The sequence below is a fragment of the Streptomyces sp. NPDC058685 genome, from assembly GCF_042714725.1.
In the GTDB taxonomy this organism is placed as follows: Bacteria; Actinomycetota; Actinomycetes; order Streptomycetales; family Streptomycetaceae; genus Streptomyces.
Window position 1 is genome coordinate 112905 of record NZ_JBHXSL010000012.1, and the last position, 40953, is coordinate 153857.

Sequence of the window (40953 nt, forward strand, 5' to 3'; positions counted from 1 at the left end):
GACCGCGTCGCCGCGACGGGAGCGACGCCCGTCGTCTACACCTCGACCCTGCCCACGGAGGAGGAACCGGAGGCGTGGGGGACCGAACTCATCGACAACATCGAGCCCTTCCTCCACGACGCGATCCAGGTGCTGCCCCAGCTGGCGGCCGCCTTCGAGGGCGACGAGCCGGACCTCGTGATCCACGACATCACCTCCTACCCGGCGCGCGTCCTCGCCCACCGCTGGGGCGTGCCCGCCGTCTCGCTCTCCCCGAACCTCGTCGCCTGGGAGGGCTACGAGGAGGAGGTGGCCGAGCCGATGTTCGCGGAACTCAAGGCGTCCGAGCGCGGCCGGGCGTACTACGCGCGCTTTCGCGGGTGGCTCGCGGAGAACGGGCTCGCCGACCGTGACCCGGACGCCTTCGTCGGCCGCCCGGCGCGGTCGATCGTCCTGATCCCCAGGGCACTTCAGCCGAACGCCGACCGGGTCGACGAGTCCGTCCACACCTTCGTCGGCGCCTGCCAGGGCGAGCGCAAGGACCAGGGGGAGTGGCAGCGGCCGGCCGGCGCGGAGAAGGTGCTGCTCGTCTCGCTGGGCTCGGCCTTCACCAAGGTCCCCGCGTTCTACCGCGAGTGCGTGAAGGCGTTCGGAGGGCTGCCCGGCTGGCACGTGGTGCTCCAGATCGGCCGCTACGTCGATGAGTCGGAGCTGGGGGACGTGCCGCCGAACATCGAGGTGCGCTCGTGGGTGCCGCAACTGGCGGTACTGCGCGAGGCGGACGCGTTCATCACGCACGCGGGCGCGGGCGGCAGCCAGGAGGGTCTGGCGACGGCCACCCCGATGGTCGCGGTGCCGCAGGCGGTCGACCAGTTCGGCAACGCGGACATGCTGGTGGGTTTGGGAGTGGCACGCCGTCTGGACTCGATGACGGCGACGGCGGAGGACTTGCGGGAGGCGGTGCTGTCCCTGGCCTCGGATCCGGAGGTGGCCCGCCGGCTCACGGAGATCGGGGCGGGGATGGCGGGGGAGGGCGGCACACCGCGCGCGGCGGACCTGATCGAGGCGGAGCTGCCGGGGGTGTGACAAGAGGCCGAGCTTGCTCGGCTGTGAGCGCGGCCGAGCTGCCGCGGACATGAGGCGATCGCCGGACGGGCTTCGGGAGGAAGCCGGTCCGGCGATCGAGGACGCGCAGTCGGGGTGCTTGTCGCAGGGGCGGTTCGTCAGGGGCGGTGCGCGGGTCTCCTCCGCGGTCAGATCGGCGTCCGAGAGCCTCAGCTCAGGGGCTGTGCCCGCGGCCCGGGTTGGGACCCGCGCCCGCCCCGTACCCAGCGCCTTCTAGACGGTTACCGGCGCACCGCGCCCGTCGTCGTCATGACCCCGCACCCCCGCTCCCGCCTCCACCGGAACCACCGGCTCGTCGTGGGTCATGTCCGGCAGCCACCGGAGCCACTTCGGGAAGTACCAGTTCTTCTCACCCAGCAGCGCCATCACCGCCGGCAGCAGCACTCCGCGGATGATCGTCGCGTCGATCAGCACCGCCGCCGCCAGGCCCACGCCCATCTGCTTCATCGACTGCATCGACAGCGTCCCGAAGATGGCGAACACCGCCACCATGATGACCGCCGCACTCGTCACCACTCCCGCCGTCGTGACCACGCCGTGCGTGATCGCGTCGCGTGTGCTCCGGCCCTGCATCTTCGCCTCGCGGATCCGCGAGACCACGAAGACGTGGTAGTCCATCGAGAGCCCGAACAGGATCACGAAGAGGAACAGCGGCAGCCAGGAGATGATCGCGCCCACGCCCTCGGCGCCCACCAGTGACGCGCCCCAGCCGTGCTGGAAGACCGCGGTCAGGATTCCGTAAGCCGCGCCCACCGACAGCAGGTTGAGCGCGATCGAGGTGACCGCGATCGTCAGTGACCGGAACGACAGCAGCATCAGAATGAAGGCGAACACCACCACGAAGGCGAAGACCGGTGCGACGGACCCCGTGAGCTGGTCGTTGAAGTCCTTCGAGCCGGCGACCTGGCCGCTGATCGGCGCCTCGACGCCGTCGACCGCGCCGAGCGTGGCGGGCCGGACCTCCTCGCGCAGGATGCCCAGGCTCTTCTCCGCCTTCTCCTGGTCGGAACCGCCCACCAGCGGGACGTAGATGAAGGCGATGTTCTCGGCGTCGTGCGTGACGACCTCGACCGGGCCCCTGGACGCGCCTGAACTCACCGCCTGTGCACGGAAGTCGGCGATGGCCGACTTCACGGGCGCGGCGTTGATGTCGTCCGCCTTGATGACCACCTCGGCCGGGTCCGCGCCGCCGGGGAAGGCCTCGTTGACCCGTTCGTAGGTGGCCACGATCGGCACCGAGTCGCCGAACTCCTGGTCCAGGGTGAGGTTCTGGGTCTTCATCCCGATCGCGGGCAGGGCGATGGCGACCAGTGCGCCCGCGGCGACCACGAGGGAGACCATCGGCCGCCTGAGCACTCCGCCGAGGACCGCGGTCCACAGCCGGCTCTCGCCGTTCGAGCCGCGCTTGGCCCGGTTGAGGAACGGGATGCGCCCCTTCTCCACCCGCTCGCCGAGCAGCGACAGCAGCGCGGGAAGAACGGTCACCGAGCCGGCCATCGCCACGGCCACCACGATCAGTGACGCGAGGCCCATGGACTCGAACTCACCGATGCCCGTGAACAGCATGCCCGCCATGGCCACGCACACCGTCACACCGGAGACGATGACGGCCCGGCCGCTGGTCGCCGCGGCGATCTGCATCGCGGTGTGCGCGTCGCGCCCCGCGGCCCTCTCCTCGCGCTCACGGCGCAGATAGAAGAGGCAGTAGTCGACGCCGACCGCGAGACCGACCAGCAGCATCACCGAGTTCGCCGTCTCGCTCATCGGCATGACATGGCTGACGACACCCATCAGACCCATCGTCGCCATGATGGCGGTGATGGCGAGGGCGACCGGCAGCAGCGCGGCCACCAGCGCGCCGAAGGCGATCAGCAGAATGCCGAGCGCGACCGGCACGGCCGAGAGTTCGGCCTGCTTGAAGTCGTCACCGAAGGCGTCGTCGAACGTCTTGTTCATACTGGCGCCGCCGATCTCCTCGATCCGCAGCTCCTGATGTCTGTCCTGCACATCGGCAACAGCCTTCAGCACAGGCTCGATCCGCTCGCTCGCCGTCTCGGCCTCGCCGCGCACATCGAACTGGACGAGCGCGCTGCGTCCGTCCTTCGAGATGCTCCGGGTGGTGTACGGCGAGGTGACGCCGCTGACTTCACCGGTGGCGTTCACCGCCTTCATCACCGCGTCGACCGCCGACCGGAACTCGGCGTCGGTGGCCTTGAGGGAGCCGTTCCTTGCCTGGAGGAGTACGGACTCGCTCGCGGGCTCGTCGACCCCGGCGTCCTCGGTGATCTTCGATGCCTGGGTGGTCTCCCCCTTCAACTGGTCGCTGTCCTTCAGTTCCACCGTGCCCGCGGCGGAGCCGGCCACCATGGCGACCAGGACGAACACCACCCAGATCCCCACCGCGGCCCATCGGTGCCGGGCGCTCCAGCCGCCTGCCCGCGCGGCGAGACCGCGCGGTCCTCTCGCTGCGTTCTCCATGACAGCTGCCCCCTTTTCCCGGACGCGAACACGGCGCCTGCGTCTCGGTTCTGACGCTAGGGGCACATTCAGGCCGTCTCCTCCTGCCCGGCGGTGAGCCCGGGAGGCCGTCATCTCCTCCTTTCGGACCGGGCGCATCCCCGACAAGAACGATCGAAGCCCCTTACATGTAAAGGCAGATGGGCTTCCCGCCCGATGTGGGCGGCCTTGGCCGGTTTCTTATTACGAAACCTTGTTGTCTAAGTCACAGCTGCATGAAGGTCTTGATCTGGGCGCGTCAATCGGTCAGGGTTTCGAACCAGCCCCCGGAGATCTTCCGGCCGGGGGCCAATCCCCCCACAAATGATGACGAGGAGACCCCTCTTCATGGCAGATCACAAGCGCACGAGCAGGATGAAGCTCACCGCTGCCATCACAGCTGTCGCGGCAGCGGCCGGAGTGACCGTGCTCGGCACGTCCTTCGCCGGTGCGGCAACTCCCGCCGAGGGCACGATATTCGGGGCCAACGCCGAAGGCGCGGTCGCCGGCAGCTACATCGTGATGCTGGACAAGAAGGCCGACAAGCAGGACCTGGCCACCGAGTACGGCGGCAAGCTCCAGCGCAACTACGGCTCCGCCATCAACGGCTTCTCCGCGAGCGGTCTCACGGAGACCGAGGCCAAGCGCCTCGCCGCCGACCCCGCGGTCGACAAGGTCGTGCAGAACAAGAAGTTCAGGGCCAACGCGACGCAGGACAACCCGCCGTCGTGGGGCCTGGACCGTGTCGACCAGGCCGACACGGCGGGCGACAACAAGTTCACCTACCCCGACAGCGCGGGCGAGGGGGTGACGGCGTACGTGATCGACACCGGAGTCCGGGTCACGCACAAGGACTTCGAGGGCCGGGCGACCAGCGGCTTCGACGCGATCGACAACGACGACAACGCCGACGACGGCAACGGCCACGGCACGCACGTCGCCGGCACCATCGCCGGTGCGAGCCACGGTGTCGCCAAGAAGGCGAAGATCGTCGCCGTCCGGGTGCTCGACGACAACGGCTCCGGCACCACGGAGCAGGTCGTCGCGGGCATCGACTGGGTCACCAAGAACCACAAGGGCCCCTCCGTCGCCAACATGAGTCTCGGCGGCGGCGCGGACGAGGCGCTCGACGAGGCCGTCCGCAAGGCGGTCGCCGCCGGCGTCACCTTCGCGGTCGCGGCCGGCAACGAGTCCTCGGACGCGGGCCAGGGCTCGCCGTCACGGGTCACCGAGGCCATCACCGTGGCTTCCTCCACCAAGGAGGACGCACAGTCGGAGTTCTCCAACTTCGGCAAGGTCGTGGACATCTACGCCCCGGGCTCGGACATCACGTCGGCGTGGAACGACAGTGACGAGGGCACCAAGACGATCTCCGGCACCTCCATGGCGACGCCCCATGTCGTCGGTGCCGCGGCCGTCTACCTCGCCGGTCACCAGGACGCCACCCCGGAGCAGGTCGCCAAGGCCCTCACCGACGGTGCCACGGCCGACAAGATCTCCAACCCGAGCGCCGGCACGCCCAACAAGCTGCTGAAGGTCGTCGAGTGACCGACGCCCACCCGCGCTGAACAGGCGGCCGCCGCGCCCTCCCCCACGGGGCGCGGCGGTCGCCTTAGGGTGTGCCGATGACCAAGAGGTATGCGGCACTTCTGCGCGGGATCAATGTGGGCGGGCACAAGCGAGTGCCCATGGCCGAACTCCGGGCGCTCATCGAGGAGTCGGGTCATACGGCCGTCGCCACCCACCTCCAGAGCGGCAACGCCGTCTTCGACGCGGCCTCCGGCGACGAACGATCCCTCGCGGTGGAACTGGAGCGAGGCATCGAGGACCGCTTCGGCTTCCGCGTCGACTGTCTCGTACGTGACGCCGCCTATCTGCGGGCGATCGCCGACAACTGTCCGTTCCCCGCGGCCGAGCTGGAGGGCAAGCAGCTCCACGTCACCTACCTCTCGGACCCCGTCGGCCCCGAACGGTTCGCGGAGATCGACCCGGCCGCCTTCGCCCCCGAGGAGTTCCGGATCGGCGACCGGGCGCTGTACCTCTACGCACCGAACGGGCTCGGGCGCTCCAAGCTCGCCGAGGCGCTCGGCAGGCCACGGTTCAGCCGGGGCGTCGTCGCCACCACCCGCAACTGGAACACGGTCGTCAAGCTGGTCGAGCTGACGCGGAGCTGACCCGCCCCGCGCGGATCAGTGCCGCCCGGAGTGCCGGCGCCAGCTGAAGCCGCCCGGCAGCCGTACCGACGCGCTGCGGTGCCCGTGGCTGTCCCGGGTGAGGTGGGCGCGGCGCCCGCCGAGGGTCCAGGACCAGCCCTGCGAGCCGATGTTCAGGTGCAGCAGCTTGGGGATGATGGTGATCCGCTTGTGGTAATAGAACGACATGTCGGCCTCCTTCCCTCGATGGTGAACCGTGCGGGCCCCGTGGCCGTCACCGCCACGCCACGGTTGTGTCACCGCGGACCCGTGCGAGATCCACTGTGGCTGTGCGAGCCTCGTACGTATGCGCTACATCATCATCGGGGCAGGGGCGGTCGGCGGCACGATCGGCGGACGGCTGGCGGAGGCCGGCCATGAGGTGGTGCTCGTCGCACGCGGGGCGCACTACGCGGCCCTGCGGGACGGCGGGCTGCGCCTGACCACGGCGGACGGCACCAGCACGCACCGGCTGCCGGTCGTCGACCGCGCCGATGCCGTGCGGCTGACGCCGGACGATGTCCTGGTGCTCTCCGTGAAGACGCAGGACAGCACGGCCGCGCTCGAGGACTGGGCCGCGCGGCCGGTGGACGGCGGCGGCACCGCGTCGGAGCGGCTGCCCCTGGTCTGCGCGCAGAACGGCGTGGAGAGCGAACGTCTGGCGCTGCGCCGGTTCCGCAGGGTCTACGGGATGTGTGTCTACCTGCCCGCGACCCACCTCGAACCGGGTGCCGTCTCCGCGTCCGGCCGGCCGCTGACCGGAGTGCTGCACATCGGCCGCTTCCCGGGCGGCACGGACGAGACCGCCCGGCGCGTCTCCGCCGACCTGGAGAAGTCGAACTTCCTCGCCCCGGTCGTCGCCGACGTCATGCGCTGGAAGTACGCGAAGCTCACCAGCAACCTCGCCAACGCGATCGAGGCCGCGACCGGCGTCCTCGCCGACGAGGCCGGAGTCGCCCTCGCCCGGCGTGTGATGGCGGAGGGCCGCGTGGTCCTCGCGGCCGCGGGCATCGAGGTGGCCGGCGAGGAGGAGCAGAAGGAGGTGCGGACCGACAAGATCCGCTTCGATCCCTTCGACGGCTCCAAGCGGCGTGGCGGCTCGTCCTGGCAGTCGCTCGACCGCGGTACGGGCACGATCGAGTCCGACTACCTCAACGGCGAGATCGCCCTGCTCGGCCGGCTGCACGGCGTACCGACCCCGGTCAACGACACCCTCCAGCGCGTGGCCAACAGCTTCGCCCGTGAGCGCCGGCCGGCCGGTTCGATGACCGTCGCCGAGCTGACCGCCCTGGTCGACGAGGCTGTCGCGATTCTTCAAGACCCCTCGGAGGCGTCGCCCTAGCGTCGAGGGCATGAACAGCATTCACCCGCACCTGACCACCTGTGCCGCCGAGGCCGCTCGTGTCGCACGCGCCGTGAGCCCCGAACGGCTGACCATGCCGTCCGTGTGTGACGCCTGGACCGTACGGGAGCTCGCCAACCATCTCGTCCTGTACTCCTCGCACGGACTGGAGCACCGCGCCCTGCGCGTCCAGCTGCCCGACGAGCTCGTGCGACGGGACTTCACCGCCGAGGCGGACTGGGCCGAGCAGTACGCGGTCCAGCTGGAGCGCGCACTGAAGGCATGGTCGGTGCCCGAGGTCTGGGAGGGGGAGGTGGACCTCGGTTTCACCGCGATGCCCGCCTCGGAGATCGCCTCGCTCATCGTCAAGGAACTGGCTCTCCACGGCTGGGACCTGGCCCGGTCCACCGGCCAGGCGTTCAGCCTCCCGGAGGAAACGGGTGCGTTCGTACTCGCGGTCGTCGAGGAGCACGCCGAGGTCTACCGGCAGTACGACGGCTTCGCCGCCCCCGTTCCGGCGGCCGGGGACGCCACGGCCTTCGAGCGGGCACTCGCGACGAGCGGCCGCGACCCACGGGGCTGAGGGCATACGCCCCCGCGCCCGAGAGCGCTGCGCCACGGGTGCGCGAGAGCGGCCGGACGGGGTCCGCGGACCTGTGGAGTCCCTCACACAACCCAGCACGTTCGGGGTTGTTTGCCTGGAATGTGAGGATGGTGACTTCAGTGGGTCGACCGTCCGTTTCAGGTGGTGACGACCCCTTTGAGCTGACGCTTCCTCGGTTCGGACACGCTTGATAGACACGTCGGGTTCGGTCAGCGACCCGGCGGGAGAAGCAAGGCATGATCCACGACCAGACTCCGGATCTCCACGAGTTCGAGATGGACCTGACCCGTGACGAGGTCAGGCGGCGCGCCGCGGTGCTCCGCGCACTCGGGGACGACTGGGACCCGGTGGCCGTGCTGGCGGGCGAGCAGGAGGCGTACCGCCTGCTCTACTCGAACCTCGACGCAGAGCAGCAGGAGACCTACGACCGGCTGGTCGCGGCCGGCGTCCTTCCGGGAGGGGAGGGCGAGGGCCGTGCTGCCGCTTGATCCCACGGCGGACGCCGGACGACGCGCCTGGGTGACGTGCCCGGGGTGCGCCGACCACCGGGACTGCGACGTCTGCCTGGCCGGCCGCTCGTGCAGCACCCACTGGCGGTATCTGCTCTCCAGCCGGGGCGGCACACTCCAGCTCCAGTGCTCCAACTGCGCCCATCTGTGGGCGCATGAGACCGGCTTCGGAGCCTGACCGCCCCGATCGCGTGCCGTGGCGCGCCGAAGCGGTCCGCTGCGTGTGATCGGTCCGCGCGGCCGGGCCGCCGTCCGCCGTCAGGCAGTGGCCGCGATCCGGTGCCCGACCCGCGCCTCGTCGTACCGCTCCAGCAGCAGACCGACCAGCTCGGGCGACGGGCCCAGCACATCCGCCAGGACGTCCGCATCGGCGGCACCCTCCGCGATCCGGTCCGGCAGCCGGCCCGGCGCGATGACGTACGGGGCCACCGCGACGCGCGCGCAGCCGTCGGCCCGCAGGGAGCGCACCGCGTCCTCCGTGCGGGGCAGTGATGCGGAGGCGAACGCAGGCCGCACGGCGCACCAACCGGTGTCCCGCAGCTCCCGCGCTACTTCTGCGATCACTGCGATCGCCTCCGGGTCCGTGGAGCCCGCCGAGGCCAGAACCAGCCCGGTCGAGCGTTTGTCGGCCGGGCCGAGCCCGGCCTCGCGAAGCCGCCGTTCCACCGCGGCGATCAGCAGCGGCGAGGGGCCCAGCACCTCCGCCTGGTGCACCCGCAGCCGCGGCAGCCTCCCCGATGCCTCCCGCAGCACGGCGGGGATGTCGGACTTGGCGTGGAAGGCGCGGGTCAGCAGCAGCGGAAGCGCCACGACCTCTTCCGTGCCCTCCGCGGCCAGCCGCTCCAGGACCCGTGGCACCGACGGCGCGTTGAAGTCCAGGAAGCCCGTCTCGACCCGCAGCTCCGGCCGCCGGGCCCGTACCCGGTTCACCAGTGCATGGACGGTCGCGGCATGCCGCGGATCGCGGCTGCCGTGGGCGACGACGAGGAGTACGGGTCGGGCCATGACGTCACTCAGCTCTTGACGAGGAGACCGCGGCCCCGCAGCACCGCGCGCTCCAGCGGACTGAAGATCAGCAGGTCGATGGCGATACCGACGATCAGGATCAGAATGATCGCCAGGAACACCCCGGGCATGTCGGAGTTGTTGCGGCCGTTCTCCAGCAACTGGCCGAGTCCGAGGCCGAGATCGGGCGACGAGGCGATGATCTCGGCGGCCATCAGTGAGCGCCAGGAGAAGGCCCAGCCCTGCTTGAGGCCGGCCACATAGCCGGGCAGCGCTGCCGGCATGACGATGTGCCAGGTGCCGCGCAGGCCCGTCGCTCCCATCGTCCGGCCAGCCCGCAGGAACAGCGGCGGCACCTGGTCGACGCCGGAGACGAGACCGTTGGCGATCGAGGGGACGGCGCCCAGCAGGATCACCGCGTACATCATCTGGTTGTTCAGCCCGAGCCAGATCACGGCCGGCGGCACCCAGGCCACCGACGGCAGCGACTGGAGACCCGACAGGATCGGGCCGATCGCCGCCCGGACGAACTTCACCCGGGCGACCAGCAGACCCAGCGGTGTGCCGATGGCGAGCGCCAGGAGGAACCCGAGCAGGCCGCGGGAGATGCTCGTCCACACGATCTCCAGCAGACTGCCCTGGAACCACAGGTCGGACACGCTGGTCCAGACGGCGGACGGCGCGGGTAGACTGCCCTCGTCGGTGACCTTCGCCCACACCAGCACCTGCCAGACCACGATCACCAGCGCGACGGCGGTGAGCGGCGGCAGCACCTTCTTGAGCAGCACCTCACGCACCGGGGTGCGGTGCGACTGCACCGCGTCCAGTGCGTCCAGGCCGGCCTCGAGCCCGGCGAGGTCGTCGGACTTGGTGACCTTCGCGGTGGTCTCAGTGCTGGCCATGTCGGCGGATCTCCCCACGCAGTTGTTCAGTGATCTCGATCGACAGCTCCGCCACGGCGGCGTCCTCGATCCGGCGCGGCTGCGGGATGCCCACCGTCCACTCCCGGGCGATGCGCCCGGGACGGGAGGACAGCAGCACCACACGCTCGGCCAGCCGGACGGCCTCGCGGACGTTGTGCGTCACGAACAGCACGGACACGTTCGTCTCGCGCCAGATCCGGGTCAGCTCGTCGTGCAGCACGTCCCGGGTGATCGCGTCCAGCGCCGCGAACGGCTCGTCCATCAGCAGCAGTTGGCTGTCCTGCGCCAGCGCACGGGCCAGGGCGACGCGCTGGCGCATACCGCCCGACAGCTCGTGCACCCGCTTGCCGTACGCGCCGTTGAGCCGGACGAGCTCCAGCAGCCGTTCTGCCTCGGTGCGCCGCTCGGCCTTGGCGACACCGCGCAGTCGCAGCGCGAGTTCGATGTTCTTGCCCGCGGTCAGCCACGGGAACAGCGCGTGCTCCTGGAACATCAGGGCCGGCCGGCCGCCGGGGGTCTCGATGGCCCCGGCGCTCGGCGCGTCCAGCCCGGCCACCAGATTGAGCAGCGTGGACTTACCGCAGCCCGAGGCCCCCAGGAGCGTGACGAACTCTCCCGGCGCGACATCGAGAGTGATGTCGTCCAGGACGAGCTGCTGTCCGGCAGGTCCTGCGAAGGACTTGGAGACATGCTCGAGACGGGCGGCGTGCCCGGCCGTCGTGCGCTCCTCGGCCTGGTCCTTGGTGAGGGTGCTGGCCATGGTCGTCACCTCCTGGGAACGTGGGCTTACGTGGTTACTTGACGCCGAGACCGGCGTCGGCGACCTCGGGCTTGCCCTCGGCCTTCAGGACCTTGTTCAGCGTCGTCAGGTCGTAGATGCCGGTCAGGTCCGGCTTCTCCAGCAGCCCCGCCTTCACCGCGTGGTCCGCCTGTGCCTGCAGCGTCGCTGCCAGCGGGTCGTCGATGAACTGCACGGACTTCCACGCCGGGTCGATGATGTCGGCGGGCAGATCCTTGCCGGTGAGCGCCTTCAGCTTGGCGTTGGCGGATGCCTTCGCCTTGTCCGGGTTGGCGTTGATCCAGGCGTTCGTCTTCACCGTGCCGCGCAGCAGCGCCTCGACGACGTCCGGGTGCTCCTTGAGGAACTTCTGCGACACGATGATGTTCGTGATGACGAACTTCTTGTCGGGCCACAGGGCGGACTCGTCGAGCAGGACCTTGGCGCCCTGGCTGACCAGCTTGGAGGCGGTCGGCTCCGGCACCCACGCGCCGTCCACGGAGCCGGACTTGTAGGCGTCGGGGGTGATCTTGTTGTCCGAACGGACCACGGAGACGTCGCCCTTGCCGCTCTGGGCGTCGACCTTCCAGCCCTTCTCCTTGATCCAGTTGAGGAAGGCAACGTCCTGCGTGTTGCCCAGCTGGGGAGTGGCGATCTTCTTGCCCTTGAGGTCGTCCAGGGTCTTGATCTTCTTGGGGTTGACCACCAGCTTCACACCGCCGGACGCGGAACCGCCGACGATGCGGAGGTTCTTCCCCTTGGACTTGGTGTAGGCGTTGATCGAGGGGGAGGGGCCGATGAAGCCGATGTCGATCGCGCCCGCGTTCAGCGCCTCGATCTCGGAGGGACCGGCGTTGAACGTCGTGGACTTGATCTGCGTCCCGCCCAGTTCCTTCTGGAGGATGCCCTCCTGCTCGCCCACGAGGGCGGTGGCATGGGTCAGGTTCGGGAAGTAGCCGAGCTTCACGCTGTCGGCGGAGAGCTTCTTGCCGTTCGCGGCGGGAGCGACCTTGTCGTCCTTGTCGGCCTCGGAGCCGTATCCGCAGGAGGCGAGTGCGCCGATCAGCAACGGCAGTGCGGCGGCGGCGGCGATGCCGCGGCGCAGAGTGGTACGGGTGGCAGGCACGGGAGGTGTTCCTCTCGGAGGCCCGGCGGTCACGTCCTACGGAGCGTGGCCGGGAGGTCGACTGGTCTGTGTCTTCGTCTGTGGTGCAGCGTTCTGTGGTGCATTCGGGTCAGCGCGCACATCGCACGACACCCCCGGATCCCGCGCCGAGGGTGCCGCTGCCCACGCGGCCGCCCTCCTTCGCGAAGGTGGAGAAGACGTCGGTCATCAGAAGTCCCATTCAGCGTCGTCGTCGGCCGCCTGCACGGCCTCGGCGGTGGTGGCGAAGGAATCGCCCGCCATACCCGCGGCCAGCGTGGTGCCGTCGGCGGGGTCGATCAGCAGGAAGGATCCGGTACGCCGGGAGTGCGCGTACGAGTCGAGCGCGAGCGGCTCGGCGGTCCGCACCTTCACCAGCCCGATGTCGTTGGCGACCAACTGCCCCGGGTTCGGGTGCTGGGAGAGGTCGTCGAGGGTGAGCCGCGAGGGGATCTCCTTGACGATCGCCTTGACCGTGCGGGTCGTGTGCTTCAGCAGCACCCGCCGGCCCACCGTCAGCGGCTGGTCCGCCACATGGCAGACCGTCGCCTCGATGTCCTGCGTGGTGGCCGGTGCGTCGTCGCTCGGCACGATGAGATCGCCGCGCGAGATGTCGATGTCGTCCTCCAGCAGGAGGGTCACCGACTGCGGGGTCCAGGCGACGTCCACCGCGTTGCCGAGCAGATCGATGGCCGAGATCTTCGAGGTGCGGCCCGCCGGGAGCACGGTCACCTGCTCGCCCACCCGGAAGGTGCCGGCGGCGATCTGGCCCGCGTAGCCGCGGTAGTCCGGGTGTTCGGCGGTCTGCGGACGGATCACGTACTGCACCGGAAGCCGTGCGTGGCAGCTCGTCAGATCGTGGCTGACCGGCACCGTCTCCAGGTGCTCCAGCACGGTCGGGCCGCCGTACCAGTCCATGTTCGCGGACGGGTCGACCACATTGTCACCGGCGAGCGCCGAGATCGGGATCGCGGTGATCTCGGGCACGCCGAGGGAGGCCGCGTACGCGGTGAACTCCTCGGCGATGGCGGCGAAGACGGGCTCGGCGTAGTCGACGAGGTCCATCTTGTTCACCGCGAGGACGACGTGCGGGACGCGCAGCAGAGCGGCGACGGCGGCGTGCCGGCGGGTCTGCTCGACCACCCCGTTGCGCGCGTCGACCAGGACGACCGCGAGCTCGGCCGTCGACGCGCCGGTCACCATGTTGCGGGTGTACTGCACATGGCCCGGGGTGTCGGCGAGGATGAACCGCCTGCGCGCGGTGGCGAAGTAGCGGTACGCCACGTCGATGGTGATGCCCTGCTCCCGCTCGGCCCGCAGGCCGTCGGTGAGCAGCGCCAGGTCCGGCGTCTCCTGACCGCGCGAGCGGGAGGCGTGCTCCACGGCCTCCAACTGGTCGGTGAGAACGGACTTGGAGTCGTGCAGCAGCCGTCCGACCAGCGTGGACTTGCCGTCGTCGACGGAGCCGGCGGTGGCGAAACGCAGCAGGGTGGTGGCCGAGATCCCGGCGAGCTGCCCGGTGGTGGTCGTCATGGCTAGAAGTACCCTTCGCGCTTGCGGTCTTCCATCGCGGCCTCGGACATCTTGTCGTCGGCACGGGTCGCGCCCCGCTCGGTGAGCCGGGAGGCGGCGATCTCGGCGATCACGGCATCGAGCGTGGTGGCGTCGGAGTCGACGGCGCCGGTGCAGGACATGTCGCCCACCGTGCGGTAGCGGATGAGCCGGGTCTCCACCGACTCGGACTCCTTGGGGCCGCCCCAGTCGCCGGCGGTCAGCCACATGCCGCCGCGGGCGAACACCTCGCGCTCGTGGGCGAAGTAGATCCCCGGCAGGTCGATCTTCTCGCGCTGGATGTACTGCCAGACGTCCAGCTCGGTCCAGTTGGAGAGCGGGAAGACCCGGACGTGCTCGCCCGGCGCGTGCCGGCCGTTGTAGAGCTGCCACAGCTCGGGGCGCTGCCGGCGCGGGTCCCACTGCGAGAACTCGTCGCGCAGCGAGAAGACCCGCTCCTTGGCGCGCGCCTTCTCCTCGTCGCGCCGTCCGCCGCCGAACACCGCGTCGAAGCGGTGCTGCTGGATCGCCTCGGTCAACGGGACGGTCTGCAGCGGGTTGCGGGTGCCGTCGGGCCGCTCGCGCAGGGTGCCCGCGTCGATGTACTCCTGGACGGACGCCACGTGCAGACGCAGACCGTGCCGTTCGACCGTGCGGTCGCGGTACTCGATGACCTCGGGGAAGTTGTGCCCGGTGTCGACGTGCAGCAGTGTGAAGGGGACCGGGGCGGGCGCGAACGCCTTGAGCGCGAGGTGCAGCATGACGATGGAGTCCTTGCCGCCGGAGAAGAGGATCACCGGCCGCTCGAACTCACCCGCCACCTCGCGGAAGATGTGGACGGCCTCCGACTCCAGGGCGTCCAGGTGGGACAGGGCGTACGGGCTGTCGACGTCCCCGCTCGGATGGTTGACGCTCGTCGTCATGCCAGGCCCTTCTCGATGAGCAGCGCGTGCAGCGCCGCCGCGGACTGCTGAACGGTCTGGTTCTGCGACTCGATCCGCAGATCCGGGCTCGCCGGCTCCTCGTACGGGTCGTCGACGCCGGTGAGTCCACTGATCTCGCCCGCCGCCTGCTTGGCGTAGAGCCCCTTCACATCGCGCTCGGAGCAGACGTCCACCGGGGTGGCGACATGCACCTCGACATACGCGGTGCCCTCCGCCGCGTGCCGCTTGCGCACCGCCTCACGGCTGTCCGCGTACGGCGCGATCACCGGGACGAGTGCCGTGACACCGTTGGACGCCAGCAGTTCGGCGACGAAGCCGATCCGTTGGACGTTGGTGTGGCGGTCCTCGCGGCTGAAGCCCAGTCCCGCCGAGAGGAACTCGCGGATCTCGTCGCCGTCGAGCACCTCCGTGCGGTGTCCGCCGGCGCGCAGCCGTGCGGCGAGTTCGTAGGCGATCGTGGTCTTGCCGGCACTCGGCAGACCGGTGAGCCAGACGGTGGCCCCAGTCACGTGCTTCTCCCGCTGCTTCTCGTCGTCGTTCATCAGCCGTGCAGCCCGCACTCGGTCTTGCCGCTCCCGGCCCAGCGGCCGGCGCGTGCGTCCTCGCCCTCCAGCACCCGGCGGGTGCAGGGCGCGCAGCCGACGGAGGCGTAACCGTCCGTCAGCAGCGGGTTGGTGAGGACGCCGTGCTCGGCGACGTAGGCGTCCACGTCGTCCTGCGTCCAGCGGGCGATCGGCGAGACCTTGACCTTCTGCCGCTTCTCGTCCCAGCCGACGACCGGGGTGTTCGCCCGGGTCGGGGACTCGTCGCGGCGCAGCCCGGTCGCCCAGGCGTCGTACCCGGTCAGACCCTCTTCCAGCGGCCTGACCTTGCGCAGCGCGCAGCACAGGTCGGGGTTGCGGTCGTGCAGCTTCGGGCCGTACTCGGCGTCCTGCTCGGCCACCGACTGGCGGGGGGTGAGCGTGATGACGTTGACGTCCATCACGGCCTCGACGGCGTCCCGCGTGCCGATGGTCTCCTCGAAGTGGTAGCCCGTGTCGAGGAAGACGACGTCCACGCCCGGCAGGGCGCGGGAGGCGAGATGGGCGACGACCGCGTCCTCCATCGAGGAGGTGACGCAGAAGCGAGCCCCGAAGGTCTCGGTCGCCCACCTCAGGATGTCCAGGGCCGGCGCGTCCTCGAGCTCCCGCCCGGCCTGCTCGGCGAGCTGCCGGAGATTCGTCTGAGTCAGCGTCATATCTCGTCCCCTCCACCGTCGTTGCGCTGAAGTCCACGGGTCAGCAGCCCGAGGAACTTCAACTGGAAGGCCCGGTTGCATGCCGCGCATTCCCAGGCGCCGTGTCCCTGCTCGTTCGGACGCAGGTCCTCGTCGCCGCAGTAGGGGCAGTAGAACGGGGCGGCGCGCTCGCTCATGAGAGGGCCTCCTCGCTGGCACGCGCCGCCCAGGTGGCGAAGCGCTCGTCGTCCTCGCGCTCCGCCTCGAAGCGCTTGAGGACCCGCTCGACGTAGTCGGGCAGTTCGGCGGAGGTGACCTTCAGCCCGCGCACCTTGCGGCCGAAGCCGGGCTCCAGGCCGAGCGCGCCGCCGAGGTGCACCTGGAAGCCCTCGACCTGATTGCCCTCGTCGTCCAGGACCAACTGGCCCTTGAGGCCGATGTCCGCGACCTGGATCCGGGCGCAGGCGTTGGGGCAGCCGTTGATGTTGATGGTGACCGGCTGGTCGAACTCGGGCATGCGCCGCTCGAGTTCGTCGATCAGCGAGGCGCCGCGCGCCTTCGTCTCGACGATCGCCAGCTTGCAGAACTCGATGCCGGTGCAGGCCATGGTGCCGCGCCGGAACGGCGAGGGGTTCACCCGCAGGTCGAGCGCCTCCAGGCCGGACACGAGCGACTCGATCCGGTCCTCCTCGACGTCGAGCACGATCATCTTCTGCTCGACGGTGGTCCGCAGCCGGCCGGAGCCGTGCTCCGCGGCCACGTCCGCGATCTTGGTGAGGGTGGCTCCGTCGATGCGTCCGACGCGCGGGGCGAACCCGACGTAGAACCGGCCGTCCTGCTGCCGGTGCACACCGACGTGGTCGCGCCACTGCTGTACGGGCTGCTCGGGCGCGGGGCCGTCGACGAGCTTGCGCTTCAGGTACTCGTCCTCCAGCACCTGACGGAACCTCTCCGGCCCCCAGTCGGCGACCAGGAACTTCAGCCGGGCACGGGTGCGCAGCCGGCGGTAGCCGTAGTCCCGGAAGATCGAGATGACGCCCTCGTGGACGTCGGCCACCTCGTCCAGCGGCACCCAGGCGCCCAGCCGGACGCCGATCTTGGGGTTGGTGGAGAGCCCGCCGCCGACCCACAGGTCGAAACCGGGGCCGTGCTCGGGGTGGTTCACCCCGACGAAGGCGATGTCGTTGATCTCGTGCGCCACGTCCAGCAGCGGAGATCCGGAGACCGCGGACTTGAACTTGCGCGGCAGGTTCGAGAAGGCCTTGTTGCCGATGATCCGGCGGTGGATCTCCTCGATGGCGGGCGTGCCGTCGATGATCTCGTCCTCGGCGATACCGGCGACGGGCGAGCCGAGGATCACGCGGGGGGTGTCACCGCAGGCCTCGGTCGTCGACAGGCCGACCCCTTCGAGGCGGCGCCAGATCTCCGGCATGTCCTCGATGCGGATCCAGTGGTACTGCACGTTCTGCCGGTCGGTGAGGTCGGCGGTGCCACGCGCGAACTCCTGGGAGATCTCGCCGATCACCCGCAGCTGCTCGGTGGTCAGCCGTCCGCCGTCGATCCGGACGCGCAGCATGAAGTACTTGTCGTCCAGCTCCTCCGGCTCCAGGATCGCGGTCTTGCCGCCGTCGATGCCGGGCTTGCGCTGGGTGTAGAGACCCCACCAGCGCATGCGGCCGCGCAGGTCGGCGCCGTCGATGGAGTCGAAGCCGCGGTGGGCGTAGATCGTCTCAATGCGTGTCCGCACGTTGAGACCGTCGTCGTCCTTCTTGGTCTGCTCGTTGGCGTTGAGCGGCGTCATGTGCCCAGCAGCCCACTGGCCCTCGCCGCGGTGACGTCCGGTCTTGCGACGCGACGCGGCGGGAGTGGGCTTTTCGGGGGTGGAGGCCATGGCTGTACGTCCTTCGAGACTGCAGGAGGGCGGCTCTGAGCTGCACACTCGCGCGGAGGCGCGTCGGTGCGCAGGGCGGTTGCTCAGTGGGGAATGCTCGGCTGTGCTGGTCTGTCAGCAGACCGGACAGATGGCGCTGGACATGCGGCCGAGGTCGACGTGCCGCCGACTCACCAAGGCAATTCCAGCTCGAGACATGACGGAAGCGTGTCACGCGGATCCGACGGCAGTCCACCATTATCCACGATGTGGACAAGGATGTCCCGGACTGTGAGACGTGTGCTGCCGGTCACTCAGCCGTGGGCGCCGGGCCAGGGGCCGGGCGTGGCCGACTCCTGCTCCTCCTCCACGGTGGTGTCGAAGAGGGAGAAGCCGCGCCGCAGGTAGTTGTCCATGGCGTGCGGGCCGTCCTTGGAGCAGGTGTGCAGCCAGACGCGCTTCGTCGGCGCGATGCCGGGCCGGCGTTCCGCCAGGTCCCACGCCCTCGCCGTCGCGTACGACAGCAGATGGCCGCCGATGCCGCGCCCCCGGAACGCGGGGACGAGACCGAAGTAGACGATCTCCACCGAGCCGCCGTCCTGGGCCTCCAGCTCCGCGTAGCCGGCCGGTGTGCCCCGGTCGTACGCCACCCAGGTCTCGGTGCCCGGCCTGCCGAGCACCTCGTCCCACTGCGCGTACGTCATCGTGAGCCGGTCGGTCCACCGGATGTCGCCGCCGACGGCCGTGTACAGAAACCGGCTGAACTCGGGCGACGGCACCTCGGCGCGCACGATGCGCACGTCGTCCCCGGGGGCGGCCGCGGGCCGCAGATCGGAGGGGGAGGTCTGCTCCAGGTGCCAGGTGGTCACGGTGATGCTCATGAGCGCCAGGGAACCATGAGGGGGGCGGTCGGGCGCAAGGGGGGTCGGACGGTGGACCGGCGGGCCCGGGACTCGCGCCGGTCGCCGTCATCGCGCACGTGTGCCTGCGCGGACACGGCGGATGCGCCTGCGCGGGATACGCGGGACACAGCGGATACGCGGGACGCAGCGGACACAGCGGACACAGTGGACGCGGCGGACCCGGCGGACGCGGCGGACACAGCGGATGCAGCGGTGCACGGCCCCGGGGTGGTGCCGTCCGTCTCCGCACCACCCCGGGGCCGTGTCAGCCGCGCCGTCTCACACCCCGGGCCGCGCCCGTTCGACGACCGATGCCAGGTCGAGCGTGTGCGGCAGGGTGCCGAAGGCCGTACCCCAGTCACCGCCGAGCCGTGAGGCGCAGAACGCGTCCGACACCTCCGGCGGTGCCCACCGCACCAGCAGCGAACCCTGGAGCACCAGCGCGATCCGCTCCGCCAGCCGGCGCCCCCGTGCCTCGATGCCGTCCAGGTCCGCCAGCTCCGTCAGCAGGTCCTTGATCGCCGCGTCCAGCCGGTGGTCCGCCCCGCGCGCCCGGCCCACCTCCTGGAGGAAGGCGTTCAGAGCCTGCGGCTCCCTCTGGAGCGCGCGCAGAAGGTCCAGCGCCTGGACATTGCCCGAACCCTCCCAGATCGAGTTGAGCGGCGACTCGCGCAGCAGCCGGGGCATGCCCGACTCCTCGACATAGCCGTTGCCGCCCAGGCACTCCAGCGACTCGGCGACCGTCGGCGTGCACCGCTTGGTCACCCAGTACTTGGCGGCGGGCACGGCGAGGCGCAGGAAAGCCCGCTCCTCCTCCGTGTCGGCGTCGTACGCGGCGGCCAGCCGCAGCCCGAGCGCCGTGGCCGCCTCCGACTCCAGCGCCAGGTCCGCCAGGACGTTGCGCATCAACGGCTTGTCGATCAGCGGACCGCCGAAGGTGCTGCGGTACACGGAGTGGTGCACGGCCTGCGCCACCGACTGCCGCATCAGCGCCGCCGACCCCAGTACACAGTCGAGCCGCGTCGCCGCCACCATCTCGATGATCGTGCGCACGCCGCGCCCCTCGTCACCGACCCGGCGCGCCCACGTCCCGTCGAACTCCACCTCGCTCGACGCGTTCGACCGGTTGCCCAGCTTGTCCTTGAGCCGCTGGATCCGGAACACGTTGCGGGTGCCGTCGTCGAGGATCCGCGGCACGAGGAAACACGTCAGTCCCTCGGCGGCCTGGGCGAGGACCAGAAAGCCGTCGGACATCGGGGCGGAGCAGAACCACTTGTGACCGGTGAGCAGATACTCGCCGTCCCCGCCGACCGGCTCGGCCCGGGTCGTGTTCGCCCGGACGTCGCTGCCGCCCTGCTTCTCGGTCATCCCCATCCCGAACAGCACACCCGGCTTGTCGGCCGCGGGCCGCAGGTCCTCCTGGTAGATCTGCGACGTCAGCTTCGGCTCCCACTCGGCGGCCAGCGCCGGATCCGTCCGCAGCGCGGGCACGGCCGCGTGCGTCATGGACAGGGGACAGCCGTGTCCGGGCTCGGCCTGCGTCCACACCAGGAAACCGGCCGCGCGCCGGACGTGTCCGGCGGGCCTGCCCCAGGCGTTCGTCAGACCCGAGGTGACGCCGTGGCCGAGCAGCCGGTGCCAGGAGGGATGGAAGTCGACCTCGTCGATCCGGTTGCCGTACCGGTCGTGCGTCCGCAGCTTCGGCGGGTTCTCGTTCGCCTGCGTCCCCCACTCCTGCGCCTGGGCGGATCCGGCGCTGCGGCCGAGTTCCGAGAGCTCCTCTCGTGCCTCGTCGAGAAGGCCCGGTGCGACATGCCGCTCCACGGCTTCGGTGAGGGCCCGGTCGGACGTGTAGACGTCGTACCCCACCAGGGGTGGAGCCTGGTTGGTCACTGTGTGGGTGGTAGCTGCCATGCCGATACGGTAAGGAGGTGCAGGCAGCAAATGAAACACCCGAGCGGCCACCGGGACGGCTCCACCGGGCCCGGGTCCTCTACCGCAACGTCTCGAAGCGGAAGATGGCGTGGCTGCTCCTGAAAGACACGGTCAACTCGTGCATCGAGTACCGCATTCTGGGCCTCGCGGCCGAGGCCGCGTTCTTCACGCTGCTGTCCCTGCCGCCGCTGATGCTGGGCCTGATCGGTCTGCTCGGCTACATAGACGACTGGACGGACACCACCACCGTCGCCTCCATCGAGGAGAACATCCTCACCGCGGTGGGCACCGTGCTGTCCGACCGGGGCGTCAACCAGATCGCCAAGCCGCTGCTGGAGGACGTCACCCACGGCGGCCGGCCGGACATCATCTCCATCGGTTTCGCGATCGCCCTGTGGTCGGGGTCGCGCGCGGTCAACGTCTTCATCGACACCATCACCGTGATGTACGGCCTCGACGGCCAGCGGGGCATCGTCGCCACCCGCCTGCTCGCGTTCCTGCTCTACATCATCGCCCTGCTGATCGGGGCGGTGGTCCTGCCCCTGGCGGTCGTCGGCCCCGACCGGGTGGTGGAGCTGATGCCATGGGGCACGGAAGTGGTGGCGGTTCTGTACTGGCCGGTGGTCATCCTGCTGTCCATCGCCTTCCTGACCACGCTGTACCACGTGTCCGTACCCGTGCGCTCCCCGTGGATCGAGGACGTCCCCGGCGCCCTGGTGGCGCTCGCGATGTGGGTGCTCGGCAGCTTCCTGCTGCGGATCTACCTCACCAGCACGGTCGAGGGCCCGACGATCTACGGCTCGCTCGCGGCGCCCATCGCCGTCCTGCTCTGGATCGGTCTGACCGCCTTCGCGGTGCTCGTCGGCGCCGCCGTCAATGCCGCGATCGACCGTGTCTGGCCGTCGGTCGCGACGGCGGCGGCCCGCGCCGCCAACGAGCGCATGCGCGCCGCCCAGGCGGCGGAGATCCTGGCCCGCGCGAAGGCGGCGCACATGTACGACGACCCGGACGACGACGAGGCGGACGGCGACGACGCGCCCATGCCCTCGGAGTTCCCGGAGCGCTGGTCGCGCTTCCTGCCCCCGGACGACGTACGCTCCCGGCTGCACTCCGGCAGGGAGCACCACAAGCAGGCGCCGCCGGGGGAGTGACGGCGGGCTCCTGAGGCCGTTGGTCCGCGCTGTCCCCGGACGCGCGACGGCGCCTGCGCGACGCACTAGCCTCGGTGGCATGTACGTGGAACGCCCGTCGCGCCTGGAGGGCGCCGTCGTGTGGACCCGCACCCCGGCCGAGCGCCCGGGTCCCGCCCACCCCGTACTGCCCGACGGCTGTATGGACCTCATGGTGGTCGACGGCCGGCTCCTCGTCGCCGGTCCCGACTCCCGTGCCCAGATCCCGGACACCCGGCTCATCACGGCCATGGGTGTCCGGTTCGCCCCCGGCACCGCGCCCGCGCTCCTCGGCGTACCGGCGCACGAACTGCGCGACCGGCGCGTCGACATCGCCGATCTGTGGGGTGCGGCCGAGGGCCGCCGGCTCACCGAACGCATTCTGACGGCCGCCGACCCCGTCGGGGAGCTGGAGACCGTGGCGATCGCCCGCGCCGCGGACGCCGACCGTCCCGACCCGGTGCTGGGCGAGGTCGTCCGCCGCCTCGACGAGGGCGGCACCGTCGCCGGCGCCGCCTCCGCGGCCGGCCTCGGCGCCCGCCAGCTGCACCGCCGCTCCCTGCTCGCCTTCGGATACGGGCCCAAGACCCTGGCCCGGGTGCTGCGGCTCCAGCGCGCGCTGACGCTGGTGCGGGCCGGAGTGCCGTACGCCGACGCCGCACTGACCGCGGGCTGCGCCGACCAGGCGCACCTCGCCCGGGAGATGCGGGACCTCGGCGGTACGACCCTCAGCGCTTACGCGGAGTCCGCGAAGAACGAGATCCCGCAGCCGTCGGGGTCCAGCACCACGGCGTAGCGCTGCCCCCACACCGCGTCCCAGGGCTTGAGGTGCCCCTGGTACCCGGCGGCGGTGAGGTCCGCGTACACGGCGTCCACCTCGGCCGGGCCGTCGCAGCGGAAGGCGAGGCCGATGCGTTCGCCGCCACCCGTGGGGCGGGTCCACTCGGGGTCGAAGGAGCGGATGGTCTCCTCGGTGTCCCACAGCACGCGCAACCCGTTGGGCAGCGTCGCCTCGGCGTGCGGGGCGTTGTCGGCGTCGGCCGGGATGTCCAGGCCGATGCGGCGGTAGAAGGCGAGAGATGCGGCCATGTCGGAGGCGACGATGCCGATCGCGTCGAGTCGTGGAGTCATGCGGCCAATCTAGGCAGGGTGCGCGCGGCGGGTCTTGAACGAATCGGACCTCCGCGGCCGGCCGAGCCGTCCCGCTCCGTACGGGTGACTTCCCGCTCCGGCAGGACTGACGGTCCCGCGCCGACTCCAACATCACTGAGTGAGAGGGGGAACCACTGCGGAAGGACTCGCCGATGACCACATGCCCCGCCCCTGCCACGACCGGATCCGCGCCGTCCACCACCGGGCCCGGCACCACTGGGCAGGCCCTCGCCCAGGCCGGGTCCGGGACGGTGCGCGGACGCCGGTACCGGATCGCAGCGGCGCTGTGCGCCCTCGCGGTACTGCCGGCCACGGCCGCGTTCGGCACTCCGGCCGCCGTGGCGGCCGAGGTGAGGCCCGACGCCCTGGTGACCATGGGCGACAGCTTCCTTTCCGGCGAGGGCGCCCGCTGGCAGGGGAACGCCGAAGGGCTCAAGAACTTCGGCGGTATCCCGCAGGCCCTGCGGGATGCGACCGACCGCGTGAAGACCGCGGGCATCGGTCTGGAGAAGATCTACAGCCCCGGCTGCCACCGCGCGGACGCCGCCGTCATCGGTGCGGGCGCCCCGAAGCGCTTCAACATCGCCTGTTCCGGGGCGGCGACGACGCATCTGTCGCGGAACTTCCGCGCGGAGGAGTCCCAGCTGGCCCGGCTGAGGACGCTGGCCACCGAGAACAACGTCACCGTGGTCGTCGTCTCGGTCGGCGGGAACGACGTCCGCCTGACGGACACGATGACGGTGTGCGCCGACGCCTGGAAGAACGACCGCTACTGCTCGACCGACCCCGCGGTCACCGGCCCGGCCGCCGAGCGGGTGCGCACCGTGGGCGCCAAGGTGGCCCAGGCCGTCGAGGCGGTCCGGGCAGCGGTCAAGGACACCGGGTCCACCCCGCGCGTCCTCGTGCAGTCCTATCCGATGCCGCTGGCCTCGGGGAAGGCGGCCACGACCGCCGCGCACGACGAGAACGGCTGGGACCGCTGGAGCGTGTACGGCTGTCCCTTCTACAACCGTGACCTGCGCTGGATCGCGACCGGCCTGGGCGCAGCCCTCAACCGGGAGATCAAGAAGGCGGCCGTGCGGACCGGTGCCGACCACGTCGACCTCGGCCGGCTGCTCGAAGGCCACCAGGTCTGCGGCAAGCAGCCTCTCCAGACCGCGTTCGCCGCGGACGGCGCCGTCGTCTCACCGCCCGCCGCCAAGGCCGAATGGGCCCGCTACGTGCCGCGGACGAGGACCGAACTCCCCGCTGACGAGGCACAGGAGCTCCTGCACCCCAACCACTACGGTCAGCAGGCGCTCGGCCGCTGCCTGACGCTCGTCGTCGCCCGGCTCGCGACCGCCGAGCCGAGGACGGACGCGCAGTGCCGTGGAGCCGCGGGAGAGGCTCCGGAGAAGGTCGGCGTGACGTTCAGGCGCTGAACTCCGAGGGACGAAGCCCCCGATGGGTGAGGTGATGCCCCGGCCCGCCCCGCTCGTGAGGTGATGCCCCGGCCCTTCTGCGAGGGGCCGGGGCGGCCGAAGCACAGGAGCCCGCCGGTCTCCCGGCGGGCTCCTGGATACTGACGGTGAATCAGTTGGCTGCCACGGCAGGAGAGGCCGAGGCGCTTCCCTCCGCCGCCGGCACGGTCCTCGGCGTCAGAAGCCGCTCGGCCAGGAAGCCGAAGACCAGACCGAAGACGGTCCACAGCGTGGCCTGGATGGCCAGCGTCGCCAGCCGGAACTCCCAGACCACCGTGGCCGGGAAGCCCTTCGGTACCTCGTTGAACGACGGCAGGAACGCGTACGCGAGACCGACGGCGACCACGAAGGCGCCGCCCGCGGCGATCGTCGCGTTCCAGTTGCCCAGGCGCGGAGCCAGCCGCTTGCCGAGGATCACCGCGGCCACCGACAGCAGCACGCTGAGCAGGACCATCAGGAAGTACAGCGAGGTCCGTTGGCCGATCGTGTCGGGGTCACCGACGGCCGGCGGGTTCGGCGGGTACTTCAGATACGGCACGACGTACACGCTCAGCAGCGCGCCGAGCGCGAGCAGCGCGGCCGTGGCGCGCGGACCGAACCGTCCGATGCGGCCGAGCGCGACACAGTAGGCGAGGGCGGCGATACCGCCGACCGCGACACCGAAGACGAGCACACCGGTGGCGAGACCCGCGGTCGACTGCATGGCCCTGGTGACCAGTTCCTCGCCGCCGTGCTCGTGGGAGTGGCTCTCCTCGAACGCGATGGCGGAGTCGACGGGACCCTCACCCAGGAAGTACGCGACGGCCATGGCGACCGCGCCCGCGACCAGTCCGGCGAGCATGCCGCGGACGAGCAGGGCTCTCACAGATATGGAGTTCATGATCGTTCCCCCGGGATCTCAGTGGCAGGGGAAGCCGAGCAGGTGGCGTCCGTCGTGGACCCACTCGTGAACGTTCTCACCGGCGATGAGGGAGGTGGCGCCCTGCTCGGCGCCGACGAAGTACAGCAGAACCAGCATCAGAATGCCGAAGAAGACCGCCCAGGGAGCAATCGCCTTGAGCGAGATGGGAGTGATGGCCGGCGCGGTGGTGGTGGGCGCAACGGACTGAGCCATGGCAGAACCTCCTGGGGGAACACGCGTCCCGATCGTGGTGCCTGAGACGAAGGTGCTGGGTCTGACTTCCCGCAGAGGTACGGGTTCACAGTGGCGCGACCGTGCCGGATTCTCACCGGACTTCCGTCACACCGTCGTCATGTCCACGCGACCGTACCGCTTGCGGGCCCGCGCCGCTACGGCGCGTGGGGGCGCGGCAGAACACCGGAACACCCGTGATGTGCTTGCGCCGTGGGCACTGCGGCGGGAAGGACGGGCAACCGATGACAGTACGGGTGATGTTGGTCTCACCTGCGACGACGGCCGCCGTACGGGAGGCGCGCTTCGGGGCGGACGAGCCGCTGGACGAGCTCGGGGCACGCGCGGCGCGGGCCGCCGCGGGTGATCTGCCCCGGGTCGAACGGCCGTTGTGCGGACCGTCGTTGCGCTGCCGCGCGACGGCCGAGGCGCTGGGGCTTCGGGCCGAGCCCGTGGACCGGCTCGCCGACTGGGACATGGGCCGCTGGCGAGGACGGCGGCTGGACGAGGTGAGCGCGGGCGAACCCGAGGCCGTGGCCGCCTGGCTGTCCGACCCGTCGGCCGTCCCGCACGGCGGCGAGTCCCTGACGGCTCTCTGCGCACGGGCGGGCGACTGGCTGAGTTCCCTGCCCGACGACGCGGGTCGGGTGCTGGCGGTCGTGGAGCCCGCCTTCGCGCGGGCGGTGACCGTCCATGCGCTGGGCCTTCCCACCGAGGTGTTCTGGCGGCTCGACGTGGCACCGCTGACCCTCACCGAACTGAGCGGCCGGGCCGCCCGGTGGAATCTGCGCTGCGGCCGGCCGCTCGCGGGGGAGCGGGACCGTCCCTGACCGACGTGATCCGTCCGGCCGCCGCCATGCGGGCAGTTGCGCGCGGTCGGCCGGCAGGGGCCGACCGCACCACCGGCGTCCCTCGCCTCGGCCCCCTGTCCGCGTCCCCGGTCATCCGTGTCCCGGCGCGAGCACCGGGCTCTGCGGAAACGCGGCGACCGCGAGCCGTACATCCTCCTCGCACCCGTCCGCACCGCACTCGCAGGCGAAGGCGAGGACCGTCGTCCGCGGATCTCCCGGTGCCCACGGCCGGGCGAAGAAGGCCAGGTACTGGGAGACGACAGCCCGGTTCGCATACCGCAGCAGCTCACCGCGCCCGGCCGCCGTCCGTTCCACCGGGCCCTCGGCCAGTGCCGCCGCGAGGTGTTTCCCGACCTCGGCAAGCGTGTCCTCGACGCTGTCGCTGCCGTCCACCACGACCGTCGCACCCACGTACGCCTCCACCTCCTCGGCGATCTCGCGGACCAGGAACCGGTAGAGCTCCTTCTGGCCCCGCTCCAGACCGCGTTCGGCCAACCGGGCCTCCTGCACCGCCGGCGTGGGCAGCAGCCACACCGCGGCGGCGGCGCCGGTGACCGAGGGCGTGACCGGGGTGCCCTCGGCGACGGTCAGCGGGGCGGGCGGCAGCGCCCGGAGATCATCGAGGATCATGGGCCCGCGTTCGCGGTGCAGGGACATCGCGAGCATCTCCGCCACCGGCGCCGTCCACCGCTCCCCACGCGACAGTGCCTCCCACCTCACCGCCGCCGGGTGGCCCGCCGCGAGCGCGCGGTCCCGGTGCTCCCAGGTGTGCGCGTCGGCGTTGTACCAGCGCAGACCGTGCCGACGGGCGAGCAGCCTGGCCACGGTCGTCTTGCCGGCGCCGGGCGGGCCGCCGATCCACAGCACCCCGGCGCCCTCACCACCCGTCACAGGTCCTCGGACGGCAACGGCTGCTCCGTCCAGATCACCTTGCCGTCCGGTGTGTACCGGGTGCCCCAGCGGTCGGCGAACTGGGCCACCAGGAACAGCCCGCGGCCCCCCTCGTCGGTGGTCGCGGCCTGGCGCAGATGTGGCGAGGTGCTGCTGTGGTCGGAGACCTCGCAGATCAGGCTGCGGTCCAGGATCAGCCGGACATGGATCGGCCCGATGGCGTAGCGGATGGCGTTGGTGACGAGCTCGCTGAGGATCAGCTCCGTCGTGAACGCCTCCTCCTCCAGACCCCACTCCGTCAGCGTGCGTGCCACGGCCCCCCGGACCTCGCCCACCGCCGACGGATCCTGCCGGACCTCCCAGTCCGCCACCTTCGCCGGGTCGAGCACCCGGGTACGCCCCACCAGCAGAGCGATGTCGTCCCGCGGGCGCTCCGGGAGCAGGGCCTGGAGCACCGCCTCGCACGTCTCGTCGGGACTGCGGTCGGGATGCCCCGCGACGGTACGGCGCAGCAGGGCCAGACTGTCGTCGATGTCCCGCTCGCGATCCTCGACCAGACCGTCCGTGTACAGCACCAGACTGCTGTTCTCCGGCAACTGGAGCTCCAGCGTCTCGAACGGCAGTCCGCCGAGACCGAGCGGTGGACCACCGGGGACCTCCGCGAAGTCCGCGGTGCCGTTCGCGTGGAGCACCACCGGCTGGACGTGCCCGGCCCGCGCCATCGTGCACGTACCGGTGGACGGGTCGTAGATCGCGTAGAGGCAGGTCGCGCCGGTGACGCTCGCCTTGCCGGTATCACTGCCGTCGGCGACCTCCTCCTGGTCGATCCGGGCGACCAGTTCGTCCAGATGCCACAGCAGCTCGTCGGGCGGCAGATCCAGCGTGGAGAAGTTGTGCACCGCCGTCCGCAGACGGCCCATGGTGGCCGCGGCGTGCAGCCCGTGCCCCACGACGTCGCCGACGACGAGCGCCACCCGGGCACCCGGCAGCGGGATGATGTCGAACCAGTCGCCGCCCACTCCGCCGAGCCCGCCGAGGCCCGCCTGGGCGGGGCGGTAGCGGAAGGCGACGTCCAGGGCGTTCTGCTCCGGCAGCCCGCGGGGGAGCAGACTGCGCTGGAGCGTCACCGCCATCGTGTGCTCGCGCGTGTACCGGCGGGCGTTGTCCACGCTCACCGCGGCCCTGGCGACCAGTTCCTCGGCGAGGGAGAGGTCCTCCTCCTCGAAGGCCTCCGGCCGCTGGGAGCGCCAGAACATCGCCACCCCCAGGATCACCCCGCGCGCTCGCAGAGGCACCGCGATCATGGAATGAAATCCGGAGTCGACCAGCTTCTGCGCCCGGACGGGCGACTGCTGCTGCCAGCCTCTGAGGGCGGCGAGATCCGGCTCCAGGACGGCTTCGCCCTTGCCGATGCCCGCGCCCATCGGAGTGGTCGGCAGAAAGCGGATGGCCGTGCCCAGCGGATAGAGCGCCGAGTCCTGCCGCAGCCCGTGGAACGCCACGCGGTGCATCTCCGCGCCGCCGCCGCTCGGCGTCGGCTCCTCGCCGCGCAGCACGGCGGACATCAGGTCGACCGTGGCGTAGTCGGCGAAGCGGCCGACGGAGAACTCCGTCAGCTCCTCGCAGGTGCGCACCACGTCCAGCGTGGTGCCGATCTCCGTGCCGGCGTCGTAGAGCAGCTTCAGCCGCGCCTGGGCCACGTCCGCCCGGCCGCTGAGTGCCTGGAGCTCGGTGGTGTCGCGGACCGTCGCCACACTGCCGGGCGGTCCGCCGTCCGCGTCGGTCGAGCGCTGGTTCACTGCGAGCAGCCGGTCGCCGACCATATGCACCTCGTCGCTGGCGATGCGCCCCGAGGTCAGCAGCTCGGCGGTACGGGGGTCCAGACCCAGCTCGGCGACCGGCCGGCCCTCCACGTCCGCCGGAAGACTCAGCAGTCTCCGCGCCTCGTCGTTGGCGAGCAGCAGCCGCCCCTCGCCGTCGACGATGAGCACGCCTTCCCGTACGGCGTGCAGAACGGCGTCGTGGTGCTCGTACATCCGGGTCATCTCGGTGGGCCCGAGGCCGTGCGTCTGCCGTCGCAGCCGTCTGCTGACCAGTGCCGTGCCGCCGGTGGTCAGCAGCAGCACGACGCCCGCGGCGCCCAGCAGCAGCGGGAACTGGTCCTCCACGACACCGCTGACATGGTCGATCGTGATGCCCGCCGACACCATGCCGATGACCGCCCCGTCGGCGCCCCGCACCGGCACCACGGCCTGGACGAGCGGCCCGATGGTCCCGGTGATCTTCTCGGTGACCACCTTGCCGGCCCGTGCCGGAGCCAGGTTGCCGACGAACTGCTTGCCGATCCGGTCGGGGAGCGGATGGGTGTAGCGGATGCCCTGGGTGTTGAGGACGACGATGAAGTCGACGCCGGAACGTTTTCGCGCCTCCTCGGCGCGCGGCTGGAGAATCGCGGTGGGGTCCGGGCTCTCCAGCGCGGCCTCGATGCCGGGCGAGTGCGCGAACGTCTCGGCCACCGCCACCGAACGGTTGCGGGCCTCGCGCTCACTGTCCGACCGGGACTGCAGAACGAGCGCGCCCATGCCTGCGGCGACGAGCAACACCACGATCGCCACCTGCAGGAGAAAGACCTGACCTGCGAGGGTTCTCATCCTGAGAACCGAGCGCCGGCGGCCGTAGCGTGCGGCCATGTCCTATTTCTACACCTCCCGCATACGGTGGGCTATCCGCGCACCGTAGAGCGCAACGGCCGCACGCGCGACGCGTTTGCCCAGATGCGTCGCGCGTGCCGGACCTGCTGTACGCCCGGGAAGTACTCAGCCCAGGCTCAGAACCTCCGTGAGCACCTTCCGCAGCGTCGCCTCGGGATCGGCCGCCGCACCCGGCGAACGCCAGGCCACGAAGCCGTCGGGGCGGACGAGCACCGCGCCCTCGGGGGTGGTGCCGTGCCTCTCGGCCCAGTCCTCCCCGTCCTCCGGGGCGAGATCGGCGGCGGGCCCGCTGCCGATCGCGTAGGCCTCCAGAGGTACGGACAGTCCCGCGGCGGCCTTGCGGGCGCCGTCGCGCCACGGTGAGTTCTCGGCGCACAGCAGCACGAGCGACTGCTCGTACAGGTCCACCGTCGACACCCGGCCGTTCTGTCCGGTGACCCAGATGTGCGGGGCCCGGGTGCCGGGGTCCCCCGAGAGCTGCATGCGCTCGGGCACCACGGCCAGCGAGGGGTCGACGCCGACGACCGCGCCCGAGCGGTAGCCGTAGCCCATCGCCACCATCAGCACACCGCCCTGCCGGCCGCCGCCCGAGGTGGGCGAGGGTGCGTAGCCGGGGTGGCTGTGCTCCGCCGAGCGGGCCGAGGCACGCTCGCTGGTGACCCGGGCGACCGGCAGCCGCTCCCTGCCGTAGGTGTCGAGCAGCCCCGGTCCGGCCCAGCCCTTCAGCACCGCCGCCAGCTTCCAGGCGATGTTGTGGGCGTCCTGGATACCGGTGTTCGAGCCGAACGCGCCGGTCGGGGACATCTCGTGGGCGGAGTCGCCGGCGAGGAAGACACGGCCGTCCGAGTAGCGTTCCGCGACTCGTTCGGCCGCGTGCCACGGCGCCTTGCCGGTGATCTCGACATCCAGGTCCTCGGCCCCGACCGCGCGGCGGATGTGGTCGGCGCACCGCTCGTCGGTGAAGTCGTCGAGGGTCTCACCGTCCTCGGGGTGCCACGGCGCGTGGAAGACCCAGCGGTCGACGTTGTTCACGGGCAGCAGGGCGCCGTCCGCCCCGGGCCTGGTCAGGTAGCAGACGATGAAGCGCCGGTCCCCGACGACGTCCGCGAGCTGCCGGGAGTTGAAGGTGACGCTGACGTTGTGGAACAGCTCGCCGTTGCCGGTCTGGCCGATGCCCAGCTGTTCCCGGACGGGACTGCGCGGCCCGTCGGCGGCGACGAGGTAGTCGGCGCGCACGGTCCTGTGCTCGCCGGTCGTACGGTCCTTGACGATCGCGCTGACACCGTTGGCGTCCTGCTCGAACGAGAGCATCTCGTTCGAGTACAGCATCTGCGCCCCGAGCCGTCGCGAATGCTCGGAGAGCACCGGCTCGATGTCGTTCTGGCTGCACAGGCACCAGCCGGCGGGACTGATCCGCGCCAGCCGGCCGCCCGGGTCGATCTCCTTGAACAGCCAGGCGGAGTCATTGCCCGTCAGGGACCCGCCCTGAAGGATTCCGTGGTTGTCGGCGAGGACGGCCGCCGCCTCGCGGATGTCCTGTTCCACTCCGCAGACGCGGAACAGCTCCATCGTGCGGACGTTCATTCCTCGGCCGCGGGGATGTGTGGATGTGCCCGAGTGCTTCTCGACGAGCAGATGCCCGATGCCATGACGGCTCAGGAACATCGAGGTGGCCAGGCCCACCAGGGACCCGCCGACGATCAGTACCGGCACGCGGTGATCGGCGTTCTCTTCCATGGGAACTAGATGCCCGGCGGGACAGGGGTTCCCTCGCCCATTCACCCGCATGGTGCTCAGCTCTCGCGCCGGACGCGGGCCCGGACCACGATCGGTTGCGGGAGCGCCCCCGGGCCATGTGGGGCGATCGTTGCGGATCCGCAGGGCTCGACCGTGCGGATTCCACCGACAACTGACGACGGGCCATGTCTGGCACGGTCGCGAAGGAGTGTGAACAAGGATGACAACCTTGTCGGAACGGATATCGCAGTCCGCCTTCGACGGCTCCAGGCTTCGGGTGATTTTGCTGCTGGACCTCCACGACGGGGCGCAGAAGCAGTTCCTCGAGGCGTACGAGCACATGCGGAACCAGGTCGCCTCCGTACCGGGGCACATCAACGACCAGCTCTGCCAGTCGATCGAGAACCCGTCGCAGTGGCTCATCACGAGCGAGTGGGAGAGCGCACCGCCCTTCCTCGCGTGGGTCAACAGCGAGGAGCACGTGGAGACGGTCCAGCCGCTCCACAGCTGCGTACGGGACACGCGTTCGCTGCGCTTCAGCGTGCTGCGGGAGACCGGAGCGCCGTTCACCGAGTCCTTCGCACCCAGCAAGGGCGGCCTCCAGGCGGCTCCTCGCGTCGGCGACGGAGTGGTCCGGCACGCGCTGACCTTCACGGTCAAGCCGGGCACCGAGGAGAAGGTCGCCAAGATCCTTGCCGGCTACACCTCGCCGTCGGCTCGCGTCGACGACAACACCCGGCTGCGCCGCACCTCGCTCTTCATGCACGGCAACCGTGTCGTCAGGGCGATCGAGGTGCAGGGCGACCTGATGGCCGCACTGCGGCATGTGGCACGGCAGCCCGAGGTGCGGGCCGTCGAGGACGCCATCAACCCGTACCTGGAGCAGGACCGGGATCTCGACGACTCCAACTCCGCGCGGCTCTTCTTCACCCGTGCCGCACTGCCCGCCGTGCACCATGTCGCGGGCGACGGAATGGACACCGACGAGCTCAACCGGCACGCGCTGTTCTACCAGGCCAAGGAGGGCTGCGGGATGGCCCTGGCCCGGATGCTCGCCAAGCAGGACGAGGCGGCGGCCGACAGCCCCGGGAACCCGATCGCCGGCAGCACGGTCTTCCAGCGCGACGACATCGTTGTCCGCCTGGTGGACGTCGTGGGGCCGCTGGACGGGCACCCCGCACTGGCACTCGGCGTCGCGGGTGACCGCAAGGCCGCCTGCCTCGCCAAGCTCCTCGCCGACGGCGAGGAGGGCGTGCCGACCACCGACGCGGAGATCTCGCGCTTCCTCGCGCGCTCCGACATGCAGCTCATCACCGACCGGAGCGCGCCGCCCGAGTCCTGACGGCGCACTGACCCCGCGCCCGGCGAAGCGGCCAGCGGGCCGAACCACCGGGACCCTGCATCTGGAGGAAGCAGCATGACCACGCACAGCCCACGCATCGTGGACCTCAGCGAGACCCAGCCCAACACCCGGCGAGGCGGTGACCTGCGCGCCGTGCTCACGCCGACGGCCGTGGGCGCGACGAGCGGGTTCATGGGCCTGGCGATCGTGCCGCCCGGTGAGTCCATCGCCGAGCACTACCACCCGTACTCGGAGGAGTTCGTGTACGTGGTGAAGGGGCTCCTGGAGGTGGACCTGGACGGCGAGACGCACTCCATGAGTCCCGACCAGGGCCTCATGATCCCGCTGAACGTGCGGCACCGGTTCCGCAACGTCGGCAACGAGGAGGCCCGTATGGTCTTCCACCTCGGCCCGCTCGCGCCGCGCCCCGAACTCGGGCACGTCGACACCGAGCATGTCGAGGAGGCTGCCGAGCAGGGCAGGCCGCCGGAACGGACTGGGGCCGTTTCGTGAACCGGCGGGTGGCGGTCACCGGGGTCGGCATCGTCGCCCCCGGCGGTGTCGGCGCCCCGGCGTTCTGGGACCTGCTCGCGAGCGGACGCACGGCAACGAGGGGCATCACGCTCTTCAACCCCGAGGGCTTCCGCTCGCGTATCGCCGCCGAGGTCGACTTCGACCCCGCGCGGCACGGTCTCGAAGCCGAGCTGGTGGCGCGCTCGGACCGGTACATCCAGTTCGCGCTGGTGGCCGCCCGGGAAGCCGTACAGGACTCCGGTCTCGACCCCGAGAACGAGGACCCCTGGCGGATCGGGGTGTCGCTCGGCACCGCGGTCGGCGGCACCACGCGCCTCGAGCACGACTACGTCGCCGTCAGCGGTTCGGGCGCGCGCTGGGACGTGGACCACCGCCCGGCGGGGCCATATCTCGAGCGCGCGTTCTCGCCGAGCACCCTCGCATCGGCGGTCGCCGAACAGATCGGTGCCCACGGTCCGGTGCAGACCGTCTCGACGGGCTGCACCTCCGGACTCGACGCGATCGGCTACGCGTTCCACGCGATCGAGGACGGGCGGATGGACGTGTGCATAGCCGGCGCGTCGGACTCGCCCATATCCCCGATCACCGTGGCGTGCTTCGACGCGATCAAGGCGACGTCGGCGAACAACGACGACCCGGAGCACGCCTCCCGGCCGTTCGACGCCGACCGTGACGGGTTCGTCATGGGCGAGGGCGGAGCGGTACTCGTCCTCGAGGAGCTGGAGCACGCCCGCGCCCGTGGCGCGACCGTGTACTGCGAGATCGGTGGCTACGCGACCTTCGGCAACGCGTACCACATGACCGGACTGACGCCCGAGGGCCTGGAGATGGCGCGCGCCATCGACACCGCCCTCGGCCACGCCCGGATCAACAGCTCCGCCATCGACTACGTCAACGCGCACGGGTCGGGAACCAAGCAGAACGACCGCCACGAGACCGCGGCGGTGAAACGTTCCCTCGGCGACCACGCCTACAAGACGCCCATGAGCTCCATCAAATCCATGGTGGGTCACTCGCTGGGCGCCATCGGCGCCATCGAACTCGTCGCGTGCGTCCTGGCGATGGACCGGCAGGTGGTCCCGCCGACGGCCAACTACCAGACCCCCGACCCCGAGTGCGACCTGGACTACGTGCCGCGCACCGCCCGCCCCCGGAAGCTGCGCAGCGTGCTCTCCGTCGGCAGTGGGTTCGGAGGGTTCCAGTCGGCGGTCGTCATGACCCGACCCAGTGGGAGGTCAGGATGAGCACCCGCAACGACCGGCGCACGGTTGTCACCGGGATCGGTGTCATCGCCCCCAACGGGGTCGGTACCGATGTCTTCTGGAAGGCGACGCAGGAGGGCATCAGCGTCCTCGACCGGGTCACCCGGGAGGGGTGCGGCGATCTGCCCCTCCGCGTCGCCGGCGAAGTGCGCGGACTGGACCCGGCCACCATGGTCGAGGGGCGTTACCTCGTCCAGACCGACCGGTTCACGCACTTCGCGATGGCGGCCGCCGATCTCGCCCTCGAGGACGCGCGGCTCGGCCGCGCCGACTACGAGGACGAGCCCTACGACGTCGGTGTCGTCACCGCCGCCGGTTCGGGCGGCGGCGAGTTCGGCCAGCGGGAGCTCCAGAGGCTGTGGGGCCAGGGCTCCCGCTACGTCGGGCCGTACCAGTCCATCGCCTGGTTCTACGCGGCGAGCACCGGCCAGATATCCATCCGCGGGGGCTTCAAGGGCCCCTGCGGTGTGGTGGCCAGTGACGAGGCGGGCGGCCTCGACGCCTTCGCGCATGCCGCGGGCGCTGTCGCCCGCGGCACGAACGCGGTGGTCGTCGGCTCCGCCGAGGCCCCGCTCGCGCCCTACTCGGTCGTCTGCCAGCTCGGCTACCAGGATCTGAGCACCTGCGACGACCCGGCCCGGGCCTACCGGCCCTTCACCTCGGACGCCTGTGGCTTCGTCCCCGCCGAGGGCGGGGCGATGCTCGTCGTCGAGGAGGAGTCGGCGGCGCTGCGCCGCGGTGTCCAGCCGCGCGCGTACGTGGCCGGGCACGGGGCCACCTTCACCGGTCCTTCCCGGTGGAAGGAGTCCCGGGAAGGACTGGCCATGTCGATCCGTGGCGCACTCGAGCAGGCCGGCTGCGCCCCGGAGGAGATCGATGTGGTCTTCGCCGACGCGCTCGGTGTGCCCGAGGCCGACCGTGCCGAGGCCCTGGCGATCGCCGACGCCCTGGGCGCACACGGCCGCCGGGTCCCGGTGACCGCGCCCAAGACCGGCATCGGCCGGGCGTACTGCGGCGGGCCCGTGCTCGACGTGGCCACGGCGGTACTCGCGATGGAGCACGGCGTCGTGCCGCCCACCCCGGGTGTCTTCGACGTCTGCCACGACATCGACGTCGTGACGGGCAAGGCCCGCAAGGCGCCGCTGCGTACGGCCCTCGTCCTGAGCCGCGGGCTGATGGGCTCGAACGCGGCCCTGGTGGTGCGCGGTGCGGCCGATCGCCCTCGTGACAACTCGTGACAAGGAGAACTGCCATGTCAGACGTACTGACCATCGAAGAGCTCGCCGCCCTGATGAAGAAGGGCGCCGGACTCACCGTGGATCCCGCCGACCTCGCCGGCCGGAGCGAAACCCGCTTCGACGAGTTCGGCCTCGACTCGCTCGGTCTGCTCGGCATCGTCGGCGAGCTGGAGAACCGGCACGGCCGTCCCCTCCCGCCCGACGCCGACCGGTGCAAGACCCCGCGGGAGTTCCTCGACCTCGTCAACACCACCCTCATGAGCGGAGCCTGAAGTGTCCGGACACACCGAGAACGAGATCGTCGTCGCAGCGCCGCTGGATCTCGTCTGGGACATGACCAACGACCTGGAGAACTGGCCGCAGCTGTTCAGCGAGTACGCCTCCGTCGACGTCATCGAGCGCCAGGGCGACACCACGACGTTCCGGCTGACCATGCACCCGGACGAGAACGGGACGGTCTGGAGCTGGGTCTCCGAGCGCACCCCGAACCGTCAGGCACGCACGGTGAAGGCCCGCCGCGTCGAGACCGGCCCCTTCGAGCACATGAACATCCACTGGGAGTACTCCGAGGTCGCCGGCGGCACCCGGATGCTCTGGCGCCAGGACTTCGCCATGAAGCCCGACGCGCCCGTTGACGACGAGTGGATGACCGACAACATCAACCGCAACTCGAAGGTCCAGATGGCGCTCATCAAGGACAAGATCGAGCAGCGCGACCGGGAGAGCCGCGGCGCCGCGGTTCCCTCCAACTGACCCGGAAGGAAGGGCACAGCGGATGACCTCCCCGCACAGAGCGCTGATCGTGGCGCGTATGGCGCCCGAGTCGGCCACCGACATCGCCGAGCTGTTCGCGAAGTCCGACGGCGGCGAACTGCCGCACCTCGTCGGAGTCACCCGGCGCAGTCTGTTCCAGTTCGGCGATGTGTATCTGCATCTGATCGAGTCGGACCGCCCCCCGGGCCCGGCGATCGCGCAGGTGACCGAGCACCCGGAGTTCAAGGACATCAGCGACCGGCTGACGGCGTTCGTCAGCCCCTACGACCCGCAGACCTGGCGGAGTCCCAAGGACGCGATGGCCCGTCAGTTCTACCGGTGGGAACGCGACAGCACCGCGTGAGACCGCGACGACGCCCCGGCTCCTCCTGATCGGAGGACCCGGGGCGTCGGCGTGCAGCGGGGGTGGTGGGACCGACTCACCCCGGCACGACGGACTCGAACGCGTGGAGGTAGGCGTTGACCGGACGGACCTCACCGACCACCAGGCCCGCCTGCGTCATCCGGTCCGTCATCGACTTCTGGGTGTGCTTCGCGCCGCCCACGTTCAGCAGCAGAAGCAGGTCCATGGCGGTCGTGAACTTCATCGACGGGGTGTCGTCGACCAGGTTCTCGATCACGACGACCCGCGCTCCGGGCCGGGCCGCCTCGACGACGTTCCGCAGGGCGCTGCGGGTGCTCTCGTCGTCCCACTCCAGGATGTTCTTGATGACGTACAGGTCGACGTCGACCGGCATCTCGCGACGGCAGTCGCCGGCCACGATGGTGACCCGGCCCGCGAGGTGACCGCCGTCCCGCAGCCGCGGGTCCGCCTTCGCCACGACGCCCGGCAGGTCGAGCAGGGTGCCCTTCACCGTCGGGTGCTTCTCCAGCAGGCTGGCCAGCACATGGCCCTGACCGCCGCCGATGTCGGCGACCGTCCTGACGCCCTTGAGGTCGAGCAGATCGGCGACGTCCTGCGCCGACTGCACGCTGGAGGTGGTCATCGCGCGGTTGAACACGTGCGCCGACTCACGGGCGTCGTCGTGGAGGTACTCGAAGAACCCCTTGCCGTACAGGTCCTGGAAGACGCTCTCGCCGGAGCGCACGGCCTGGTCCAGCCGCGGCCAGGCGTCCCAGGTCCACGGCTCGGTGCACCACAGGGAGATGTAGCGCAGGCTGTTCGGGTCGTCCTCGCGCAGCATGCGGGACATGGGGGTGTGGGCGAACGTGCCGTCCTCGGTCTCCACGAAGATCCCGTAGCAGGACAGCGCACGCAGCAGCCGGCGCAGCGGCTGCGGCTCGGTGGTCACCTTGACGGCGAGCGCCTCGGCGGTGGTGGGCGTCTCGTCGAGAGCGTCCGCCACGCCGAGCCGGGCCGCCGCGCGGACGGCCGCGGACACTGCCGCGCCGAAGACGAGCTCGCGCAGGCGCATGGCCGGGGGAGGGGCGGCGACGTCGTCCACGACGGGCCGGACAGGTCGGGGGCTTACGGTGGTCATGCGGCCTCGAATCGTCTGAGGGTCCACGCTCCGGCGGACCCGGTGAAACGGGGGTTGGGGCTGATCGCGGTCACGGGCTCAGCACATCCCCGCGGGTACGGACGTCGTACAGCGGTTGCCGCTGAACTTGTTGGTCGCGCCGCCGGCGGCATTGGCGAGGTCGGCCTTGCCGTTGCCCGTCACCCGGTTGTTCTCGATGACGTTGTCGGTGTTGGCCGCTCCCACGAAGCTCTGGAACAGGACGATGCCGCCGGACAGGGGCGAGGTGCCCACGTTGTCGGTCACCTTGTTGTTGCGGACGACGGTGGCCTCGGAGCCGGTGAGCACGATGCCGGAGCCCTGGAGGAAGGGCAGCCGGGCCGTGGCCGGACAGTGCTTGTTGTTCTTGCTGACGACGTTGCGTGCGATCGTCATCGCGCCGGCCGCCGGCTTCGACTCGTCACCCACGACGAAGACGCCGGCGCAGTTGGCGGTGATCTCGTTGCGGAGTACGGAGAGGTTCCGGACCCGCCGCACGGTGATGCCGATGCGGTTGTCCGACAGCCGGTTGCCGGCGATCACCGCACCGCCGATGTCGGTGGCGCCGCCCTCGCTGTCGATGGTGTTCGCCAGGAAGATCCCGGCGTCACCGTTGGAGCGGGCGGTGTTCTCGCGGAACACGCCCCGGGTGGAGCGCTCCTGGGCGAGACCCCAGGTGCCGTTCTTCTCCGCGGTCACCTTCCGGACCGAGAGCCTGTCGGTGCGGGTGGCCCACAGACCGTTCTTCGCGAAGCCGCTCAGCGTCAGAGAGCGGACGGTGACATCCTTGACGGGCTTGCTGTCCGTGCCCCGTACGCAGATGCCGCTGCCGATCTGCGCACAGGCGTTGGCGGCCCGCGCACCGGCCGCGGCGGGCCGGATGACGGTGGCCGGGCCGGCGCCCCGCAGGGTCAGACCGGATGTGGTGACAAGGACGCTCTCGCGATAGGTGCCGGGTGCGACGAAAATCGTGTCGCCCGGCTTCGCCGCGTCCACTGCTGCCTGGATGGATTCGCCCGGATGGACCGCGCGCATGGTCGCTCCGGACGAGGGGGCGGCGGCGCCCAGTCCCGAGACCATGACGACTGCGGTGCATGCGAGGCACCTGATCTGTCGTTTCGTCATGAGCCGAAGCTATGGGTGATCATTCGGGCCCGCCACACGGAGTGAGCGGATGGATACACCCCGTGCGGCGACCGGGTGTTTTCCGCCCCGCGCCGGTACGGCCGGGAAAAACCCGTGGCGCCGGAACGGCGGTCCGGGCTAACGTGACGGCGTTCCCGCGGTGGCCCGCTGTCGCCGCGTCAGGTCGAGCAGGATCCGGGAGGTGTGAACGATGGCTGTCATCGCGCTGGGCGCTGCCCTCACTCAGATGTTCATCCACTCCACCCCCGTGGTCTCCGGCTGACCTCACCTCATCTTCTCCGCGCCTGTGTGCGCGTGCCGGGGCCACCCATGTGAAGGGTCACCCCTTGTCTTTCTCTCCGTCCCGCTCTTCTCTTCCGTCGTCGTCTTCGCCGGTCGCGTCGTCCTCGCATCCGCTGTCCGCCTACGGCTGGGACGAGGGCTGGGAGGCCGAGTTCGCTCCGTACGCCGAGCAGGGTCTGCTGCCCGGCCGCGTCGTACGGGTCGACCGCGGCCAGTGCGACGTCGTCACGGCCGACGGCCCGGTCCGGGCCGACACGGCGTTCGTCACCCCGCACGATCCGCTGAGGGTCGTCTGCACCGGTGACTGGGCGGCCGTCGACCCGGACGGCGATCCCCGGTTCGTCCGGACGTATCTGCCGCGCCGGACCGCCTTCGTACGCTCCACCTCGTCCAACCGCTCCGAGGGGCAGATCCTCGCCGCCAACGTCGACCACGCCGTCATCGCGGTCTCGCTCGCCGTCGAGCTGGACCTCGGCCGGATCGAGCGCTTCCTGGCGCTCGCGTGGGAGAGCGGGGCCCAGCCGATCGTGGTGCTCACCAAGGCGGACCTGGTGCCGGACGCGACCGGGCTGTCGTATCTCGTCCAGGACGTCGAGACGACCGCGCCCGGCGTGCAGGTACTGACCGTCAGTTCGCTGACCGGCGACGGCATGGACGTGTTCGGCGCCGTCGTCTCCGGTGGTACGAGCGTGCTGCTCGGAGTCTCCGGCGCGGGCAAGTCCACCCTCGCCAACGCGCTCCTCGGCGAGGACGTGATGGACGTGCAGGCCACCCGCGACATCGACGGCAAGGGCCGGCACACCACCACGACCCGCAACCTGCTCGTCCTGCCCGGTGGCGGTGTCCTCATCGACACCCCGGGGCTGCGCGGTGTCGGGCTCTGGGACGCGGAGGCCGGCGTCGGTCAGGTCTTCGCGGAGATCGAGGAGTTCGCGCAGCAGTGCCGCTTCCACGACTGCGCCCACGAGGCGGAGCCGGGCTGCGCGGTGCTCGCGGCCGTCGAGGACGGCTCACTGCCCGAACGCCGTCTCGACAGCTACCGCAAGCTGCTCCGGGAGAACCGCCGCATCGTCGCCAAGACCGATGCCCGGCTCCGCTCGGAGATCCTGAAGGACTGGAAGCGCAAGGGCGCGGAAGGGCGTGCGGCGATGCAGGCGAAGCGCGGACGTCTGCGCTGACGTCGGCAGGGGCCTCGACGGGCCTCGACAGGTCTCGACGGTCCCCGACAGGCCGGGTGCGGCGCGCGGTCTCCGCGCTG

42 protein-coding genes (1 of these 42 cut by a window edge) are annotated in these 40953 nt (G+C 70.8%); 19 read left to right on the plus strand and 23 right to left on the minus strand.

Features of this window, described 5'->3' with window-relative positions; genetic code table 11:
- Positions 1 to 1065, plus strand: partial view of a macrolide-inactivating glycosyltransferase gene (gene mgt, locus ACFWU3_RS14225; protein ID WP_384435993.1) — the 3' portion only. Its footprint begins 138 nt before the window's first position; only the last 1065 of its 1203 coding nucleotides appear in the window; the start codon falls outside the window, past its left edge; the stop codon is at positions 1063 to 1065.
- Between the two features lie 252 nt (positions 1066 to 1317).
- On the opposite strand, the gene ACFWU3_RS14230 is transcribed toward mgt, so the two are convergent.
- Positions 1318 to 3582, minus strand: coding sequence for an MMPL family transporter (locus ACFWU3_RS14230; RefSeq protein WP_384435996.1), 2265 nt, complete (start codon positions 3580 to 3582; stop codon positions 1318 to 1320).
- A 366-nt stretch (positions 3583 to 3948) separates the two neighbouring features.
- Between ACFWU3_RS14230 and ACFWU3_RS14235 the strand changes: the two genes are divergently transcribed.
- Positions 3949 to 5148, plus strand: coding sequence for a S8 family peptidase (locus ACFWU3_RS14235; protein ID WP_313943464.1), 1200 nt, complete (start codon positions 3949 to 3951; stop codon positions 5146 to 5148).
- A 77-nt stretch (positions 5149 to 5225) separates the two neighbouring features.
- A complete protein-coding gene (locus ACFWU3_RS14240; protein ID WP_384435999.1) occupies positions 5226 to 5774 on the plus strand; it encodes a DUF1697 domain-containing protein in 549 nt (182 codons plus the stop codon).
- Between the two features lie 15 nt (positions 5775 to 5789).
- On the opposite strand, the gene ACFWU3_RS14245 is transcribed toward ACFWU3_RS14240, so the two are convergent.
- Positions 5790 to 5981 carry a DUF4236 domain-containing protein gene (locus ACFWU3_RS14245; protein ID WP_384436002.1) on the minus strand — a complete coding sequence of 64 codons (192 nt, stop codon included), beginning with the start codon at positions 5979 to 5981 and terminating at the stop codon, positions 5790 to 5792.
- A gap of 118 nt (positions 5982 to 6099) precedes the next feature.
- Between ACFWU3_RS14245 and ACFWU3_RS14250 the strand changes: the two genes are divergently transcribed.
- From ACFWU3_RS14250 to ACFWU3_RS14265, 4 genes are all read left to right on the plus strand, one after another.
- Entirely contained in the window at positions 6100 to 7134 is a 1035-nt protein-coding gene (locus tag ACFWU3_RS14250) for a ketopantoate reductase family protein (RefSeq protein WP_384436005.1), read from the plus strand.
- Positions 7135 to 7144: 10 nt separating this feature from the next.
- Positions 7145 to 7717, plus strand: a complete 573-nt coding sequence (locus tag ACFWU3_RS14255; RefSeq protein WP_384436008.1) for a TIGR03086 family metal-binding protein — start codon at positions 7145 to 7147, stop codon at positions 7715 to 7717.
- A 257-nt stretch (positions 7718 to 7974) separates the two neighbouring features.
- A complete protein-coding gene (locus ACFWU3_RS14260; RefSeq protein ID WP_313943458.1) occupies positions 7975 to 8226 on the plus strand; it encodes a DUF6400 family protein in 252 nt (83 codons plus the stop codon).
- The gene (locus ACFWU3_RS14265) at positions 8213 to 8425 is read left to right on the plus strand and encodes a hypothetical protein (protein ID WP_384436012.1); all 213 of its coding nucleotides are present in this window, start codon (positions 8213 to 8215) and stop codon (positions 8423 to 8425) included. The genes ACFWU3_RS14260 and ACFWU3_RS14265 overlap by 14 nt, the downstream gene beginning before the upstream one ends.
- 80 nt (positions 8426 to 8505) lie before the next feature.
- On the opposite strand, the gene ACFWU3_RS14270 is transcribed toward ACFWU3_RS14265, so the two are convergent.
- The 13 genes from ACFWU3_RS14270 to ACFWU3_RS14330 form a co-directional block, all read right to left on the minus strand.
- Positions 8506 to 9252 carry a sirohydrochlorin chelatase gene (locus ACFWU3_RS14270; protein WP_384436015.1) on the minus strand — a complete coding sequence of 249 codons (747 nt, stop codon included), beginning with the start codon at positions 9250 to 9252 and terminating at the stop codon, positions 8506 to 8508.
- 8 nt (positions 9253 to 9260) lie between these two features.
- Positions 9261 to 10154 (minus strand): ABC transporter permease, encoded by an 894-nt coding sequence (locus ACFWU3_RS14275; RefSeq protein ID WP_384436018.1) that lies wholly within the window; start codon positions 10152 to 10154, stop codon positions 9261 to 9263.
- A complete protein-coding gene (locus tag ACFWU3_RS14280) occupies positions 10141 to 10935 on the minus strand; it encodes an ABC transporter ATP-binding protein (RefSeq protein WP_340476064.1) in 795 nt (264 codons plus the stop codon). The genes ACFWU3_RS14275 and ACFWU3_RS14280 overlap by 14 nt, the downstream gene beginning before the upstream one ends.
- A 34-nt stretch (positions 10936 to 10969) precedes the next feature.
- A complete protein-coding gene (locus ACFWU3_RS14285) occupies positions 10970 to 12079 on the minus strand; it encodes an aliphatic sulfonate ABC transporter substrate-binding protein (RefSeq protein ID WP_384436020.1) in 1110 nt (369 codons plus the stop codon).
- Positions 12080 to 12286: 207 nt separating this feature from the next.
- Positions 12287 to 13630, minus strand: coding sequence for a sulfate adenylyltransferase subunit 1 (locus ACFWU3_RS14290; RefSeq protein WP_384436023.1), 1344 nt, complete (start codon positions 13628 to 13630; stop codon positions 12287 to 12289).
- 2 nt (positions 13631 to 13632) lie between these two features.
- Positions 13633 to 14571 (minus strand): sulfate adenylyltransferase subunit CysD, encoded by a 939-nt coding sequence (gene cysD / locus ACFWU3_RS14295; RefSeq protein ID WP_384436026.1) that lies wholly within the window; start codon positions 14569 to 14571, stop codon positions 13633 to 13635.
- On the minus strand, positions 14568 to 15134 hold the full coding sequence (gene cysC, locus ACFWU3_RS14300; protein WP_384436029.1) for an adenylyl-sulfate kinase: 567 nt from the start codon (positions 15132 to 15134) through the stop codon (positions 14568 to 14570). The genes cysD and cysC overlap by 4 nt, the downstream gene beginning before the upstream one ends.
- Positions 15134 to 15829, minus strand: a complete 696-nt coding sequence (locus ACFWU3_RS14305) for a phosphoadenylyl-sulfate reductase (protein ID WP_384436032.1) — start codon at positions 15827 to 15829, stop codon at positions 15134 to 15136. The genes cysC and ACFWU3_RS14305 overlap by 1 nt, the downstream gene beginning before the upstream one ends.
- Positions 15826 to 16005: a hypothetical protein gene (locus ACFWU3_RS14310; RefSeq protein WP_313943447.1), complete on the minus strand. Its 180-nt coding sequence runs from the start codon at positions 16003 to 16005 to the stop codon at positions 15826 to 15828. Before ACFWU3_RS14310 ends, ACFWU3_RS14305 begins: the two co-directional genes overlap by 4 nt.
- Positions 16002 to 17699 (minus strand): nitrite/sulfite reductase, encoded by a 1698-nt coding sequence (locus ACFWU3_RS14315; RefSeq protein ID WP_384436035.1) that lies wholly within the window; start codon positions 17697 to 17699, stop codon positions 16002 to 16004. Before ACFWU3_RS14315 ends, ACFWU3_RS14310 begins: the two co-directional genes overlap by 4 nt.
- 114 nt (positions 17700 to 17813) lie before the next feature.
- The gene (locus ACFWU3_RS14320) at positions 17814 to 17897 is read right to left on the minus strand and encodes a putative leader peptide (RefSeq protein WP_351448512.1); all 84 of its coding nucleotides are present in this window, start codon (positions 17895 to 17897) and stop codon (positions 17814 to 17816) included.
- Positions 17898 to 17992: 95 nt separating this feature from the next.
- Positions 17993 to 18559 carry a GNAT family N-acetyltransferase gene (locus tag ACFWU3_RS14325; protein ID WP_384436038.1) on the minus strand — a complete coding sequence of 189 codons (567 nt, stop codon included), beginning with the start codon at positions 18557 to 18559 and terminating at the stop codon, positions 17993 to 17995.
- 300 nt (positions 18560 to 18859) lie between these two features.
- Positions 18860 to 20494, minus strand: coding sequence for an acyl-CoA dehydrogenase family protein (locus tag ACFWU3_RS14330; protein ID WP_384436041.1), 1635 nt, complete (start codon positions 20492 to 20494; stop codon positions 18860 to 18862).
- A gap of 17 nt (positions 20495 to 20511) precedes the next feature.
- Here ACFWU3_RS14330 and ACFWU3_RS14335 point away from each other — a divergent pair, with 17 nt between their 5' ends.
- The gene (locus tag ACFWU3_RS14335; protein ID WP_356702298.1) at positions 20512 to 21666 is read left to right on the plus strand and encodes a YihY/virulence factor BrkB family protein; all 1155 of its coding nucleotides are present in this window, start codon (positions 20512 to 20514) and stop codon (positions 21664 to 21666) included.
- Between the two features lie 79 nt (positions 21667 to 21745).
- Positions 21746 to 22480, plus strand: a complete 735-nt coding sequence (locus tag ACFWU3_RS14340) for a DUF6597 domain-containing transcriptional factor (RefSeq protein ID WP_384436045.1) — start codon at positions 21746 to 21748, stop codon at positions 22478 to 22480.
- On the opposite strand, the gene ACFWU3_RS14345 is transcribed toward ACFWU3_RS14340, so the two are convergent.
- Positions 22420 to 22815 carry a VOC family protein gene (locus ACFWU3_RS14345; RefSeq protein WP_384436048.1) on the minus strand — a complete coding sequence of 132 codons (396 nt, stop codon included), beginning with the start codon at positions 22813 to 22815 and terminating at the stop codon, positions 22420 to 22422. The two genes, ACFWU3_RS14340 and ACFWU3_RS14345, sit on opposite strands and share 61 nt — an antisense overlap.
- A 173-nt stretch (positions 22816 to 22988) precedes the next feature.
- Between ACFWU3_RS14345 and ACFWU3_RS14350 the strand changes: the two genes are divergently transcribed.
- Positions 22989 to 24257 carry a GDSL-type esterase/lipase family protein gene (locus ACFWU3_RS14350; RefSeq protein WP_384436051.1) on the plus strand — a complete coding sequence of 423 codons (1269 nt, stop codon included), beginning with the start codon at positions 22989 to 22991 and terminating at the stop codon, positions 24255 to 24257.
- Between the two features lie 151 nt (positions 24258 to 24408).
- Here the strand turns inward: ACFWU3_RS14350 and ACFWU3_RS14355 are convergent, their stop codons facing one another.
- Together ACFWU3_RS14355 and ACFWU3_RS14360 are read right to left on the minus strand one after the other, a co-directional pair.
- On the minus strand, positions 24409 to 25176 hold the full coding sequence (locus tag ACFWU3_RS14355; protein ID WP_384436054.1) for a CbtA family protein: 768 nt from the start codon (positions 25174 to 25176) through the stop codon (positions 24409 to 24411).
- Between the two features lie 18 nt (positions 25177 to 25194).
- Complete coding sequence (locus ACFWU3_RS14360; protein WP_384436057.1) at positions 25195 to 25410, minus strand: CbtB-domain containing protein; 216 nt, start codon at positions 25408 to 25410, stop codon at positions 25195 to 25197.
- Between the two features lie 263 nt (positions 25411 to 25673).
- Between ACFWU3_RS14360 and ACFWU3_RS14365 the strand changes: the two genes are divergently transcribed.
- Entirely contained in the window at positions 25674 to 26258 is a 585-nt protein-coding gene (locus ACFWU3_RS14365) for a histidine phosphatase family protein (RefSeq protein WP_384436060.1), read from the plus strand.
- A gap of 111 nt (positions 26259 to 26369) precedes the next feature.
- Here the strand turns inward: ACFWU3_RS14365 and ACFWU3_RS14370 are convergent, their stop codons facing one another.
- The 3 genes from ACFWU3_RS14370 to ACFWU3_RS14380 all read right to left on the minus strand — a co-directional run bounded on the left by ACFWU3_RS14370 (position 26370) and on the right by ACFWU3_RS14380 (position 31618).
- Entirely contained in the window at positions 26370 to 27170 is an 801-nt protein-coding gene (locus ACFWU3_RS14370) for a hypothetical protein (RefSeq protein ID WP_384436063.1), read from the minus strand.
- Complete coding sequence (locus ACFWU3_RS14375) at positions 27167 to 29860, minus strand: SpoIIE family protein phosphatase (protein ID WP_384436066.1); 2694 nt, start codon at positions 29858 to 29860, stop codon at positions 27167 to 27169. Before ACFWU3_RS14375 ends, ACFWU3_RS14370 begins: the two co-directional genes overlap by 4 nt.
- Before the next feature lie 126 nt (positions 29861 to 29986).
- On the minus strand, positions 29987 to 31618 hold the full coding sequence (locus tag ACFWU3_RS14380; protein WP_384436069.1) for an FAD-dependent oxidoreductase: 1632 nt from the start codon (positions 31616 to 31618) through the stop codon (positions 29987 to 29989).
- A gap of 220 nt (positions 31619 to 31838) precedes the next feature.
- Here ACFWU3_RS14380 and ACFWU3_RS14385 point away from each other — a divergent pair, with 220 nt between their 5' ends.
- The 7 genes from ACFWU3_RS14385 (at position 31839) to ACFWU3_RS14415 (ending at position 37111) form a co-directional block, all read left to right on the plus strand.
- Positions 31839 to 32960: a SchA/CurD-like domain-containing protein gene (locus ACFWU3_RS14385; RefSeq protein WP_384436072.1), complete on the plus strand. Its 1122-nt coding sequence runs from the start codon at positions 31839 to 31841 to the stop codon at positions 32958 to 32960.
- A 75-nt stretch (positions 32961 to 33035) separates the two neighbouring features.
- Entirely contained in the window at positions 33036 to 33473 is a 438-nt protein-coding gene (locus ACFWU3_RS14390; RefSeq protein ID WP_313943431.1) for a cupin domain-containing protein, read from the plus strand.
- Complete coding sequence (locus ACFWU3_RS14395; RefSeq protein WP_384436078.1) at positions 33470 to 34738, plus strand: beta-ketoacyl-[acyl-carrier-protein] synthase family protein; 1269 nt, start codon at positions 33470 to 33472, stop codon at positions 34736 to 34738. Before ACFWU3_RS14390 ends, ACFWU3_RS14395 begins: the two co-directional genes overlap by 4 nt.
- Entirely contained in the window at positions 34735 to 35994 is a 1260-nt protein-coding gene (locus ACFWU3_RS14400) for a ketosynthase chain-length factor (protein WP_384436081.1), read from the plus strand. Before ACFWU3_RS14395 ends, ACFWU3_RS14400 begins: the two co-directional genes overlap by 4 nt.
- Before the next feature lie 14 nt (positions 35995 to 36008).
- Positions 36009 to 36266, plus strand: a complete 258-nt coding sequence (locus tag ACFWU3_RS14405; protein WP_313943428.1) for an acyl carrier protein — start codon at positions 36009 to 36011, stop codon at positions 36264 to 36266.
- 1 nt (position 36267) lies between these two features.
- Entirely contained in the window at positions 36268 to 36747 is a 480-nt protein-coding gene (locus ACFWU3_RS14410; protein ID WP_384436084.1) for an SRPBCC family protein, read from the plus strand.
- A gap of 22 nt (positions 36748 to 36769) precedes the next feature.
- On the plus strand, positions 36770 to 37111 hold the full coding sequence (locus ACFWU3_RS14415) for a TcmI family type II polyketide cyclase (RefSeq protein WP_384436087.1): 342 nt from the start codon (positions 36770 to 36772) through the stop codon (positions 37109 to 37111).
- 76 nt (positions 37112 to 37187) lie between these two features.
- On the opposite strand, the gene ACFWU3_RS14420 is transcribed toward ACFWU3_RS14415, so the two are convergent.
- Both ACFWU3_RS14420 and ACFWU3_RS14425 read right to left on the minus strand, forming a co-directional pair.
- The gene (locus tag ACFWU3_RS14420; RefSeq protein WP_384436090.1) at positions 37188 to 38249 is read right to left on the minus strand and encodes a methyltransferase; all 1062 of its coding nucleotides are present in this window, start codon (positions 38247 to 38249) and stop codon (positions 37188 to 37190) included.
- Positions 38250 to 38327: 78 nt separating this feature from the next.
- Complete coding sequence (locus ACFWU3_RS14425; RefSeq protein WP_384436093.1) at positions 38328 to 39392, minus strand: nitrous oxide reductase family maturation protein NosD; 1065 nt, start codon at positions 39390 to 39392, stop codon at positions 38328 to 38330.
- 347 nt (positions 39393 to 39739) lie between these two features.
- On the opposite strand from ACFWU3_RS14425, the gene rsgA reads away from it, so the two are divergent.
- Positions 39740 to 40873 carry a ribosome small subunit-dependent GTPase A gene (rsgA, locus tag ACFWU3_RS14430; protein ID WP_384436096.1) on the plus strand — a complete coding sequence of 378 codons (1134 nt, stop codon included), beginning with the start codon at positions 39740 to 39742 and terminating at the stop codon, positions 40871 to 40873.
- Positions 40874 to 40953 lie beyond the last annotated feature (80 nt).

Excerpts from the sequence above, each read along its gene's own strand:
- ACFWU3_RS14420 (WP_384436090.1), bottom strand. The coding sequence starts at position 38,249 with ATGACCACCGTAAGCCCCCGACCTGTCCGGCCCGTCGTGGACGACGTC.
- ACFWU3_RS14390 (WP_313943431.1), top strand. The coding sequence starts at position 33,036 with ATGACCACGCACAGCCCACGCATCGTGGACCTCAGCGAGACCCAGCCC.
- ACFWU3_RS14260 (WP_313943458.1), top strand. The coding sequence starts at position 7,975 with ATGATCCACGACCAGACTCCGGATCTCCACGAGTTCGAGATGGACCTG.
- cysD (WP_384436026.1), bottom strand. The coding sequence starts at position 14,571 with ATGACGACGAGCGTCAACCATCCGAGCGGGGACGTCGACAGCCCGTAC.
- ACFWU3_RS14400 (WP_384436081.1), top strand. The coding sequence starts at position 34,735 with ATGAGCACCCGCAACGACCGGCGCACGGTTGTCACCGGGATCGGTGTC.
- ACFWU3_RS14290 (WP_384436023.1), bottom strand. The coding sequence starts at position 13,630 with ATGACGACCACCACCGGGCAGCTCGCCGGGATCTCGGCCACCACCCTG.
- ACFWU3_RS14315 (WP_384436035.1), bottom strand. The coding sequence starts at position 17,699 with ATGGCCTCCACCCCCGAAAAGCCCACTCCCGCCGCGTCGCGTCGCAAG.
- ACFWU3_RS14365 (WP_384436060.1), top strand. The coding sequence starts at position 25,674 with ATGACAGTACGGGTGATGTTGGTCTCACCTGCGACGACGGCCGCCGTA.
- ACFWU3_RS14375 (WP_384436066.1), bottom strand. The coding sequence starts at position 29,860 with ATGGCCGCACGCTACGGCCGCCGGCGCTCGGTTCTCAGGATGAGAACC.
- ACFWU3_RS14340 (WP_384436045.1), top strand. The coding sequence starts at position 21,746 with ATGTACGTGGAACGCCCGTCGCGCCTGGAGGGCGCCGTCGTGTGGACC.
- ACFWU3_RS14240 (WP_384435999.1), top strand. The coding sequence starts at position 5,226 with ATGACCAAGAGGTATGCGGCACTTCTGCGCGGGATCAATGTGGGCGGG.
- ACFWU3_RS14405 (WP_313943428.1), top strand. The coding sequence starts at position 36,009 with ATGTCAGACGTACTGACCATCGAAGAGCTCGCCGCCCTGATGAAGAAG.
- ACFWU3_RS14320 (WP_351448512.1), bottom strand. The coding sequence starts at position 17,897 with ATGTCTCGAGCTGGAATTGCCTTGGTGAGTCGGCGGCACGTCGACCTC.
- ACFWU3_RS14360 (WP_384436057.1), bottom strand. The coding sequence starts at position 25,410 with ATGGCTCAGTCCGTTGCGCCCACCACCACCGCGCCGGCCATCACTCCC.
- ACFWU3_RS14380 (WP_384436069.1), bottom strand. The coding sequence starts at position 31,618 with ATGGAAGAGAACGCCGATCACCGCGTGCCGGTACTGATCGTCGGCGGG.
- ACFWU3_RS14345 (WP_384436048.1), bottom strand. The coding sequence starts at position 22,815 with ATGACTCCACGACTCGACGCGATCGGCATCGTCGCCTCCGACATGGCC.
- ACFWU3_RS14235 (WP_313943464.1), top strand. The coding sequence starts at position 3,949 with ATGGCAGATCACAAGCGCACGAGCAGGATGAAGCTCACCGCTGCCATC.
- ACFWU3_RS14350 (WP_384436051.1), top strand. The coding sequence starts at position 22,989 with ATGACCACATGCCCCGCCCCTGCCACGACCGGATCCGCGCCGTCCACC.
- ACFWU3_RS14270 (WP_384436015.1), bottom strand. The coding sequence starts at position 9,252 with ATGGCCCGACCCGTACTCCTCGTCGTCGCCCACGGCAGCCGCGATCCG.
- ACFWU3_RS14415 (WP_384436087.1), top strand. The coding sequence starts at position 36,770 with ATGACCTCCCCGCACAGAGCGCTGATCGTGGCGCGTATGGCGCCCGAG.
- ACFWU3_RS14255 (WP_384436008.1), top strand. The coding sequence starts at position 7,145 with ATGAACAGCATTCACCCGCACCTGACCACCTGTGCCGCCGAGGCCGCT.
- ACFWU3_RS14305 (WP_384436032.1), bottom strand. The coding sequence starts at position 15,829 with ATGACGCTGACTCAGACGAATCTCCGGCAGCTCGCCGAGCAGGCCGGG.
- ACFWU3_RS14425 (WP_384436093.1), bottom strand. The coding sequence starts at position 39,392 with ATGACGAAACGACAGATCAGGTGCCTCGCATGCACCGCAGTCGTCATG.
- ACFWU3_RS14355 (WP_384436054.1), bottom strand. The coding sequence starts at position 25,176 with ATGAACTCCATATCTGTGAGAGCCCTGCTCGTCCGCGGCATGCTCGCC.
- ACFWU3_RS14230 (WP_384435996.1), bottom strand. The coding sequence starts at position 3,582 with ATGGAGAACGCAGCGAGAGGACCGCGCGGTCTCGCCGCGCGGGCAGGC.
- ACFWU3_RS14310 (WP_313943447.1), bottom strand. The coding sequence starts at position 16,005 with ATGAGCGAGCGCGCCGCCCCGTTCTACTGCCCCTACTGCGGCGACGAG.
- ACFWU3_RS14325 (WP_384436038.1), bottom strand. The coding sequence starts at position 18,559 with ATGAGCATCACCGTGACCACCTGGCACCTGGAGCAGACCTCCCCCTCC.
- ACFWU3_RS14385 (WP_384436072.1), top strand. The coding sequence starts at position 31,839 with ATGACAACCTTGTCGGAACGGATATCGCAGTCCGCCTTCGACGGCTCC.
- ACFWU3_RS14250 (WP_384436005.1), top strand. The coding sequence starts at position 6,100 with ATGCGCTACATCATCATCGGGGCAGGGGCGGTCGGCGGCACGATCGGC.
- ACFWU3_RS14280 (WP_340476064.1), bottom strand. The coding sequence starts at position 10,935 with ATGGCCAGCACCCTCACCAAGGACCAGGCCGAGGAGCGCACGACGGCC.
- ACFWU3_RS14330 (WP_384436041.1), bottom strand. The coding sequence starts at position 20,494 with ATGGCAGCTACCACCCACACAGTGACCAACCAGGCTCCACCCCTGGTG.
- ACFWU3_RS14275 (WP_384436018.1), bottom strand. The coding sequence starts at position 10,154 with ATGGCCAGCACTGAGACCACCGCGAAGGTCACCAAGTCCGACGACCTC.
- cysC (WP_384436029.1), bottom strand. The coding sequence starts at position 15,134 with ATGAACGACGACGAGAAGCAGCGGGAGAAGCACGTGACTGGGGCCACC.
- ACFWU3_RS14245 (WP_384436002.1), bottom strand. The coding sequence starts at position 5,981 with ATGTCGTTCTATTACCACAAGCGGATCACCATCATCCCCAAGCTGCTG.